Source organism: Paenibacillus turpanensis (assembly GCF_011421635.1).
Classification (GTDB): Bacteria; Bacillota; Bacilli; order Paenibacillales; family YIM-B00363; genus Paenibacillus_AK; species Paenibacillus_AK turpanensis.
This window is the reverse complement of record NZ_WTLI01000002.1, coordinates 230,686-288,356: the sequence shown is the minus strand read 5'-3', so window position 1 is coordinate 288,356 and position 57,671 is coordinate 230,686. Positions and strand designations below refer to the sequence as shown.

Genomic DNA, 57,671 nt, shown 5'->3' with positions numbered 1-57,671 from the left:
TCCGGCTGGCGGAGACGGCGGCGATGGCGGTGATGTGATCTTCCGCGTTGACGAGGGGCTTCGTACTCTTGTCGATTTCCGCTACCAGCGCCACTTTAAGGGCGAGCGCGGTGAGCGCGGCAAGGTGCAGGGTATGCACGGCGCCAACGCGAAGGACTCCGTTATCCGCGTACCGCCGGGCACAGTGGTCGTAGACGATGACAGCGGCGAAATTTTAGCGGACTTGACCCGGCACGGTCAAGAGATCATCATCGCGCGCGGCGGAAAAGGCGGCCGGGGCAACATTCGTTTTGCGACAGCGAAGGATCCGGCGCCGCATATTGCCGAGAAAGGCGAAGACGGCCAAGAGCGCTGGGTAACGCTTGAGCTGAAGGTGATGGCGGATGTCGGTCTTGTGGGCTTCCCGAGTGTCGGCAAGTCTACGCTGCTTTCCGTCGTTTCGGCGGCGAAGCCGAAAATCGGCGCATATCATTTTACAACGCTGACGCCGAATTTAGGGGTCGTTGATTTGGATGAGGGAGTCAGCTTTGTTATGGCTGACTTGCCTGGGCTGATCGAAGGGGCGCATGAAGGCGTCGGACTCGGTCATGAGTTTTTGCGCCATGTCGAGCGCACGCGGGTTATTGTGCATGTGGTGGACATGTCGGGTACGGAAGGCCGTGATCCGTTCGAGGACTGGCTTAAAATTAACGAGGAGCTGCGGCTTTACAACCCGAAGCTGGCGGATCGTCCGCAAATCGTGGCGGCAAACAAAATGGATATCCCGGATGCAGAGGTCCATATGGAGTTCTTTAAAGAGCGCTTAGCCGAACAAGGGATGGAATGTGAGATTTTCCCGATTTCGGCAGCGACCAATCAGGGGATTCAGGCGCTTTTGTACCGCGTGGCGAAGCTGCTGGAAGAAACACCAGAGGTTCCGGAGCTGGAAGAAGTGGCCGATCTAGCGGAACGTAAGGTGTACAAGTTTGAAGAGGATCAGGATGATTCCTTCACCATCCGCCGTGAAAATGAAATTTTTGTGGTGGAGAGTCCGCGGATTGAACGGATGCTGAAACGGATGAAATTCGGTTCTCACGAAGCCGCTATGCGGTTTGCCAATATCGTTCGCCGGATGGGTGTGGACAATGAGCTTCGGAAACGCGGGGCAACGGACGGCACGATCATTCGCATCGGTGAAGTGGAATTTGAATTTGTAGATAAAGCATAGAGAGATAATATAACAACAATGCAGTGATTTTGAACCTTACATCATTTTGGTGTAAGGTTTTTTCGTGTTTTTATAGGGTTCTTTTTGAATAAACGTTGAATATAGAATATAATGTTATATTATATAACATTAATTTCACAAGGGTACAGAGAGGAGGTGCGGTAATGCTGCGTTGGCTAAAGGAAATCCTTAATAAGGGAAGAGATAACCCGCTGACTTATGCAGAAGCTTCAGAGGCGGCGGCTTCGATTGCTTCGGGCGAAAGCTCGGATATTCAGGCAGCAGCCTTTTTGATTGCAGAAAGAATGAAGGGTGAATCCCCGGAAAGTGTTGCCGCATTTCTTGAGGTGTTTCGCGGCTATTCGATTAGTGTTAAACGCTCCCCAACGACGATTTGTATTGCCGGAAGTGCGGAGAGCGGAACTTACTTTCCTTTAACCCTGGCGATTTGTATGATGACCGCAAGCGTCGGCATGTCCTACGTAGTAACCGGTACGGAACAAAGGCCTTCCGGCGGACAACTAAAGGGAAGCGGCGCAGTGGGCGCTTCCGGCAAAGAATGCGCCGGAGTCTGGGAACGAATGCTCAAGGATACTCGCATGGTATATATCGATATCGAAACATACTGTCCTCCGCTCCAGCATCTTCGGGCGATTCGAGGGGAGCTGGGGATCGCAACGCTGTTAAACACAGTCGAGAAAATGCTGAATCCATTTTCTTCACAGCATGCGCTTATCGGTGTGGAGGACGCCAATGAGACACTGCGGCTGCAGCCGCTGCTTACTTCGGCAGGCTTTGAAAGCGGCTATTTGGTGAATGGGCTGGGCGGGACCGAGGTGCTGCCGCTGGATCGGATCACTCAAATCCGTAAAGTGACTGTGTACGGTGACGAGACAACCTATATTGACCCGGATTTGTTCGGCTTTGGCAAGAAACAGCCTTTGGCTTTGACGGATCAGTCCCTAATGCCGAGTCTTGAACGTATTTTACAGGGGGAAGAAGACGGGGAGCTTATACAATTGCGGAATTATCTCATTTTTAATGCCGGGCTGCGTTTGTATTGGTTTGAGCGGGTAAACTCCTTCGAGGAAGGCTTTATGCTGGCCAAGTCGCTGCTTCAACGGAAGTCGGCGGCGAAATCATTCCGCAGGTGGCTCGACTTGTCTTCAAGCAGGTGAGGCACCTGTGACAAAACCTCCGATGTTTCGATATAATCGAAGCATCGGATTTTTTTAGGCCGCCTATTGCGGTGAGACCATATTTTCATTATAATGTCTATCATACACGTACAAAAGTCTCTTTGGAGAGGACGCAATTCGATGCAGGGGAAAGAGCGTTATATGTTGGTTCGAGAGGACTTGCTTCCGGATGCTTTGGTGAAGACCTTGGATGCCAAGGAACTGCTTGCCCGCGGGGAAGTGGATACGATTCACGAAGCAGTAGAGCGGGTCGGATTGAGCCGCAGCGCATTTTATAAATATAGGGACGGGGTCTTCCCTTTAACCAAGCTAGATAAGGAAAGATTAGCGACGATTTCCATGGATTTAGAGCACCGTTCAGGTATTTTGTCCAAGGTGCTTTCACTAATTGCAAAGCACGAGGCGAACGTGCTTACCATTAATCAGACCATACCGCTTCAAGGAATGGCGAATGTGGTCATTTCGGTGGAAACCTCGGCCATGGCCTCGCCGCTCGCCGGCTTAATTGATGCCGTTCGTGGCGTTGAAGGGGTCAGAAGGGCAGCAATTATCGGACAAGGATAGATGATATGGAGGGAGAGAAGTATAGATGAAACCGATTAAAGTTGGTTTGTTAGGCTTAGGAACGGTAGGAAGCGGCGTCGTACGAATTGTAGAGAATCATCAGGACGATTTGCAGCGCCGCATTGGAGCGCCTGTTGTCATTGAAAAGGTTTTGGTAAGAGATTTGAATAAGGCTCGGAATATAGGGGTCAGTCCACAGAAGCTGACCGATGACCCATGGAGTATTGTTAATGACGAATCGATCGATGTTATAGTCGAGGTCATGGGCGGCGTAGGTCTTGCGAAAGAATGCATTATGGCTGCGCTCGAGCAAGGCAAACAAGTGGTCACAGCCAATAAAGACTTGATGGCGCTTCACGGCGGAGAAATTTTGCACAAAGCGGCGGAAAACAACTGCGACGTGCTTTATGAAGCGAGCGTTGCTGGTGGAATTCCGATTATCCGTGCTTTGGCGGAGGGGCTGGCATCCGACCGCATTACGAAGATGATGGGGATTGTGAACGGAACGACGAACTATATTTTAACGAAGATGAGCAAGGAAGGCGCTGAATATTCCGAGGTATTGAAGGAAGCGCAGGCGCTCGGATATGCGGAAGCAGACCCGACCTCGGATGTGGAAGGCTTGGACGCGGCCCGTAAAATGGCGATTTTGGGGACGCTGGGCTTCCGGATGCAGGTCGATCTGGATGAAGTTGATGTACGCGGAATTTCCAAGGTTACCAAGGAAGATATTTTGTATGGAAAGCGGCTTGGCTATGAGGTGAAGCTGCTCGGCATTGCGGAATGTCAGGATGGCGGCATTTCGATCTCGGTTCAGCCGACGATGGTGAAGCAATCGCATCCGCTTGCATCGGTTAACGGAGTGTTTAACGCCGTTTATGTATACGGGGAAGCGGTAGGGGAAACGATGTTCTATGGTCCGGGAGCGGGCGAGCTGCCCACAGCGACTTCGATCGTGGCGGACTTGGTGGAAGTCGGCAAAAATTTGCAGTTTGGCGTTAACGGCCGATATGTTTTCCTTCCTTACAAGGAAAAGCAGCTGATGTCCGATGAGCGGATCATCTCCAAGTATTTCCTGCTGCTGCATGTTGAAGACAAGGCGGGTGTGCTTGCCCAAATTACCCAAACCTTTGCAAAGCATGAAGTAAGCCTCGAATCTGTGCTGCAGCAGCCGAATCCGGATAATCCGAGTGCGGAAATCATCATCATAACGCATGACGCTGTAAAATCGGCGATGGCTGAAGTAATGAAGGATTTGTCTACGATGAAAGATGTTGTGAATGAAATAAAAAGCGTATATCGCGTAGAAGGGTGAGGAAACACATAATGAGATATCAGGGATTGCTGCAAACATATAAGTCTTTTTTGCCGGTGAATGAAAATACGCCATTGCTTACGCTCCAAGAAGGCAATACGCCGCTTGTGCGGGCGGAAAATCTTTCGGAACAGCTGGGCTTGGATTTGTACTTCAAATATGAAGGATTGAACCCGACCGGATCCTTCAAGGACCGCGGCATGGTTATGGCGGTGGCCAAAGCAATGGAGGAAGGAAGCCGCACGATCATGTGCGCATCGACAGGCAATACGTCGGCGGCAGCGGCGGCCTATGCGGCACGCGGTGGGCTTTCCTGCATCGTGCTCATTCCGAACGGCAATATTGCGCTCGGAAAGCTGGCGCAGGCGATTATTTACGGGGCGAAGGTCATTGCCATTGAGGGCAATTTTGACCGCGCGCTTGAAATTGTTCGAGATATTACGGCGAAGCATCCGATCACACTTGTGAACTCGGTCAACCCGTACCGGATCGAAGGCCAAAAAACAGCAGCGTTCGAGGTATGCGATCAGCTCGGCAAAGCTCCGGATTATTTGGCGATTCCAGTCGGCAATGCGGGCAATATTTCGGCGTACTGGAAAGGCTTCAACGAATATAAGGCGGCGGGCAAATCCGCTTCCCTGCCAAAGATGCTCGGCTTCCAGGCCGAAGGCTCGGCAGCGCTTGTACGCGGAGAACCGATTGCCGATCCGCAAACGCTGGCGACGGCGATTCGTATCGGTAACCCGGCTTCTTGGAAAACGGCGGTTGCCGCATATCAGGAATCGCAAGGCCGTGTGGATAGTGTAACGGACGATGAAATTGTAGAAGCGTACCGCCTGATGGCATCGCGTGAGGGGATTTTTGCCGAGCCGGCATCTGCGGCTTCCTTGGCGGGTGTGCTGAAGCTTCATAAAGAAGGGTATTTCAGCCGCGGCCAGTCTGTCGTTTGCGTGTTGACAGGGCATGGCTTAAAGGATCCTAATATCGCGATTAAGAGCGTTCAGGCCGAACCGGTGGTTGTAAAGGATAACGAACAAGCCGTTATGGATGCGATCAGCCAGCTGGAAGGAGCGGCTTCCCGATGACGGCCGTCAGCGCGGTCAAGCCGGGGCTGCGGGTTTGCGCTAAGGTGCCGGCCAGCACCGCAAACCTGGGTCCCGGATTTGACGCGCTGGGGATGGCGTTAGAGCTGTATGCGTGGGTGGAGATGGAAGCGGCGGAAACGACGCGCATCACGCTCGTGGGCGATCAGCTCGAAGGGATTCCGACGGATAAATCGAACTTAATTTATAAAGTGGCACAGCAGGTGTTTGCGCGTGCCGGCGTATCGGTGCCGGAGCTGGATATTTCTATTCGCAGCGACATCCCGCTGACGAGAGGGCTCGGGAGCAGCGCAGCGGCCATCGTTGGCGGAATGGCGGCCGCCAATGCACTGATCGGCAGTCCGCTTAGCGATGACGATTTGTTCCAGATGGCGGCTGCTTTAGAAAAGCATCCCGACAATGTCGGGGCGGCCGTATTCGGCGGCATCGTCGTTGCGGCGGTTAACGGGGAACGCGCAGAGCTAATCCGGATCGAGCCGCCTGAGGCTCTCGGAGCGCTGGTCATCGTTCCTCAGTTTGAGCTGGCAACGGAGAAAGCGCGCGAGGTTCTGCCGCGCACGCTGTCGCTGCCGGACGCCGTCTTTAATGTCGGCCATGCGTCGCTGCTCGTTGCCGCGCTTGCTTCCGGCCGCCTGGACCGTGTCGCAGGCGCGATGAAGGATCGTATTCATGAGCCGTTCCGCGCCTCCTTAGTTCCGGGGTTGACGGAGGTGCTGGAGGGTGCCGTTGCGAACGGCGCCATCGGCTCGGCGTTAAGCGGTGCGGGACCAACGGTTTTGACCCTTATCGATCATTCGAAGGGGGAAGAGCAGCTGCAGCGCCTTGAGCAATTTTTGCTCGGCACCATGGATGCGCAAGGAATTGCATGCGAGAAGATGCTGCTCAAGCCGTGTCGGGAAGGGGTAACAGTTACGTCCTTGCCGGGTAAGCAGCCCCTGTCCGGAGTGAGCGAGGGGGGCGCCAAGCAATGATTCGTTACTCGTATTTAGGCCCGGGAACGTTCTCCGAGGAGGCTTCCCGGAATTTATTTGGCAGCCTGGATACCGAGGCGGTCGCCTGCAAGCATATCGCCGATGTTTTCGGCGCAATACTTGACGGCCGCGTAGAATATGCGGTCGTACCGATAGAGAATACCATTGAGGGCTCTGTCAGCCTGCATTTGGACTGGCTTGTCCATGAGGTGGATATTCCTATCCAAGCGGAATGGGAATATCCGATTTCAATGAATTTACTCGGCCTGGGCAAGGAAGATTCCCTCTCGCGGATTCGCAAAGTGATCAGCCATTCGGTAGCTTATACCCAGTGCCGAACATTTTTGCGTGAGGTTATTCCGCAGGCGGAATTTGAAGCAGCCAGCTCGACGGCTGAGGGAGCACGGATCGTAAAGGAGCTTGGCGACCCGGAGGTAGCCGCGATCGGCGTTGCTTCCGCAGCGTCCCTATACGGTCTAAACATGATTGTCCCGAATGTTCAGGATCATCAAAACAATTACACGCGCTTTGTGGTGATCGGCAACAAGCCGCTTCCAGAAGGTCTGCCGCGTGAGCCGGTAAAATGGAAAACGACAATCCTTGTCATTCCGCCGGAAGATGTTCCGGGTTCCCTGCATCAGGTGCTTTCCGCCTTTGCTTGGCGGCGGATCAACCTGAGTAAGCTGGAATCCAGACCGACGAAGAAGAAGCTGGGCAATTACTATTTTTACATAGATATCGAAGCTGCTTTAGACGAGGTGCTGCTGCCAGCGGCGTTTAGCGAGATTCAAGCTTTGGGCTGTCAGGTTCGTCTGATGGGCTCCTATCCCGCATACGGCTCCGGTGTGTAAGCTCGAAGACAGCAGCTGTAAACATATTCAGAGGGGTGCGACAATGGCGCAAATTATTTATTTGGACGGACAATTTGTTTCGAAGGAAGAAGCAAAGGTATCCGTTTATGATCATGGCTTTCTATATGGCGACGGTATTTTTGAAGGAATTCGTATTTATAACGGAACGATTTTCAAGTGTAAAGAGCATTTGAAGCGCCTTTACGATTCCGCTAAATCGATTATGCTTGATATTCCTTTGACGTTGGAGGAGATGCAGGATGCGCTCGTGGAGACGATTCGCCGTAATGAGCTTCGTGACGGTTATATCCGTCTCGTTGTTTCCCGCGGCCCGGGGGATTTGGGACTTGATCCGCGCCGTTCTCCGAAAGCAAGCGTCATTATCATCGTGGAGCAGCTTGCCATTTATCCGGAAGAAGCGTACCGCAACGGGTTAAAATCGATCTCGGTATCTCCGCGCCGTAACATCCCGGATGCGCTCAATCCGAAAATCAAATCGCTCAACTATTTAAATAATATTTTGGTCAAAATCCAAGCAAACCTGGCAGGAGTAGGCGAAGCGATCATGCTGAACTCCCAGGGCTATGTGGCGGAAGGCTCCAGCGATAACATTTTTATTATTAAAAATGGGATTGTGTACACGCCGCCGACTTATCTTGGCGCTCTTGAGGGAATTACACGCGGAGCGATTATGGAAATTTGCGAGCGCGTCGGCTACCGTCTAAAGGAAGAGCCATTTACGCTGCATGACGTTTATGTGGCGGATGAAGTGTTTTTTACCGGTACAGCGGCAGAGGTTATCGCCGTGCGTGAAGTGGATGGACGTGTGATCGGCAGCGGACAAGCCGGTCCGATTACGACGCATTTGCTGAAAGAATTCCGCTCGATCGTCGATAAAGACGGCGTAAAGGTTTACGAGTAAGATTCCAGCTTAATAGAGAAGCTTTACAGTAGTCCCCTTTGCCGTTTCTCGGTGAAGGGGATTTTTATGTTGACCGAGCATTCTTTCAGGTGGCCTGACAAAAATTGGCTTGTCCGGGGTGGTTTTTGTAAAAAAATATGGGTGAACTGCCCAAATGCCGCATAAACATGTAATGCCAAGGATGTAGCAGGCGGCGGGCCGGCTATTGCATACCTAGAAGGAGGTTCAGATCGAGTGAAAATTCATATGGTGAAACAAGGGGAAACCCTGAACAGCCTGATCGAAAAATATAATGTGGATTTGGAGAAGCTTGTTGCAGCCAATCCACGGCTGGAGAATGAGGAGCAGCTAGTACCTGGCATCAAGGTGAAGATTCCTTCTGCACCGGTTGTCATGACAGCTCCAGCAGCAGACGATTCCGAAAAGCTGGAGAATGCGACACCTGCTGACGTACCGGCTGAAGTGTCTGCCGAGGTACCAGCGGAGGCGGTTCAAGCCCTGGAAGCGGCGGAAAATGCGGAAACCAATGTGTCTCCTATAGAGGCCGCTGCCGTCGAAAATGTACAGCCGGTGGCCGAAGAAGCTCCGGCAGCTCCCGTCGAAGAGGTGAAAGAAGTGCTATCTGAGGCGGCAGAGGCTGCGGCAAATCTTTCTCCTTCGGCGCAGGTCAAGAAAGCTGTTGAAGGTGCGGCCAATGTACTGTCGAATGCCGCGAAAGAGAAAGCGGATCAGTTTATGTCGCCGCTTCATGTTACACTTCCTGAAGCTCCCGCTGCTCAGCCGGAAGCACAGCATCCGTTTCAGCAGTTCCAAATGCCAGCCGTACCTGTGGCGAATATGGCCGATTATCCGAACCTATTCATGCCTTATTCCTATCCGGGAGCAGGAGTTCCGCAGGAAACGGCGGGTTATGCGCCGTATTCCTCGCAGGCTCCATATCCGGAAGAGTGGATGAATGCGCCGTACACGCCGGCTTATCCTGTACAACAACAAAAGGAGCCCTGCTCGGATTGTGGACATCCGCTGGGTACGTATGCATATCCGATGGAGGAAGAGAATGCTCAGGCGTGGTACGGTTATGCCAATCCGCTTCCGCCAAATCCTTATCCATCCTATCCTAGCTCCCCTGGCTATCCGGGAATTGGCGCGCCCACTGCCGCGTACGCATCGCCATATTACCCGCAGGAGCTAGGCGATCCGGGCTATCCTAACGCTTATGCTATGCCATCCGCGTATGGCTGGGGACTTCCCGGAACGCAGCCGTTCCCGGAGCAATCAAACCCGGCTGCGGCAGAGCCTGTTACAAAGGCGGGAGTACGCGGAGACCAGGAAGAATCCATCGATGAAGCGACCGCTTCCGGCGCAATCAGCGCTCCGGAAATGGCAGCATTGAATACAGGGAAAACCACGGCTAAAGCGAAACCGGTAAAGGCTCGTGCAAAAAAGAAAACCAAGTCAAGAACGATTGTGAGAGTGAGATCGGCGTACAGCAATAAAGCCGCTTCCCGCCGTGAAACAGAAGTTAAGCGTACAATGATCAACAGACCTTGGCTTAACCAATAAAAAACGTATAATTCCCCTCCGGCTGGTTAACCTAGGTATTAAATTAGGAGATTACACCAGTCAGAGGGGATTGGTTTATGATTATATTTGATCTATGGAGGCAAATACGAAAGCGTCTGCGGGCAAAACGAAAGTGGTTTGGTCTCGCTCTATGGGCGATCGTTTTTGCTATAGGCAGCTGGGGCTACTCCTCCTTAATGAATGAGGAACAGGCCGCCCGAATGGTGATGCAGCATATAAACACCCCATCGGTTGACCCGAAGGAGGAAGACTGGATGGCTGCTCTCCGCAAGCAGCAGGGGCCGGTGGACGTAACCCTGCGAAGGCTGTATGTGTGCGGCGAAGAAACGATTCAGCTGGGAAGCAAGCAGCCGAGCCAAATTATGGCGTTGTATGAGCAAAATCCGGGCTGGGAAGGCGTTCTAGTCGATGAAAACACATTCGTGTTTAAAGAACGCATCGAAGATTTATCGCCTCGCTGCAAGGAAGCGGCCTATATTGGGGTAGACCGCGACGGAAACTTGACTCTGTTTGACGGACCGCCTCAAGAGGACCACGCGGTGCGAACCTTTTTTCAACTGAATATCGAGCATTTGGAAAGCAGTTTGCCAAAGGAAATGGTACGACAGCTGCAGGAAGGAATACGGATTAGTGATCTCGCGGAATACAACAGCGTGCTTTCGACGTTTAGCTCGTTTGCAGCGGAACAAACTGAAAAAGTAATGAAACCCAGTCTATGAAGGCTGGCGGAAGTAAAAATAGTCTGCCGAGGCAGGCTATTTTTTTGTGCCCTGAATCGCTGCCCCGTTTTTTAGGACCGAGTGAGCCTTTCCTATCCCCAGTCACGATGGTATACTGTTACGAGAGAATACATATGTTCGCGTTAGGAGAGGAAACGTTGCGGATTTTGGGAATCGATCCGGGCTTGGCGATCGTCGGCTTCGGTTTTATCGACAAGCTCGGGAGCCGACTCGTGCCGATACAATATGGATGCATTCGAACGGAAGCGCATACCGAACAAACGGTCAGGCTGAAGGAAATTTATGAATCGGCGGTACAGCTGATTGAAACGTACAAGCCCGATGCGGTTGCAGTCGAAAAGCTGTTTTTTAACAAAAATGTGACTACTGCGTTGTCGGTCGGCGAAGCGAGAGGCGTGATCTTGCTTGCTGCCGTGCAAAAAGGGCTGCCGATTGCGGAATATACACCGCTTCAGGTTAAGCAAGCGATTGTCGGATACGGACGCGCGGAAAAAAAGCAGGTCCAGGAAATGGTGCGGATGTTTTTGCATCTGGTCGCTGTTCCGAAGCCGGATGATGTGGCGGATGCCTTGGCGATCGCCATTTGTCATGCACACACGTCCAATTTTACCGACAAGCTGGAACGTTCGAAAAAATAAACATAGACGGCGGGTAGAGACATGATTGATTTTTTGCGGGGAAAGCCCGTTTATGTAGAAACGGATTTTGCGGTGCTGGATGTAAACGGTGTCGGATATCGCGTATTTTGTCCGAACCCTTATGCATTCAGCGCGAAAAATGACCAAGAAGTGACGGTTTTTGTATACCACCATGTCCGTGAGGATGCCATTCTGCTGTTTGGATTTGCGACCCGCGAGGAGCAGCGGCTGTTCCGCCGGCTTCTTGATGTATCGGGGGTAGGGCCGAAGGTGGCGCTCGGCGTGCTTGCCGGCGCAAAGCCGGAAGCGGTTGTCGCTGCAATCCAGCGCGAGGACGTCGTATTTCTTACCAAGCTGCCGGGCATCGGTAAAAAAACAGCGCAGCGGATGGTTCTCGACCTGAAGGATCGGCTCGACGGGGTGGGCGATTTTGCACTGGCTGGAGCGGGAGCCGGCGGAGTGGCGCTGGAGGATGCGGGCGGAGACGCTGGCAATGGCACGGTGTGGTCGGACGCGAAGGCGGGGCTCGTATCGCTGGGCTACACGGAAGCGGAAGCCGACCGCGCTCTTCAAGCGGTAAAATCCAAGAACGCCGAGGCGGATTCGGTGGACGTTATTATTAAGCTTGCGCTGCAAGCCTTGTTTCAACTGAAATAACGGGGAGGGAAACGCATGGAGGATCGGATTATTTCAGCACACCTCATGATGGAAGACCATGCTGTGGAATTAAGTTTGCGTCCCCGATATTTGTCGGAATATATCGGCCAAAGCCAAGTGAAGGAAACGCTGAAAATTTATATCGAGGCCGCGAAGCAGCGGAAAGAGTCGCTTGACCACGTGCTGCTTTACGGACCTCCCGGACTTGGCAAAACGACGCTCTCCAACATTATTGCAAATGAGCTTGGCGTGAACATTCGCACGACATCCGGCCCGGCCATTGAAAGGCCGGGGGATTTGGCTGCGATTTTAACGAATTTGCAGCAGGGGGACGTACTGTTTATCGACGAAATCCATCGTCTTCATCGTACGGTGGAGGAGGTTTTATATCCGGCAATGGAGGATTTTGCGCTGGATATTATTATCGGCAAGGGACCTTCTGCGCGTTCGGTGCGTCTTGACCTGCCTTCCTTTACGCTGATCGGAGCGACAACCCGTGCGGGGCTCTTGTCTTCGCCGCTGCGGGACCGTTTCGGCGTCATGAGCAGATTGGAATTTTATACGGTGGACGAGCTGGCATTTATCGTCAGCCGCGCTGCCGATATTTTGCAGGTGCAGATCGTTGGGGAAGCGGCAAGAGAAATCGGGTTGCGCTCAAGGGGAACGCCGCGAATCGCAAACCGGCTCCTGAAGCGGGTGCGCGATTATGCTCAAGTGAAGGGTGACGGCGTAATTACGCTGGAGGCGGCGCAAACGGCGCTTCGTATGATTCAAATCGATGATTTGGGATTGGATCAAATTGACCATCGGATGCTGCGGACGATCATAACGAACTTTCGGGGAGGTCCGGTAGGCTTGGATACAATTGCTGCAACAATCGGAGAAGAGTCACAGACGATCGAAGATGTGTATGAGCCATACTTGCTGCAAATCGGCTTTTTGCAGCGGACGCCGCGCGGACGCTCGGTCACTCCGCTTGCCTATCAGCATCTTGGCCTTCCTATGCCTGATTCAGGCGCCACGAATACGTAAAGGCGGGAAGAGGAAATGAAGAAGTGGAAAATTGGGCTCGGGGGCTTCATCGCCTTCGTTCTAATGCTGACTGTTATTCTGCCAGCCGCCCCGGTTCGCGTTTACGGCGCTGTGCCAAAGCTGGACACGATTCGGGTTGCTCTATTTTTATCAACAGCCAAAGGCCAGCTTTCGATCACTTCAGAGGCAACGCTTTCCTCAGCGGATGTGCTGCAGGTTGGAAGCAGAAGGGCTGATGGAACCGTCCCATGGTTTACCGTGCAGCCGGGGATAACCTTGAAATCTGCGCTGAATCAGTATCGGGTGCTCCTGCTTGAATCATCCGCCAAGGATGCTGCAGAAGCGCTTGCCGCGCAGCTGAAAAGCAAAGGTTACATGCCTGTTACCATTTTGGAGGAGAAGCTGGGACAGACCGTATACCGCGTTTACGCTTCTGGATATGCATCTCAATCGGAGGCGAGAACAGCTCTGACGATGATCGCAGCTGATCCGGATATTCAGCCGCTGGCACGCGGATTTAACGCTGCGGTTGCAGGGCCGCTGACGTGGAACGCGGGTGATTATGCAACCGAGGCCGAGGCGGAGAAGGCCGCTTCTGCCCTGCGCGCGAAAGGCCTGCCGGCTTATAAAGCCGTTTACGAGGGGGCCGCAGGAAAGCCGATCTGGTCGGCATGGCTCGGTGAAGCGGCGGATGAGCAGTCGCTCGCTGCGTTAAAAACCGAGGCGACACGGCTCGTTTCCGGCTTGCAGCTGAAAGCGGTCCCGGAGGCGACCACGTACGCAGTTATCCGATCGGCACCTAAAGGCGGAGTCGTTACCGTCTTGCTTTCCGCCCAGCAGGGCAGGGTGTGGGTCAGCAGCGCAGGACAAGCGGGGATCAAGGTAGCCGAACGGTTTGAGCGGCTATACCGCGGGGCCATCGAGCTAAGCGGAAGCAACGGCCGGCTGGCTGTGATTAACGAGCTTCCGTTCGAGCCGTACTTATATTCCGTTGTTGGGTCTGAACTTGATGAGAGCTGGCCTTCCGAAGTTCTTAAGGCGCAGGCCGTCGCAGCCCGTACCTACGCGCTTGCGCAAGGAATGAAGTACGGGATCGCCCATGTTTCCGATACGACCTACGATCAGGCCTACCGAGGGATCTCCAGAGAGTTTTCCGGAGCGGTCAAAGCGGTTGAGGCTACGGCAGGCGAGGTTTTGATGGATAAGGATGGACTAATTACTCCCTTTTATCATTCGAATGCCGGAAATATGACAGCTGCTCCTACTGAAGTTTGGGGACGCTCCTTATCCTATTTAAAAAGCGTACCGAGCCCGGATGACGGCGCCCAGAAAGGCAAGCTGGATTGGTATCGGATCGTTCTCGAAGACGGTACAACGGGGTATATCCGTTCCGATTATGCCAAGGATTCGGGAACGCGCAATGAAGCGGGCTTTGCAATCATGACCGCTACGGAAACCGGAGTGAATATCCGGAAGGCGCCGTATGTCGATAACGATACGAACGGGGCTATTGCTCAAGTAAAGGCCGGAGACCGGTTCGTAAAGCTTGGAGCGGAAAAAGAGTCAACACCGTACCGCTGGGTGAGGGGCCCTTATCCGGCAGCGGAAGTGCTGGCCAAGCTTAAGTCCGCCATACCTGCGCTATCGATTACATCACTAGACCGGTTAGAGATATCCAAGCGGAGCACCCCATCAGGGCGGGTAACGGAGATTAGAGCCAACGGCCAGCCGATCACTGTAGCGCAGGCTGATTCTTATCGTACGGTGCTCGGCGGATTGCCTAGCATTCGATTCGATATCGAGCAGACCTCCGCCTTAACTGTAATCGGAGCCGGAGGGAAATCTCGTGCGGTAAACGAAGGCGATAACATTTATGCGCTATATACAGACAAGGCGCAGGGTGCCGTATCGCTTCGTGCCGATGAATACGTCGTACTCGGAGCCAATACGGAAACAAGCTTGAAAACGAGGGAAGCGTCGTACCGATTTATCGGTTTAGGCTGGGGCCATGGTCTCGGTATGTCCCAATGGGGAGCGCGCGGCTTATCGGAGCTTGGGTATGACTACAGGAAAATACTGCAATACTACTACCATGGCACGACCCTAACGAAGGGATGAGAAAATGGACGTCAGCTTGTTTGATTTTGAACTGCCGGAAAAGCTGATCGCGCAAACTCCGCTGGCCAACCGGACGCAGTCAAGACTGCTCACATTGGACCGGCGTACTGGCGATATCGCTCACCGGAATTTTACGGATTTTATTGATTTGTTAGAAGATGGAGATACTCTCATTCTGAACGATACCCGTGTAATCCCTGCCCGATTATTTGGGACGAAGCCGGATACAGGAGGGAGCGTGGAAGTGCTCCTCCTTAAGCAGCTGGAGGGCGACCGATGGGAGGCTTTAGTAAGGCCTGGAAAGAGAGTGAAAACCGGGACGGTGATCACTTTCGGGGAGGGGCCTGAACCGCTGCTGACAGCAACGGTGGAAGCCGAAGGAGACATGGGGGAGCGTACCCTGGCCTTTCAATACCGCGGAATCTTCACGGAAATTTTGGATCAGCTTGGGCATATGCCGCTACCGCCTTATATTCGTGAAACGCTCCCTGACCGTGAGCGCTACCAAACCGTATACGCGAGAGAAGCGGGCTCGGCGGCGGCTCCAACGGCAGGTCTTCATTTTACCGAAGCCTATTTGGAGCAAATTCGCGAGAAGGGCATTCAAATCGCATACGTGACGCTTCACGTTGGGCTTGGTACGTTCCGGCCGGTATCGGTGGACAATATCCATGAGCATAAAATGCATGCCGAATATTACGAGGTGCCGCCGGAAACGGCCGCTGCAATTCAAACTGCACGCGCCGCAGGCAAGCGGGTGATTGCTGTCGGTACGACTTCGGCGCGGACATTGGAAACGGCGGCAGCGTCTACTGAAGACGGCCGCATTGAAGCCTGCAGCGGCTGGACGGATATTTTCATATATCCGGGTTACACGTTCCGCTGCGTAGATGCGCTTCTTACTAATTTTCACCTGCCGAAATCGACTCTTCTTATGATGATCAGCGCGCTGGCGGGTAGAGAGCCTGTCTTAGCGGCTTATAACGAAGCGGTTGAGAAGGAATACCGGTTTTTCAGCTTTGGAGATGCGATGTTTATCTATTAAAAAGATCGAAAGAGAGAGCATGATGGCGGTTACTTACGAATATATTAAAACATGCAAGCAAACCGGGGCACGCCTCGGACGAGTCCATACTCCGCACGGCACCATTGAAACGCCGGCGTTTATGCCGGTCGGAACGCAGGCTACGGTGAAAACGATGAGCCCCGAGGAGCTTAAGCAAATGGACGCTCATATCATATTGAGCAACACCTATCATTTGTTTTTGCGACCCGGACATCAGCTGGTGAAAGAAGCGGGCGGGCTTCATAAGTTTATGAATTGGGACCGGCCCATCTTGACGGACAGCGGTGGCTTTCAAGTATTTAGCCTAAGCGATCTGCGCAAGATCACGGAGGAAGGCGTGCATTTTCGTTCGCATTTGAACGGGGACAAGCTTTTCCTGTCTCCGGAGGTCGCGATGGAAATCCAGAACGCACTTGGTTCAGACATTATGATGGCGTTTGATGAATGCCCTCCATATCCGGCGGACGAAAACTACGTGAAATCTTCTCTGGAACGGACAACCCGTTGGGCGGAGCGCTGCCTCCAAGCACATGCCCGTCCGCATGACCAAGGATTGTTTGCGATCGTTCAGGGTGGAATGTATCCGGAGCTTCGCAAGCAAAGCGCGCGGGATTTGACTTCCATGGATTTCCCGGGGTATGCTATTGGAGGATTAAGCGTAGGAGAACCGAAGCATTTGATGTACGAAATGCTGGAGGAAACCGTACCACTGCTGCCGAACAATAAGCCTCGATACCTAATGGGCGTTGGTTCGCCCGATGCATTAATCGACGGAGCCATCCGCGGCATTGATATGTTTGACTGCGTTTTACCGACGAGAATTGCCCGTAACGGGACATGCATGACGTCACAAGGGCGACTTGTCGTTCGCAATGCCCAGTATATGAATGATTTTGGTCCGCTTGACCCGGAGTGCAGCTGTTATACATGCCGCAACTACAGCAGAGCGTATATTCGGCATCTTATTAAAGCGGACGAGACTTTTGGAATTCGTCTGACGACTTATCACAACCTGCATTTCTTGCTGGAGCTTATGAGAAAGGTTCGGCAGGCAATTCAGGAGGACCGGCTGATGGACTTCCGCAATGAGTTCTTTGAGCAGTATGGGCTTCACGATAATGATAAGGGGTTCTAACCTCGAAAGAGGAATTTCATACATAAGACGGAGGGATCATCATGCAATACTTCGCGCAAGCAGCCACACCAGGCGGCGTTGAAGGAATCTTCGGCATGTTATGGCCGTTTATCCTGATGTTTGCGGTATTTTATTTTCTACTTATCCGGCCGCAGCAGAAGAAACAGAAACAGCGCAATATGATGCTTAGCAACTTGAAGAAGGGCGACAAGATCACGACCATTGGCGGACTTCACGGTACGATTTTAGAAATGACGGACGATACGGTTGTTCTTCGTGTGAACGACGTAACGAAGCTGACTTTTGATCGTTCGGCGATCAGCAATGTGATCAGCTCCGGATCGACAGAAGAAAAATAAGAATCAGCAAACTGTCTCGATTTTCAATCGGGGCAGTTTTTTTTACAGCAATTAAAAAGTAAGAAGCGTCAAAAAGGGCTCATCCTTATTTTTGAGGATGGCCCTTGTTTTTTTATAGATTGTTTGTTTTTCAGATTGTTATCTATTTTCGCATGTTGACCCCGATCATTCCTCCCAATGCACCAGCGCCAAATGCAAGTCCGATCAGGGTTAGGGTCTGGCTTGTGAAGGCTGCATCATAGCTGAGAAAGCCTGCCAAAATAATAATCGCTGCATAAATAAGTCCAACCAGTCCGCCATAATACCAACCGCGTTTATCCGTTCTGCGACCGGACACAAGGCCCCCGATAAAGAGAGCTAGCGCATGTACGATGTATACGTATACAGGAAGCGACTGCTCTTGAAAACCGGTGAATTTCAGCATGAACGAGAGAAGCAATACTGAGATTCCCAGCATAATAAAGGAGTAAAGCAAGCCTGTCAGAACCGGAGAAGACACACGAACCTTGCTCATTTTGCTCATCGGATTCATCGATCATCCTACCTTCCGTTATTGTCTTTATATCAAATGTATGGCCAAGCCGCCGGAACTAGTACTATTTTGGCAACAATTGAACACACAAAAATTGCATGGCTCCTGTGGGTGACGGTCACAATACTTTTTGCAAAGAAGCGCGCGCGTCATTCTGATCGAGGAGGACGAACAAATCATGGAATTGCTTTCAATCACCGTACGAACGTTAGTGATGTATGCCGTTATCCTGATCTCCATGCGAATCATGGGTAAACGGGAAATTGGGAAGCTGTCCGTTTTTGATTTAGTTATTTCCATCCTCATTGCGGAGCTGGCGGTAATCATTATTGACGATCCCGAGCGGCCATATATTGAAGGAATGCTGCCGATCATTATCGTTGTAACGATTCAATTCACGTTATCGTGGGTCATGCTGAAAAACCAAACCATTCGCTACCTGCTTGACGGCAAGCCAAGCTATCTCATTAACCAAGGCCAGCTGGATCGTAAGGAAATGAAAAAGCAGCGTTATAACCTTGACGATCTCATGATGCAGCTTAGAGACCGCAATATCCGGAACGTTGCTGACGTTGAATTTGCTATATTGGAGCCTTCAGGAAAGCTTTCAGTCGTCCCGAAAAAGGATTACAAAAAGGATGGCCAAGAAAAAAAATCGAAGTCAGGCATACCGGGAATTCGGTTCGAAGGCCTTCCGGTGGCGTTGATCATGGATGGAAAGGTTCAAGACCGAAACCTCGAAAAAATAGGAAAAACTCGTTTTTGGTTAAAAAACGAGCTTCAACAAAAAGGAGTTAACGATTTTAAGGAGGTTTTTCTCTGTACCATTGATCATAAAGGGCAGATTTTTGTCAGCAATAAAGACGATTCCTCTCGTTTTTAGCGCTTGATCCATCTGCGGATTCCAGGGATTCGAGCCAAATCCTGCTTGTCGATCATTTTCAAGCCTATCATCATAACAAGGTAAGCTGCTAAACCGCAAACCGATGCAGTGACAAATTGGAGGAATTCGGAGCCGATCAATGGGCTTCTATTATATACAAAATCGCAGAGCAAAGCGGTTCCGCACATACCTGCAGCAACCTTAACAAAATCACCGAGTTTCATTGAGAATTTCAGCAGCTTTTTGACGCTTATCCAATGCAGTAGTGTAACTAAAATGATGTTGGCATTAATTGCCAGCAATACTCCATAAATGCCGAAGCTCGGGTTGGAGCCAAGCCAGATGATTAATGTGAGCTTTACGCATGCGCCGGCAAATGTATTCATTAGGGCGCTTCCGGGACGGTCCAAGGCTTGGAGAGTCGCTTGAAGAGGAGCCTGCAGGTAGATGAACAGGGCTACGGGGGCCATGAGCTGAAGCATCTTTCCTGCCTCGCGATCTCCGTATAAAAACAAACACATAGGCTCAGCGAGAACGTACATAAGAACGGCAAAAGGAGCACCGGTTACTAGAGCTAGACGCAGCGATTGGCCAAGTCTTTTATGAATCGTTCGATAATCGTTTCGCGCCGATGCTTCGGATAACGAAGGCACGAGCGAGGTCGCGAGCGAATACGTCAGCGCACTAGGCATCAGTAATAATGGGATGACCATCCCTTGTAGGGCTCCGTATTGCGCGGTTGCAAGACGAGAAGCGATTCCCGCAGCTGCCAGGCTTTGTACCGTTAGTATCGATTCAAAAAAATAAGAGGCGGATCCAACAAGCCTGCTGCCAGTAACTGGAACAGCAATTTTCAGCAAACGCCGCAGCATCGAAAGGGCAGTCGGAGTTTTGGTGCCCGAACCGATGACGGCTTTGTGGTAAGCCTTATACTGCTTCCTGGAGCCCAAATACTGAAAAAGCAGCACCAGCATGCCGCTAACTTCGCCGATGGTTACCCCAAACATAGCGCCGGCAGCGGCAAACTCGATTCCGTAAGGCAGCAGCCACCAAGCAAACAGGAGCATGGCTACAATACGTACTGTCGTTTCGGTGATGGTCGAGGCTGCAGTGGGAATCATATTTTGCCGTCCCTGAAAGTATCCCCGGAAAACGGCAGAAATCGAAACAATGACGATCATCGGGCTCATGGCCAGAAAGGTTGGATAAACACGAGGATCGGTAAACAGAGCGCTGGTAATCCATCCGGCCGCCGCGGCGCATAACACGGTGAGCATAAGCCCGATCGTAACGGTAAGAGCTAAGGAAACCTTTAATATCGCGCGTACCCTTCGTTCATTTCCTTCGGATTCGGCTTCTGCAACAAGCTTGGCCACCGCAACAGGGATTCCTCCCGTAATGATGGTAATGACCACGATAAGAAACGGGTAACCTAATTGGTACAGCCCGACCCCCTCCGCACCGATGACGCGGGGCAGCGTGATGCGCGGGACAAAACCGAGGATCCGGTTAATAATGCCTGCCGCCAGCAGGATCATTGTGCCTTGGATAAATGATTGTTTGCGCAAGGGTACACCATTCCTTTTCCGGGCGTGATTTCACTTGTACATGCTTATGCAGAGAGGAGCCAAGCTCATGCACATATTTTGGGCTGGACGGAAAGAAGGAATCGGCGGGACTTGCGGCGAAAACAGGAGGAAGAGGTAATGGAGGAGGCGGCAACATGGCGGAGGAACAGGGGCTTGAGCGGGAACAGCCGTTTGACGAGGGGCAAATGACAGACGAAGAATTAAGCGCTTTGATTGAAAAGCTATGCATGAGCAAGGCAGAGGAATTTCATATGCTTGGCTACGAGCAGGTAACCGGAGCAGAGGTATGGAGTTTTGTAAGCGACAAATATAAATCGGGTATTCCGCCGCTTCATCGGATGGTAAATGATATTATGTCGTTGAAAGTTACATCGTTCATGAACTGGATGACGATGAATGCGTTTCGCGGTATAGAGTGACGAGGGGCGGGGGCCTCTCCTTTTTTGTTGAATACACCCAAATTGACTCGCTTTTTGGCGCTGGTTATAATTAGAACTATTGAAGTTTGGAAGGGAGCAGGCATACATAACGATGGATAAGAAGAGACTGATTGCCTTTATCTTGCTCGTAATCGTGTCCTTAGGGCTCGTAGGAGTTACGACTCCGGGCCTAGTCGGCAACGTCAAGCTGGGTCTTGACCTTAAGGGCGGATTTGAAATTTTGTACCAAGCGGAACCGCTTGAAGCGGACCAGCAGGTAACGAAGGACGCGCTGCATCAAACGGCTCGCAGCTTGGAACGACGCGCCAACGCTCAGGGAGTAGGGGAGCCGGAGGTGTTTCCGGAAGGGGAAGACCGGATTCGCTTGCGCCTGGCGGGCGTAGAAAATCAGGACGAAGTACGCGCTCTGCTGAAAAAGCCTGCCGACTTAACTTTCCGCGGACCGGATGGTACGAAGGAAATGGTAGGGGCGGATTTTGTCGAGGGCGGAGCGAAGGTAGAGTACGATCCGCAGACAAATCAGCCGTACATTTCGCTGCAAATTAAAAATGCGGACAAGTTCCGCCAAGTAACGGAAAAGCTTCTCGGACAGCCTCTCGCCATTTATTTGGATGAAGAGGAGATTTCTGCGCCGATTATTCAAGCGGTTATCCCGAACGGACAAGCTACCATTACGGGGAATTACACATATGATGAAGCAAAAAAGCTTGCCGACATCATTAACCTCGGCGCTCTTCCGTTGAAGCTGACGGAAAAATACACGCAAAGCGTTGGGGCTTCCTTAGGTCAACAGTCGCTGGAACAGACCGTGCGGGCCAGTATTATCGGTTCCCTGCTGATCCTTGCGTTTATGCTTTTTTACTACCGTCTGCCGGGGATGATTGCAGTAATTACGTTAATTACGTATACGTGGCTGCTTCTACTCGTGTTTGATCTGATTAATGCGGTGCTTACGCTTCCGGGTATTGCGGCATTCGTGCTCGGGATCGGGATGGCGGTAGACGCCAATATAATTACGTATGAACGGATAAAGGACGAAATCCGCAGCGGCAAAAGCGTAAATTCCGCATTGCGCGCCGGATCACGAAACTCCTTCCGAACCATTTTGGACGCTAACGTTACTACAATCCTTGCATGTATTGTCTTGTATTATATCGGCACGGGCTCTGTTCAAGGCTTTGCCCTTATTTTGATCATGAGTATTTTAGTCAGCATGGTAACAAACGTGTTCTTCTCCAGAGTGCTGCTAAATTTACTTGTGCGGGGTGCCGGCGTGAAAAAGCCTGGCTACTTCGGGGTTAAGGAGGGTGAGATCCGTGCGCTATAATTTTGACTTTGTGAAGCATCGGAAAAAGTTTTTTACTTTTTCGATCGTAATTACTCTGCTCGGGATATTGACCCTCGCGATCTTCGGATTAAATTTCGGCGTAGATTTTAAGTCGGGGACGAATTTGGATATTTCCGTAGGACAAACTATCGCAAAAGAGAAGGCCGTCGAAATTTTGACCAAGGCCGGATTCGAGGAGAAAACCTTTACGCCTCCAACGATTGGGGGCAATCAGGATCGGGTAACGGTACGTTTTGACCGCGTTTTACTGCCGGATGAGGTTCAAAAAATCGAAGCGGCTTTTGTTGAAGTTTACGGAGAGAATGTCACAAAAGAAGAAAATACCGTCGACACGACCATTGCAAGAGAGCTTATCAATAAAGCGGGATTAGCTGTTCTACTTGCGAGTGTAGGAATTATCATTTATGTCAGCATTCGATTTGAGTGGCGTTTTGCGGTCGCGTCCATTGTTGCGTTGCTGCATGATGCTTTTATCGTAATCAGCTTATTTTCGATATTCCGTCTTGAAGTGAATCTGCCGTTTATCGTTGCGGTTCTGACAATTATCGGATATTCCATTAACGATACGATCGTTATTTTTGACCGGATTCGTGAGAACTTACGTTTCACAAAGCTGAAAACCTTTGACGATATCGCGCAGCTGGTAAACAACAGTATTTCCCAAACGATGACCCGGTCTATCAATACCGTCCTGACAGTATTGTTTGCAGCGGTGTGCTTGTTCATCTTTGGAAGCGAATCGATTCGTCTGTTCTCGCTGGCGATGATTTTCGGATTGGTAAGCGGGGCTTACTCGTCCATCTTTATTGCGAGTCCGGTTTGGCTTGTTTTGAAAAATGCCACGCTGAAGCCGCGTAAACCTGCTTCCGTTGGGGCAAAAGAATAACGGAGCAGTACAAGATTGGAAAAGGGAGTGTCAGGCATGTCAGAACAGCGTTTTGCGAAGGCAGAAAATGCGGCTTGGATCGGAATTGTCGGCAATATTATATTGGCGGCGGTGAAAGGCTTTGTCGGGTGGATGTCAGGGAGTAAAGCGCTTATCGCAGATGCTGCGCATTCCGCTTCGGATGTGGCGGGCTCATTTGCCGTGCTGCTTGGGCTGAGAGCTGCAAAGCAGCCACCGGATGAGGATCATCCGTACGGGCACGGCAAGGCGGAGTCCATCGCAGCGATTATCGTTTCTGTGCTTCTGCTGCTTGTCGGCATCGAAATTGCAATCAGCTCGCTGAAATCGATGTATGCCGGCAATTTGGAAGCGCCGAAAATGTACGCTCTTCTTGTCATCGCAGGATCGATCGTCATTAAGGAAGCGATGTTTCGGTATAAATACAATCTGGGGAAAAAATTGTCCAGCCAAGCGCTAATTGCCAATGCTTGGGAGCATCGTTCCGATGTTTATTCCTCTATTGCCGCTCTGATAGGCGTCGGAGGTGCTGTCATTGGCGGCTTCCTTGGTATTCCTTGGCTCTACTATCTCGATCCCGTGGCTGGTATTGTTGTCGCGGCGATGGTGCTGCGCATGGGTTACCACTTGGTAAAAGAGTCGATTCATAATACAATGGATCACGTGCTGCATGAAGAAGACGCGAAAGAGCTGGTGGACGAGGTCCAGCGTGTTCGCGGGGTAATGTCCGTGGATGAGCTTCGTGCCCGAGAGCATGGCCATTATGTTGTTGTGGATGTGAAAATTAGCGTGAATCCCCGGATTTCAGTTTTGGAAGGCCATGATATTGCAAAAAGCGTGAAGCATCAGCTTCTGGATAAATTTGGCCATGTTTCGGATGTATTTATTCATGTGAACCCGTATGATCCGGATTATCCGTATAAGGTAACCGGTGCGGACGCTGAAGATGATAATCATCCGACAATGCTGCATTGATGGAGTACGGTTTGTTACAGGGGGAGCAGAGTGCTTTTTTCGAAAGCAAGATGGGTTGTCAAATCGTCCGATGAACAATTGGTTTCCGCCCTTGAGGCGGAGCTTGGTCTGCCGCCTCTCGTTGCGAAACTTCTGGCTGTCAGAGGTTTCGCGAGTGTTCGGGAGGCTGCTTTATTTTTAGAGGGCGACGGATTTCATGATCCGTACGAGCTCAAAGGAATGGCGGAGGCGGTAGAGCGGATACGCCGGGCCTTAACCGCAGGGGAAACCATTCGGATTTACGGAGACTATGACGCTGACGGGGTTAGCAGTACGGCACTTATGTTTAAGCTGTTCCGGCAGCTAGGTGCCCGTTTCGATTATTACATCCCGCACCGTATCCATGAAGGGTACGGATTAAATCGTAAAGCTCTTGAGCAAGCAGCGAAAAACAATGTCACATTAATAGTTACGGTTGATACCGGAATAAGTGCTGTGGAAGAGATTAAATACGCCAAAGAGCTTGGGATCGATGTGGTTGTGACGGATCACCATGAACCGCCGGAGGTGCTGCCGGAGGCGTATGCGATCGTCAATCCGAAGCAGCCCGGCTGCATGTATCCGTTTAAAAGCTTAGCCGGGGTCGGCGTAGCATTAAAGCTCGCTCAGGCGTTATTGGAGCGTTTCCCCGAGGAGCTGACTGAATTTGCAGCTCTCGGTACTGTGGCAGACTTAATGCCGCTTAACGGGGAAAATCGCCTTATCGTTAAGCTTGGCTTAGAACAGATGAGACGTTCGCAAAACCCGGGACTGCGGGCTCTAATCGGCGTTGTGGGCACGGAACTAAGAGATGTCACGGAGCAGACCATCGGCTTTGCCCTCGCGCCGAGAATTAATGCCGGGGGGCGGATCGACACGGCGGATACAGCCGTGAAACTGCTTGTTACGGATCAGGAGCAGGAGGCGGAGCATCTAGCCTATGATCTGGATCAGCTCAACAAAGAGCGGCAGCGCATCGTCGATGAAATGACGAAAGAAGCGCTGGAAATGGCCGAGCATTTTTTAGTCGACGGAGTGGTTCCACCGGTATTGGTTTTAGCGAAAGAAGGCTGGAATATCGGGGTTATGGGAATCGTAGCCTCTAAGCTGCTTGAAAAATATTATCGTCCGGTATTTGTGCTTAGCATTGATTCAGAAACAGGCATGTGTAAAGGATCGGGCAGATCGATCGATGGCTTTGATATGTATCGGGCATTAACCGAATGTGCGCAGTGGATGGATCATTATGGCGGACATCAGGCAGCTGCCGGATTGACGATGGCAAGAGAGCATATTGATGCGTTTCGCAGTCATGTCGTTATGCTGGCTGACCAGTGGCTTTCCGAAGAAAGCTATTTGCCGGTAATGGAAGCCGATTCGGTATGCAGCCTTTCCGACGTTTCTCTGGAGCACGCCGCAGCGTTATCTAAGCTTGCTCCGTATGGCAGCGGAAATCCGTTGCCGAGATTCATGTTCTTGGGAGCAGAGCTGTCAGAACGGAGAACCATGGGACGTGAACAACAGCATGCCAAGCTAATGCTTGTTGGTGAGCAGGGCCCGATTGAGGCGGTTGGCTTTGGCTTTGGCGCACTGCTCGATTGGATTGCGCCGGGAGCAAAAGTGGATGTAATCGGAGAGCTCGGGATTAGCGAATGGAATGGTATTCGAAAGCCGCAAATCATGATTCGCGATATCCGTGTGCAGGAAGTACAAGCCTTTGACTGGCGTGGGGTCAAAAAGCCGGAAGACCGAATCCGCCAGCTGGTAAGCGGCATAGAAGCGGTCAGAACGGAGAAGCCGAACATTGCAGTGGTTTGGTTCGGACTGGATTCTTCCCGCGCCCCTTCCGGACGGATGGTTGATGAATGGGAGAAGCTATGGGGAGGGCAAGTGGCCATGTGGCTTTGCCTGCCTCCTGGGGAGGATTCCAATAAGGTTAGTCTGGAGCCGCTGAACAAAGCGGCGGAACGACTCGGCTTGTCGGAATCAACGGATCTTGTGCTATATAACCTGCCGCCGTCATTACGTATGCTCACCGGCTGCTTACAATCTACAACTAGTGCCCAGCGAATATACGGCTTGTTCCAAGCATCATCAGAGGACGAACTAAGCCCGGCACCAAGCCGCGAGCATTTTAAAGACGTGTATTCCCTTTTACGTTCGTCCACGCAGCCTTTACCAGATCGTCCTGCGATGCTGAACGCGCTCAGCCGCCGTACCGGTATATCCGCGGCAGCGGTGCAATTTATTCTGGAAGTGCTGCTGGAGCTGAATGTGCTGGACAAAACAGTGGAAGGCTATACCTGTATTCCCAATGCGCCTAAAAAAGATTTATCGCAATCATTCAAATATCGTTATAAACTAGAGATACAGGATGTGGAAAGACAACTCGTCTTTTCATCATCGCTTGAGTTGTCCCGTTGGCTTTTGCAAGAGAAGAGCGGCGGTTTGATAAAGAAAGCCCATTTGATGGAGGAGATCGTATGAATTTTAAAGACTATATCCGGGTTATTCCCGATTTTCCACAGCCGGGAATCCGGTTTAAGGATATCACGACGCTGTTGAAGGACGGTAACGTTTATCGTGAAGCGATCGAGCAAATGAAGGCGAAGGTCGAGCACCTGAACATCGATGTGATTGCCGGACCGGAAGCTCGCGGCTTTGTTGTCGGAGCGCCGCTGGCGTATGCTCTTGGGGTTGGTTTCGTGCCGATTCGCAAAAGCGGTAAGCTTCCAGGGAACACGGTGGAAGCGGATTACGATTTGGAATACGGCAAGGATAAGCTTGCCGTTCATGCGGACGCTATTTCACCTGGACAACGTGTCCTGATTGCCGATGATTTGCTGGCGACGGGCGGTACGATTTCGACCTCCATTAATTTGGTGCAGAAACTAGGCGGAGAGGTAATCGGTGCTGCATTTTTGATTGAGCTTTCCTATTTGAATGGACGGGATAAGCTGACTGGAATGGAAGTTACCTCGCTAGTAACCTACTAATTAGATAAGGTCCGGCAGAAGCGTCGAATAACGTGCAGCCGGGCTTTTTTTATTCGATGAAACTGCTTCTCCTTTTGTAACCTTAAGGCGAATCTCCTCGTCTGTGAAAAAGGAGGAGGAATACTATGCTGCGTTTATTCCAATCGAATGTTATGAGTTCCTTTTTGGATCCTGTTCGTATTCTTTCCATCACAGGAAGCTTGTCGGTTGTGCTTGGGCTGCTTTATATTCCATTTTTTCCGTGGTACATCCTAGGTAATGTAAAAGAAGAAGAGATAGCATTGTGGGGAATATGGTCGGTGGTTGCTGGCATTTTGACATGGGGCGCTGCACAATCTCTACGGCTTGTGAATCAAGCAACCGGTAGAAGCATACTCCTTATTGCGATACCTGGATTGTTCCTGCTGCTCCTGGCGCAAGTACTTCCTCTGCTTGAATGGAATAGATATGGCGGTTCATTCCTTACGCATTGGGTACCTTGGTCATACTTGAGGAACTGGCTCGGTTTTTCCTTACATATTGTCATGACCCTATTCGTGTTATGGTCATTGACGGCTGTGTGTTATGGGCTTGCTGCGAAACAGTCTCCCTATCGCGCATCATCTAAGCAAGTTACAACGTTTGCTGTGGTTATGGCAGGGCTTGCTCTATCCTTCGTCTTATGGGATAAAGCAGCGGACGGCATGTGGATTCAGAAGCGTTATCCGGAAAAAGAAGCGATTGGGGTTCCGGCCGATGCCGTAATTCAGGTAACGTGGAGAGGGGGTCGGGATAATGGCGGAATTCGTGTCCGTTATGCTGATGAGCCAAATACATGGATTCCAGGAGTAAGTGGAATGACTGCATTCGGTATGTTTTTTGACCCGGAAGAGCCTCTACTGCCTGGTAAAAAGGTGGTTGTTACTGTGGATTCCGGCAGACGAAGCGATACTTTTTCTTTCATGGTGGAGGAAAAATAAAAAATAGCTGACCGAATGGCAGGGATCTGCTGCGGCCAGCTTTTATTGTTTACAAATGATTAAAAACGCGAATATAAAGTTCAATTTTATAAACCATTTAATTCCATATATTGTAACGGTATTTCCGGTTTTATAGTATAACAATATTTACCTGGAGAACCTAAAGGTAAAAAAGCGGCAGCTGCTTACGCTGAAAGACTTCGCGCCTGTTGACGGGGGCGGAAGGAAGTTGCATAATAATGAAAACAATCATTGTAGTAATTCTAAGAAGCGGGACCAGATTTAGAGGAAGTTTTCATTGCGAAGCACTGCTTCTAAATGAAAACAATCATTGTAGTCATTCTAAGAAGCGGGACCAGATTTAGAGGAAGTTTTCATTGCGAAGCACTGCTTCTAAATGAAAACAATCATTGTAGTCATTCTAAGAAGCGGGACCAGATTTAGAGGAAGTTTTCATTGCGAAGCACTGCTTCTAAATGAAAACAATCATTGTAGTCATTCTAAGAAGCGGCAGCGGACGGGCAACGTTCCGCTGCGATTTGAATACAATAGCTTAACTTACCATTCCGTTTTATTGCGCTAAAGCGTCTCTTTACGAAAATTTTATGCACCCGGAGGAAAGGAAACGCCATGGGGATTCAGCAGATCACGGGCATCGACCAACTTATCGCCAAAGCGTCCGCCTATATGAAAGAAGCCGACCTGAACCGTGTACGGGAGGCGTATGCCTTTGCGGAGAGTGCTCACTCCGGGCAAATTCGCAAGTCGGGCGAACCCTATATTTTGCACCCTCTGGCTGTTGCGGAGATTTTGGTCCATTTGCAGCTGGACACAACGACCGTAATTGCCGGCTTGCTGCATGACGTCGTAGAGGATACGAACGTTACGCTGGAGATGATCGAAAGCAATTTCGGCAAAATGTGCGCCAAGCTCGTGGACGGCCTGACAAAGCTGGAAAAAATCCGCTTTAAGTCTAAGGAAGAGCAGCAAAACGAAAATTACCGCAAAATGTTTGTCGCAATGGCGCAGGATTTGCGCGTCATTCTTATTAAGCTGGCGGACCGGCTTCATAATATGCGTACGCTGAAGCACCAATCGGAGGAAGCGCAGCGCCGTATCGCAGACGAGACGCTGGAGATCTTTTGCCCGATTGCGCACCGTCTTGGGATTTCCTCGATCAAATGGGAGCTCGAAGACATCGCGCTTCGCTATTTGAATCCGCAGCAGTACTACCGGATCGTCAATTTAATGCAAAAGAAGCGCACGGAGCGCGAGGATTATATCGACGAGCTGATCGACCGGCTCAAGGATAAGCTGGCTGAGATGGGCATTGTCGCTGATATTAGCGGACGTCCGAAGCATATTTACAGCATTTATAAAAAAATGACGACGCGCAGCAAACAATTTAACGAGATTTATGATTTGCTCGCGATTCGTGTGATCGTTGACAATATTAAGGATTGCTACGCGGCGCTTGGCATTATTCATACGCTTTGGAAACCGATGCCCGGACGGTTTAAGGATTACATCGCAATGCCAAAGCCAAACATGTACCAGTCGCTGCACACGACGGTGATCGGCCCGAAAGGGGAGCCGACGGAAGTGCAAATCCGCACCTGGGACATGCATCAGACGAGCGAGTTCGGGGTTGCCGCGCACTGGGCCTATAAAGAGGGCAAGGAAAGCGCGGTTGTGCCGAGTGGAACGTACGAGGATAAAATGACGTGGTTCCGCGAGATTATGGAGCTCCAGCAGGAAACGGACGATGCGCAGGAATTCGTAGAATCGCTGAAGATGGACTTTTTCACCGATATGCTCTACGTATTTACCCCAAAGGGCGAGGTCATTGAACTCCCGGCTGGGTCGGTTCCGCTCGATTTCGCTTACCGTATTCATACGGAGGTTGGTAACCGGACGATCGGCGCCAAAGTAAACGGACGGATTGTACCGCTGGACCATAAATTAAAAACGGGCGATATCGTTGAAATCTTAACCTCGAAGCATTCTTACGGGCCGAGCTCGGACTGGGTCAAAATTGCACAGTCCTCTCATGCGCGCAGCAAAATTAAGCAGTGGTTCAAGAAAGAGAAGCGAGAGGAAAACGTAGAACGCGGCCGCGAGGCGATCGAAAAGGAGCTGCGGAGACTCGGCTACGAGGCGTCACAGCTTATGAGCGACAGCCTGCTGCTGGAGGCGGCGCGTAAGTTTACGTTTAACGACATTGATGATATGCTCTCGGCCATCGGCTTCGGCGGGATTACGGCAGCACAAATCTGTACGAAGCTGACGGAGAAGCTGCGGAAGGAAGCTGAGGAATCAGCCGCACAGCTGACGAGTGAAGTAATCCAGGTGCTTAAGCCATCACAGGCCCAAGCGGAAAAACGCAGTCGTTCGATTCAAGGGGTTCGTGTGAAAGGTGTAGATAATTTGCTTGTTCGTTTTGCCCGCTGCTGCAATCCAGTGCCGGGAGACGACATTGTTGGCTATATTACTCGCGGCAGAGGAGTCTCCGTACACCGCGCCGACTGTACGAATATTCCGCAAGGCGATGGGGATGAGGCGGCACGTGTAATCGAAGTTGAATGGACGGACGAATGCCAAGCTAACTTCAGCGTGGATATCGAAATTACCGGCCAAGATCGCCGCGGTTTGTTAAACGAGGTGCTGCAGGCCGTATCGGAGTCAAAAACAAACATGTCCGCCGTTTCCGGCCGATCGGATAAAAATAAAATGGCGATGATCCACATGACGATTTTGATCCGAAATACCGAGCATCTTCAAGCCGTTGTGGAAAAAATTAAACGCGTGCGCGATGTGTATTCTGTGCAGCGAATTATGCAGTAACGCACTGTCGATTTCCCGGGAAATTTGTCCCGGAAGGCCAGATCAGGAGATAGCTTCAGTTATGAAAATTGTTGCCCAAAGAGTAAAACAGGCTTCGGTTACAGTCGATGGAACAGTAATCGGTGAAATTACAAAGCCGGGCCTGCTGCTGCTTGTCGGAGTAGCCCATGAGGATACAGAGGCGGATGCCAAGTTTTTGGCGGAAAAAGTGGTGAACCTGCGCATTTTTGAAGATGATGACGGGAAAATGAATCTTTCTGTTGCCGATATTCAAGGAGCAGTCTTAAGTGTTTCACAATTTACGCTGTACGGGGATTGCCGTAAGGGAAGAAGGCCGAATTTCATGGCGGCTGCAAAGCCGGATCTTGCGAGCCGGCTTTACAATACCTTTAATCAATACTTGCGTGAGCAGGGACTTCTTGTGGAAACGGGCGAATTCGGTGCGGACATGGATGTTGCGCTCACGAATTGGGGTCCGGTCACGTTAATTATCGAAAGCAAATCATAGGTTATGTTTCGCAGCCCCCTTGGACATGATAGAAATATCATCTTTAGATAAGGGGCTCTGCCGTAATGCGTCAATCTATAAAAGTAAAGCAGCAGCAGGATCCGGTTTCGACACTGCTGCAGGCCGATTCGCGGGAAGCGCAGCACTTAGCGTCAGCTTTCCGGGAAGAGCTTGCCGACGAGCTCGGGGCAAGAATGGAACCGGTAAAATCAGCACAAGCGCGGATGTCTAGATGAACTGGACATCCGTTTCTTTTTGTACCGATTTTTACCCGTATATGGTAAACTAGGCTAGGCTTGATCTTTGTCGTAAAACGATAGGAAAACGCGAAATTATGGAGGAAGACAAGTGAACATCTATGTAGAACGAGCCGGTTTTGACAGCTTTCAAACCGAAATATTTAACATATGCAAGCTTTTCTTTGAACAAGTCGAAATGAACTACGAATCTCCTGAACAAAGCGATATACAGCTTCACATTGAGCTGCGTAACGACGGCATACAGGCACGGGCGGCAACGATGTTAAGAGCGGGAGAGGAAACCCGGCTTCAATCCGTGTTTGAGAAGCAGCTGACTCCCGATTCACCGCCGGACATGCGCAAGCGGACGCTGAAGCGTGTGATCAGCTATACGCTGCTAGAGGTTCTCCAGAAGCACACTGGCTTGGAGCAGCCATGGGGAATCTTAACCGGCGTAAGGCCGACAAAGCTGGTCCATTTGCTGCGGACAACGAGAACAACGGAGCAGGTGGAGCAGCTCCTGCGGGAAGAATATCTCGTTACAGAACCGAAAATTCGGCTGCTAATTGACATTGCCGACCGCCAGCTTAACGTAATTCCTGATTTTTTTGAAGTAGGGAAGAAAGAAGTCAGCGTGTATATCGGTATTCCCTTTTGCCCGACCAAATGTGCGTACTGCACCTTCCCGGCTTATGACATCCGCGGTCAAAACGGTTCGGTCGAGGCCTTCCTCGAAGGGCTGCATTATGAAATTCGTGAGATGGGCCGCTGGATGCGCATGGCAGGGCTGCAAATTACGACGATTTATTGGGGAGGCGGCACGCCGACAAGTATCGAAGCCGAGCAGATGGATGCTCTATTCCAAACGATGCAGGAGTCGTTTCCTGACTTAACGCGTGTTCGTGAGCTGACCGTCGAAGCGGGACGTCCGGATACGATTACGCCGGATAAAATTGAAGTGATGAAAAAATGGAAAACCGACCGGATCAGCATTAATCCCCAGAGCTTTACGCAGGAAACACTCGATTTGATCGGCAGACATCACACCGTGAAGGAAACCGTCGAAAAATTCGAGCTTGCCCGGGAAATGGGTCTCAGTAATATTAATATGGACCTGATCATCGGATTGCCGAACGAAGGCTACGAGGAATTTGAGCGGACGCTTGCGCAAACGGAAAGGCTTTTGCCGGAATCGCTGACCGTACACACCTTGTCTTTTAAGCGTGCATCCAAAATGACGAAGAACCGCGATCAATACGAGGTGGCCGAGCGTGACGAAATTCAGGAAATGATGACCCGCGCCATTGAATGGACGGAAGAGATGGGCTACGTTCCCTATTACATGTACCGGCAGAAGAACATTCTCGGCAATCTTGAAAATGTCGGATACTCGCTTCCGGGCAAAGAAAGCTTGTATAATATTTTGATGATGGAAGAGAATCAGTCGATCATCGGACTTGGCTGCGGAGCTGTAAGTAAAATTATGTTCCCGGCAGAGCGTGATGAGGCGACGGGGGAAGAAAAGCAGCACATCGAGCGTTTTCCGAACCCGAAGGAACCTTCTGTCTATAACGAATCGTATAAGGAATATATCGCGAAAAAAATCAAGCTGCTGGATGAGGCGTACGGCTTGGTCCGATCGTAAAATGTAGTTAAGATCATGTTTGAATCATTAAGTAGAGAAAAGGTGGAGAAATGGGAAAAACGGTTCCGAAAAGCGTATGGTGGATTGCTGTATTTTTGCTGATCTTTGCAGTATTAGGCACAGGGATGTACATTCTTGATAAGAAGCGTTCCACGAATTCAGGGAAGCGGGGAGAGCCCCAGACGCTGCAGCAGGTGAATTCAGTGGACAAGCCGCAAAGTCAGTATGATCTCATTGTGGTTGGGACAGACCCTGAAGGCATCGCTGCAGCGGTGTCCGGTGCACGTAATGGACTCAAAACACTTCTTGTGGACGGCAGAGACCGGGAAATTTTGGGCGGACTGATGACCGTTGGTATGCTGAACAGCATTGACATGGTGACCAAAGGGCCGAAGCATGAGATTGTCAATAAAGGGCTTTTTCTGGAGTGGTTCAATCAAACAGAAGGCGACTCGTTCGATGTTGTGACTGCCGCAAACGCATTTTACGGGATGGTCAAGAACGAAAAAAACATCGATCTGCTGATGAAGGCGGAGCAAATTCAGCCGCTGCTTGAGGGGAATAAAGTAGCTGGCGTGAAGTTTGTATTAAAGGGCGCAGAATATACCGTAAAAGCAGGATCAGTGGTTGATGCGACTCAGGATGCGGATCTGGCTGCTGCTGCTGGCGTACCGTTTACCTTTGGGCGCGAGGATATCGGCGATCCGAAATCAAAGATGGCCGTTACACTCGTATTCGGATTTACAAATGTAACAGACGAGGTTTGGGAGAAGGTTAAGAAGCGTCTAAATGGTGACGACAGTTCTGGAACAGGCGCGAATGAAATGAGTGCTTGGGGCTATGGCGAGCTGCACCGGGAATACGTTTCAACGAACCCGGATAAGGTGCGGATGCGCGGTCTAAATATCGGGCGTCAGAACGATGATACGGTGCTGATTAATGCGCTTCTCGTCTTTGGGGTGGATCCGCTGGATCCGGAATCGCTGAAGGAAGGTATTGAAGCGGGGAAAAAAGAGCTGCCGAATGTTATTGCGCATTTGAAAAAGACGTACCCTGAATTTGCTAATATTGAGCTTGGCGTAACGGCTCCCGAGCTATACGTGCGGGAATCTCGTCATATTCAGGGCGAATACCGGTTAAATATTATCGATGTGCTGGAAAATCGCGATCATTGGGACCGAATCGGTTTCGGTGGTTATCCGGTAGATATTCAGCGCACTTCGCCGAACGACTGGGGCGCGGTGGTGAGCGATCCGGAGCTGTACGCCATTCCGTTCCGTACCATTGTCCCGCTAAAAGTAGATGGACTGCTCGTTGTCGGTCGTTCCGCCAGCTTTGATACGCTGCCGCACGGCAGCGCGCGGGTTGTGCCGACGGGCATGGCCGCGGGCGAAGCAGCGGGTGTTGCAGCCAAGCTGGTGCAGGAGAAGGGGATCACCTTCCGCGAGCTTTCGAAGGATAAGAGCGGCATTGCCGAGCTGCAATCGATCCTGGTTAAACAGGGCGTCGATTTAGCGCCATACACACCGGAAACGTATCCGTTTATGAAGCACAAAGCCTATGAAGGTCTTAAGGCGGCCGTCACGATGTCCTTGGCTTATGGCTCCTACGGCAATGAATTTGGCTTGGACAAGGAATCGTCACCGGCTAGCTTTACAAGTGTGCTGAACGGGTTCCGTAGATATGCTCAAGGGACGTCCGACGCTAAGCTTCCTGCGAACCCGTATGATATTACGGCAAAGCTCGAGAAGGAAGGCAAAGGTGTTCCGCTTACGCTCGAAACAGCGGCGAAGCTGGCGGCATATACCCTTGGCATCAAGGCGGCCGAAGGACAGGCGCTGGATACGTTAAAGGAGCAAAATGTATTGCGCAGCGAAACGGTTGCAAGTATTGCTGATCCGGCCAAGCTTACCGTCGGTGAAACGTACATGCTGCTGCTTGATTTGTTCTTGAAGCTCGGCGTTCCTTTAAAGCAATAACTTCATAATTTTGATCGTATGAACATGGCGGTTTAAGCTCATAATACCTCTCAAATGCTGGAAGTTGAGGGGTGAGCTTAAACCGCCTATGTCGTATGAAGGGGTTCGCTTTCCGAAAGTGCATATGTCGACGCTGGCCATTAATTATTTGCGCGGCTCGAACATTTATATGGATATTTGGTGGTCGTTTTGTTTTCCCGGCTTTGGGCAATGGTTTCAAGGCAAATATTTTTATGGCCTGATTTTGATGACCTGGGAGTTCTTCATTAACGTAAAGTCGCATTTAAACACCGCGATTTATTACAGTATGGTAGGAAGGTTTCAGGAAGCGAAGGACATATTGGATGAGCGTTGGTTTTTGCTTTATATCGTCATTTACATTTTTGCAATATGGGATTGTTATCACTCCTCAATCGAAATAAAGAAAAGGATGGTCATCGCCTCACACGAACGTCAAAAGGTGCCGCACTACAAAATTACGCCGCTGACGATCACATATTTAGCGAATCGCAACCCGATCTTTCCGGTTTTCTGGAGCTTGCTGCTTCCAGGGTCGGGTCATTTTATTTTACAAAGGAAATTTTTGGCTATTTTTATGATATTTTGGTGGACGGTTACTTGTTATTATTCATTTTTACCCCAAGGTGCATCGGTGGCGATGATCGGCGATTTTCAAGAAAGCAAGCACCTCGTTGATCCGCAGTGGTTTTTGTTTATTCCGTCACTGTACATGTTTGCAGCATATGACTGCTACTTAAGCACCCTGGAAAGCAACAAGTTTTATGAAGAAGAAAAAAGATTGTATTTGGCGGATGCTGTTGATAATGCCAAGTACCCTATTCCTTACCCGGAGGCTGGCTCTTGATGATCGACATCGTCGCGTTGTTTTCATATACCGAAAATGTGGATTTATTTTTAATCGAAATGAAGAGAAGAGGCTTTGGTGATTCCAATTTACTCGTTGTTCCGCTGAAGAAAGCCGATTATCCTCTAACGATTGAGGCCGTCTCTCGAGGCGGGAGAACACACTGGGATATGGCGTTTTTTACGGGGACAATATGCATGCTTCTTGGCTGTATCTATGGATTTGTGTTAGCGTTTGGTCCTGTGCTTTGGGGATTATTCGGTTTAATATTCGGGATGATCTTCGGTTATTTTTTGCAATGGTGCTACGAAAAATGGAAGGGGAACAGGAAAAAAACGATGCAAAAGTCATTTATTGTGATCATGGTTCGTTGTCCAAAGACGCAAGAGAATGAAATCCATTCGGTATTGTATAAGCATCACGCCTATGCACTGGGAAAGGTGTAAGTTGATGCTGGATGCTAGGGAAGGTTGCCCTATTGAGCATCAGGCAGCGATTTTCGACAGCAAGTGAGTTTGAACGTGCCAATGAAACCGCTCTCTTTTTTGTAACCGAGTTGTAATGTTCTATTCATGCTGCGTTAACATACCTTGTCTATAATAATAGTCGACCCCCTTTTTTAAAATATAATTTCCTTCGACCTACAACACGAGTTGTAGGTCTCTTTCTTTTTTATGGGAATGCTGTCGAACGCCGTATTGACTTTGTGCTGCGAGATGATTACAATTAGACCTGTTGATGCGGTAAAGCGTTGCTAAGCTGCTATATTCAAACATTTGGTGATGGGAACATGCTGTCCGGCTGCCGGGCAACCAGAGAGGAATGCCTTAGGCTGAAAGCATTCTTGCTAATGGTTCGGATCAGTGACCTCCCGGAGAACAATCGGTGAACGCGAAGCGGAAGGGTCCGCAGGCGGTCAGTAACCGGTTGCGTGTAACGGACGTTACCCGTTTAAGTGGAACGAAAACGCAGCGTGTGTGCGCGGTCGTTCAATCGTGGGTGGTACCGCGGGAGTACATACAGGTTATCAATCTCTCGTCCCTGACGTTATGTCGTCGGGGGCGGGAGATTTATTTATTTTCACGGAGGTTTTCACATGTCTTTCCAAAAACCAAAGGGCACGCAGGATTTTTTGCCGGGTACGGTGGAGAAATGGCAGTATATCGAGGAAAAAGCACGGGAGCTGTGCAGACGCTTCCGGTACAGCGAGGTACGTACACCGATTTTTGAGCACACGGAATTATTTGTACGCGGCGTCGGCGAAACGACGGATGTCGTAGAGAAGGAAATGTACACGTTCGTCGATAAAGGCGACCGCAGCATTTCGCTCCGCCCGGAAGGGACGGCCGGGGTCGTTCGGGCATATGCGGAAAACAAGCTGTACGGTGAGCCGGATGTGACGAAGCTGTTTTATATCGGCCCGATGTTCCGTTATGAACGGCCACAGGCGGGACGGTACCGTCAATTCCACCAATTCGGCATCGAAGCTTTCGGTTCTGCCGATCCAAGGCTGGATGCGGAGGTTATCGCACTCGGGTACTTGTTCTATAAGGAGCTTGGGCTAAAAAATATTTCGGTTGACGTTAATTCCGTCGGCACACCGGAAATTCGCGCAGCATTTCGCGAGAAGCTGCTGGGCTTCCTTGCTCCAATGAAAGAGGAGCTGTGCAAGGATTGTCAATCCCGCATGGACCGGAATCCGCTGCGGGTACTCGATTGTAAGCAGGATCAGGCAAAGTTCGAGGGAGCTCCGGCGCTGCTGGACAGCCTGGATGAGGATTGCCGCAGCCATTTTGACATTGTGCTGCGCAGCCTGGATCAAATGGGCATTCCCTATCATGTAAATCCGAAGCTGGTACGCGGCTTGGATTATTACACCCATACGGCGTTTGAGTTTAAGGCCGAGGGGATCGGCGCGATCGATACAATCGGCGGCGGTGGACGCTACAACGGCCTCGTTGGCGACATCGGCGGTCAGGACCAGCCGGGCGTCGGCTTTGGCTTAGGAATGGAGCGTCTTGTGCTTATTCTCGAGCACCAGAAGGTGGACATTCCGGATCGTCAGCAGCTTGACGTGTACGTAATCGCATTGGGTGAAGCGGCGGAGCAGGAAGCAGCTTCGTTATTATATCGTCTTCGTGAGCAGGGGCTTGCGGCGGATAAGGACTACCAGGAGCGCAAAATGAAGGCGCAGATGAAGTCTGCGGACCGCTTCCGCTCTCGTTTCGTGGCGATCCTTGGTGAGGATGAGCTGGCCAAGGGCGAGATCATTTTAAAGAACATGGCGGACGGTTCTCAGCAAAGCATTCCGCTCGCAGAAGCGGCGGAAACGGCTGCACGGTTGTGCAAACAGGGATAGGACGAAGGCTTCGTCGACTGTATAGGAATGATTGGAATTTCGACGGTCGATAACTGCCAGTCTCCGTGTATGAAAAACGATATTCATATAAAAACTATAAAGAGAAGTCTAGGAGGAGTAAGTATGCTATTAAGATCTCATCATTGCGGGGTTCTTCGCAAAGAGCATGTCGGCCAAGAGGTCGTTCTGAACGGTTGGGTGCAGCGCCGCCGCGATTTGGGCGGAGTGTTGTTCATTGATCTCCGTGACCGCAGCGGAATTGTGCAGATCGTGTTCAGTCCGGCATTTTCCGGAGATGCACTGCAAATCGGGGATAAGCTGCGCAATGAATTCGTCATTGCGGTCAAAGGGAAAGTCGTAGAACGCGACCCGGAGACAGTTAATAGCAACCTTGAAACAGGTGATATTGAAGTTCGCGTTAGCGAAATTGAAATTTTCAACAGCGCCAAAACGCCTCCGTTCTTTATCGAAGATGGCATCGACGTTGATGAATCCATCCGTCTGAAATATCGTTATTTGGACCTGCGCCGTCCGGAAATGCAGCGCACCCTCATGCTCCGCTCCAAGGCGGCCAAGATTTTCCGCGATTACTTGGATAACAGCGGTTTTGTTGAGGTAGAAACTCCGATTTTGACGAAGAGCACGCCGGAAGGCGCACGCGAGTATTATGTACCGAGCCGCGTTCATCCGGGCGAGTTTTTCTCCCTGCCGCAATCGCCTCAGCTCTTTAAGCAGCTGCTGATGGTCGGAGGTCTGGAGCGTTATTACCAAATCGCCCGCTGCTTCCGTGACGAGGACCTTCGTGCTGACCGTCAGCCGGAGTTTACGCAGGTCGACATCGAGACGTCGTTCTTGTCTCAGGACCAGCTGCTTACGATGATGGAGGAGCTGATTGCGAAGCTGTTTAAGGAAACGGTTGGCGTAGACGTGCCGACTCCGTTCCAGCGTCTTCCGTACTCCGAAGCGATGGGCAAATACGGTTCGGACAAGCCGGACCTGCGTTTTGGTTTAGAGCTGCAGGATGTATCCGATCTCGTCGTGAACTCGGGCGTGAAGGTATTTGCGCAGATCGTACAAAACGGCGGCGAAGTGAAGGCGTTGAATGCGAAAGGCTGCGCGCATTGGAGCCGTAAGGAACTGGACGATTTGACTCCGTTTGCAGCGCGTTACGGCGGCAAAGGGTTAGCTTATATTGTGGTGAAGGACGGCGAGTGGAAAGGGCCAATCGTAAAGTTTTTCAGCGAGGAAGAGATCGCAGCGCTTCGCGAGCGCTTGAATGCAGAGGAAGGGGACGTCCTTCTGTTCTCTGCCGATAAGAAAAAAGTCGTCGCCGATGTGCTTGGCAACCTCCGGTTGAAGATCGGCCGCGAGCTGGGATTGATCAATGACAGCGAGTTCCGCTTTGCATGGGTTGTAGACTTCCCGCTGCTCAGCTACGACGAGGAAGAAAAGCGTTATACTGCAGAGCATCACCCATTCACGCGTCCGCATGACGAAGATCTTCATTTCTTCGATTCCGACCCGCTGAAAATCCGTGCGCAGGCATATGACCTTGTGCTGAACGGGTACGAAGTAGGCGGCGGCTCGATGCGTATATTCCGCCGTGATGTGCAGGAAAAGATGTTCGCCGCACTTGGCTTATCGCCGGAAGAAGCGCATGATAAATTCGGCTTCCTGCTGGATGCGTTTGACTACGGTACCCCGCCGCATGGGGGAATCGCGTTTGGCTTCGACCGTTTGGTGATGCTGCTCACCGGCCGTACGAACCTTCGGGAGACGATTGCCTTCCCGAAAACGGCAAGCGCGACCGATTTGATGGCAAATGCGCCGTCTGCGCTTGAGGACAAGCAGCTTGAGCAAATTTCCATCAAGGTGGCGCTTAAGCAGGCTGCGCCGACAGCAAAATCTTAAGCTGGTAAGGGGTGAACGCCCGTAATGCTGCATCAATTTTCTCGCAATGAGCTTGCCTTCGGCGTAGAAGGCTTGGAAGTTATGAAGCGCAGCACGGTAGCCGTGCTCGGCATCGGCGGCGTCGGCTCGTTTGCCGCCGAGGCGCTTGCGCGCAGCGGCGTCGGCCGGATTATCATGATCGACAAGGATGTTGTCGATATTACGAATGTGAACCGGCAAATTCATGCGCTGCTCACTACCGTTGGACAGCCGAAGGCGGAGCTGATGAAGGAACGGATCGCGCTCATTAATCCGGAGTGTGATGCGATCGCACTGCGCATGTTCTATACAGAGGAAACGTACGAAAAGCTGTTTGAGTATCCGCTGGATTATGTGCTGGATTGCTCGGATACGATTACGTATAAGATTCATCTGATCAAGCAGTGCTTACAGCGGAAAATTCCGATCATCTCCAGTATGGGCGCCGCGAACAAAATGGACCCGACCAAGTTCCAGGTTGCTGATATTTCCAAAACGCATATGGACCCGATCGCGAAAGTCATCCGGACGAAGCTGCGTAAGGACGGCATAAAGAAGGGCGTAAAGGTTGTGTTTTCCACAGAGGAACCGACCAAGCCTCGGTTGGATGTTACGCAGAAGATTGTTCCGGAGAATGCGCCGGAAATCCGCAAAGCGCAGCAGCCTCCTGCAAGCAATGCGTTCGTGCCGTCGGTCGCCGGCCTTATTATGACTAGTGTCGCTGTGCGTGAGCTGCTGGCGAAGGGAAATGTCCAGATGGAAGTGAAGGGCCGTCAGGGCTGAGCTGGACGCGGCAGGATTGAAAGGAAAAGCTAGTGGAACAAAGGGGAAGGAAACCCGGAGGAAGGCTTACGGTGAATACTCCCGTTTGTTCCTCTAGTAAAATAGATCGCTGCACTTGTCCTGTTCAGGGGCGAGTGTCCGGCGATCTATTTTTTTGGCATATTCAGCTTACCAGCCCATTCTTCTCCGCAATTCGGTAATATGCGCCGTATGATGCTTGCCGTGCCAAGCGTAAATCCCCGCATTCATGCGTAGCGGAATCAAGCCGCTGTCCGGATGGTGAAAGGCACGCTCCCATTGCTTCTCACTCATCGAGCGAAGCAGTATGCCCCAGCGGGCATGAAGCGCTGAGATCAGCTTGATAGATATGTCCACCGAAGCAGCCCCTATACTGTCGCTAAGCAATGCCCATGATGCTTCCTCGTAGGGTTTGATCGTTGGTGTTTGCTCTGTCAGCGCCAACTTAAAACGAATGATGCTATTCATATGGCTGTCCGCGATATGATGCACAACTTGGCTGGCGGTCCAGCCTCCAGGTCGGTAGGGTGTTTCGAGCTGCGCGGCGGATAATCCTTCGACAGCGGCAGCGAGCTTGGCGGGCAGCTGCTCGATTTCGTCAATCCATTGCTCTAACAGCGCTGCGCTAATTTCTCCCACCGTTTGAAAACGCCCAATCGGATAACGGTATCGCTCCTCTATTTCAACTTCCGCATGTTCAAAATATCCATTTTCCATTTAGTAAATTCCCCCTTTTCGTAATGTTGAACTTACTGTATCATGGTTTCATTGTTCACGGTTAGTGATAGTTATCGATGAGATCCATCGGAAAACCTGATGAGTTACAGCGATATTGGAAAATGTACGTCCTATTCGGCCTACGCAGGAGGATATATTTATGGACTTATCTTTATTTCAAACGCTTCTCGAATCGGCGAAGCGGGGAAGCTATACGAAGGCGGCGGAATCGCTCGGTTATGCACAATCAAGCGTGACCGCTCATATTCAGAAGCTCGAAGAGGAGTATGGTACAACGCTATTTGAACGCAGCGGACGCGGCATTACACTCACACCGGCCGGGGAAGAGCTTTGCCGGTATGCCCGCCAGCTGCTGGAGCTTTATAAAGAATCCAAGACGGCAGTTTCCAAGGATTATCCGGTTGAATTGGCGGTCGGGACGATTGAGACATTGGCTGCTTTTTTTCTACCGCCGTACTTAAGAAAATTCCGATCGGAAGAGCCGAAAGCGTGGGTGGTGCTTCATCCGCATAATGAATCGGACATTATCAAAAAGGTCCGCGACGGTGAGCTGGATGTCGGCATTATTTTGGATACGTTGTTTACCGATGCGGAGCTGTCCGTAGTACCGATTCGCGAGGAACCGCTTGTCCTGATTGCTCAACATCATCATCCTTTTGCTGAAAAAACATCCGTACAGATTGATGAACTGCAGGGGGAGCGCATCATTTTCACAGAGGAAGGCTGCACCTATCGGGCGATGTTCACCCATCTGCTTCGACGACACAATGTCAGGTTTGACGTAGCCTGTGAGCTGGGAAGCCTGGAAGCGATTAAAGCATGTGTCAAGGAGGGGCTCGGGATCGCACTGGTCCCCGAAATTGCGGCAAAAGCCGAGGTCGATGCAGGAACGTTGAAGGCCGTCCCGCTTGTTCATCCGGATCTCCGGTTCTATACCCAAATGGTGTATCGGGAGAAAGAGAGAATGAGCGAACCTATGAAAGCGTGGATCAAACTCTTTGCCGTGAACAGTTCGGACGAATGAAATCCATGGCTGCACTGCATACTACTCCTGATCGATAGGAAAAGGAGTGTAGATGCATGCGTAAAATGTGGAGCTTGGCCGCTGCTTCGATTCTCGTGGCAGGAATGCTGTCCGCTGCCGGCTGCGGCGCTCGGGATCAGGGCGAGAACAACGTCCGCCAAAATGTCTACGACGCACAGAATATCGGAATCGAGCAGCAGGACCGGATGAATGACGGCGTGGTGGACATCGGTATCGGTGATCAAAGGGGAGCGATTAACGCCGAAAAGCTGGATGGCAACAGGGATAATGGTGCAGCTAACCTTGGCGTCGGCAACAGAGCAGGCAATGGAAGGTTGGAAGGCGGCACGATGGGGGATGACGCTACGGGGGCAGGAAATGAGAACCAGTCCGAAGTAATCGTATCCGACCGTTCCTCGGCAAGAATCGTGCAGCTGCCGGGGGTAAAGCGCGCAAATGTTATCGTGATTAATGGCGATGCGTATGCGGCGGTTTCGCTTATTGGGGGAGGCAATGCAGTTCCTTCAAAGCTGGAGCAGCAAATTGATCAAGAAATTCGGGCGTTAGAAACGTCTGTTAAAAATGTTTATGTCACAACGAACCCTCGATTCTCCCAAATGACGAGAGATTATATCCGTTTTATCGATGGCGGAAAGCCTGTTGACGGATTTGTTCACCGGATCAGAGATATGGCCAGCAGTTTGTTCCCGAACGACGCAACAGCGAACGACACAATAGTGAACGACACAACGGAATAAAGTGAATGAGGCCGATCCGCTGCGATCGGCCTTTGTTGTGGTAAGGCGCAGCTGCTGCATTGGGTGACAAACGTTTGTTCGCGGTGGTATCATGGTGGAGAGAAAAGCATTTTAGAAGGTGTGGACATAAACCATGGATTTATTCACTTACTCGTCTTCGGAGCGAAATTCGTTGAAGCTGTTGGCGGATCGGATGCGTCCGGAGACGATCGAACAATACATTGGACAAGAGCATATTGTCGGTCCGGGCAAGCTGCTGCGCAGAGCGATCGAAGCGGACCGGGTCAGCTCGATTTTACTGTACGGCCCTCCGGGCTGCGGCAAAACAACGCTTGCACATATTATTTCGAATCGGACGAATGGAGAATTTGTACGCTTAAACGCGGTAGAAGCGTCCGTTAAGGATGTGCGCGACGTCATTGATCAAGCGAAGGACAGACAGGCGTTATACGGTACAAAAACGATTCTGTTCCTGGACGAGGTGCATCGCTTTAATTCGTCCCGTCAGGACGCACTGCTGCCGGCCGTGGAGCAGGGCATCATTATCTTCATCGGTGCGACGACAGAAAATCCGTTCCATCACGTTAACGGCGCGCTGCTGTCCCGTTCGACGCTGTTTCAGCTGAAGCCTCTCACCGCGGAGCACTCGCTGCTTGCCCTGCGCAGGGCGCTCGAGGACAAGGATAAGGGGATCGCCTTTATGAGAGTTGAGGCGGAGGAGGAGGCGCTGGCGCACTTGGCCCAAATGGCCGGCGGGGACATCCGGCGCGCCTTAAATGCGCTGGAGCTATGCGCGATGACGACGAATCCGGAGCTGGACGGCACGATTCGCATTACGGTGGATGTTGCAGAAGAAGCGATTCGTGAGCCTTCGCGCAAGGCGGATAAGTCGACGCAGTACGACGTGCTTTCCGCGTTTCACAAAAGCGTGCGGGGCTCCAGCGATGCGGCGCTGTTTTGGTTTTTGTACGCGGTCGAAAAGCTCGGCATGGACCCGATGACCTTCCTTCGTAGGCTCATTGTCGCCTGCAGCGAGGATATCGGGCTTGCCAATCCGCAGGCGATGGTGCAGGCGGTCACGGCGATGGACGCTTACCACAAAATCGGCTGGCCGGAAGCCCGGTACAATATCGCGCAGGCCATCCTCTTTGCTGTCGAAAGCCCGAAGTCCAACGCCATCGGCGATGCCATGGGCAAAGTGTATGCGGCGTTTGAACGGCTTGGGGCGGCTGAGGTGCCGCTTCATTTGCGCGACGGCCATTACAGCGGCTCCAAGCAGCTCGGGCATGTCGGCTATAAATATCCGCATGACTACCCCGGCCATTACGTGGAGCAGCAATACCTCCCTGACGCAATCAAACGCGCGGTTTTTTACGAAGCGACAGACCAAGGCATGGAGGATAAAATTAAGCTAAATCAGCTTCGGCGGAGAAAAGGCTCAGGCACGTCCGCAGATTGATACATCAAGGACGCTTCGATTTCGCAGCGGCTCAACCTTACTCAGCTTCCTTGTCACCGCGCTTGCTCCCTCATTGGCGGCGGTTCATGTAGAAATTTCGTGAAAAAGCACGAGGCATATATTGTCGAACAAAGAGGGCGAAATCCTTGACGGATTCGCCCCTTGCTAGTTTCACATTCTAAGCGTTTTGAAACACTTTGCATTAATCAAAACAATAAAGCGAGCGCCCAAATAAACTAGTAATTCGTTTTTTGCGGGCCTCTATTAACTGAAGCTGAAAGTCTTATCGTATCTTCGTTGAACCCCCAAGCCCGGTGAACTACTAATACAAGTAATTTGTATTGATTAGCCTCGTATAGTGCGTCAACGGGGAAACAATACAAACCACTTGTATACATACGATGCATTTATGGCAGGACCTGTTGTCGTCGCTCAAACAATACAACAAATTGGTATAGATGACTCCCGAATAGCCCGTCGGAAAGGGAATAATACAAATTGCTTGTATTCATACGCTGCCGAGGATCACTGCCACATCCGCATCGTACGAATCCCGCTCATTTCCTACTGCCAGATTTCCGGCATCCACAGCACAATATCAAAGCCAAATTGGCGTATCCTCTGGTTCGAGAATACGCCAATTTTTGTATCAGCTATTTATTTCACAATCTTATCAATCGTGCCGCCGCCCAAGCATACGTCACCGTCATAGAACACGACGGCTTGTCCGGGCGTAATCGCCTTTTGCTTCACATCAAAGGTAATGCTGCACGTATCGGCTCCCGTCATACGGATCGTAACGCCTTGGTCAGGCTGCCGGTAACGGAATTTCGCCGTACATGTAAACTCGCCTTCCGGCGGCTTGCCGCTAATCCAGTGGACGTCGGTGGCCAGCAGCCCGCTTGAATATAGGCTCGGCTGATCGCCCTGAACGACATACAAAATATTTTTGTCCAAATCCTTATCGACGACGAACCAGGGCTCGCCGTTTCCGCCTCCGCCGATGCCCAGCCCCTGCCGCTGTCCAAGCGTGTAGTACATAAGACCATCGTGGCGGCCTTTTACTTCACCGTCGAGCGTGCGCATTTCACCCGGCTTGGCAGGGAGGTACTGGCTCAAAAATTCCTTAAAGTTTTTCTCGCCGATAAAGCATACGCCGGTGCTGTCCTTTTTCTTGGCAGTCGCAAGTCCGGCTTCCGCCGCAATTTCGCGCACCATCGGCTTTGGCAAATGGCCGATCGGGAACATCGCCTTGGATAATTGGTACTGATTTAACCGATTGAGGAAGTACGTCTGGTCTTTGCCTGAATCGACACCGCGAAGGAGCTGATACTCCCCATTCGTTTCGACAACCCTCGCATAGTGTCCCGTTGCGATATATTCCGCACCTAGATCAAGAGCCTTACGCAGGAAATCGCCGAATTTAATTTCCCGGTTGCACATGACATCCGGATTTGGTGTTCGTCCCTGCTTATATTCGTCAAGGAAATACTGAAAAACCTTATCCATATATTCTTTTTCGAAATTTACCGTGTAATAAGGAATTCCGATTTGGTTGCAAACACGACGCACATCCTCCGCATCGTCGTCGGCGGTGCAGCGGCCGAACTCATCGGTGTCGTCCCAATTTTTCATAAATACGCCGATTACATCGTAGCCCTGCTGCTTCAATAATAATGCTGTTACCGAAGAATCGACGCCGCCCGACATCCCGACGACGACACGAGCCCCCGGTTTTACCGCATGTTCCGACATAAAATTCACCACTTTTCTAATCGTAATAATTATGGTTATATAGACATCAAGGACAGAAGCCGCTTGAAGTAAATAAGCATCACAATTGTTGAAATGATACTCTTATCATGCCTAATCGTCAAGAAATGCATTTCTTCATGAAGAAGTCAAGTTTTTGCATATCGCAGTATTGACAAGTGTGTTACCATAGTAATGTTGCCGTGTTCCAGTATTAGGATTAACAAAATGAGGCAATGATAATTAGAGACATTGTAAATGAGGTGCCGTTTTGAAGATTTCAACCAAAGGGCGGTACGGACTGACCATTATGATGGAGTTAGCGCGTCAGTTTGGCGAGGGTCCGACCTCTTTGAAAAGCATTGCAGAAAAAAATCAGCTCTCCGAGCATTATTTAGAGCAGTTGATCGCACCGCTCCGCAACGCCGGACTCGTAAAGAGTATCCGGGGCGCTTATGGAGGCTATATTTTATCGAACTCGCCGGAGGAAATTACTGCCGGTCAAATTATACGTATTTTGGAAGGGCCGATTTCTCCGGTTGATTTTACGGAAGAGGATGACCCGGCCAAGAGGGATTTATGGATTCGGATCCGCGACGGAATTGCCCAGGTGCTGGATTCGACAACGCTGCAGCATCTGATTCATTTTAAAGAAGAAGAGGATCGCGGAAATTACATGTTTTATATTTAACTTTTACAGGTGAATGATGGATCGTATTTATTTGGATCATGCCGCTTCGACGCCTATGCGCAGCGAAGTGGTGGAAGCGCTGCTTCCGCATATGATGAATACCTATGGCAATCCTTCCAGTCTGCACAGCTTCGGCCGCGAGGCGAAAGCGGCTGTCACGGCTTCCCGGGACAGAATCGCGGATCTGCTTGGCTGCAATCCGTCGGAACTTGTTTTTACGAGCGGCGGAACGGAAAGCGACAACCTTGCTGTCATCGGCGCCGCAAGAGCCGCAGGCAGGAAGGGCAAGAAGCATGTCGTTACGACGCAAATTGAGCATCACGCCGTGCTCCATGCGTGCCGGGCTCTGGAAGCGGAGGGCTTTGAGGTCACTTATATTCCGGCGGATTCGTATGGAAGAATTGAGGCCCAAGCTGTTGCCGACGCCATTCGCCCGGACACAGCGCTGATCAGCGTGATGGTTGGCAATAACGAAGTCGGAACGCTCCAGCCGATCGAAGAAATCGGCGCCTTGGCGCGCGAGCGCGGCGTTCTGTTTCACTCTGATGCTGTACAAGCCCTTGGATATGTCGACCTTCAATTGAACAAGCTGCCGGTTGATTTAATGAGCTTTTCTGCGCATAAGATTAACGGGCCCAAAGGAATCGGTGCACTCTACATTTCTCGCAATGTTTCCATCGCTCCAACCTTATTCGGAGGCTCGCAGGAAAAGAAAAGAAGAGCGGGGACGGAAAATGTTGCCGGGGCGGTTGGCTTTGCGAAAGCAGTCGAGCTGGCCGTAAGCGAACGAACGGAGCATGCAGCGCAAATGCGCACGCTCCGCGATCAGATGTGCGCATTACTCGGGGAGCAGCTGCCGGAAGGTTCTTTTACGATTAACGGTCATCCTGATGAGGAGCACCGTCTTCCGCATATTTTGAACGTGAGCTTTCCGGGTCTGGATACAGAAACACTGCTCATGAATTTGGACCTGGAAGGAATCGCTGCTGCCAGCGGATCGGCTTGTTCATCGGGCTCTTTGGAGCTTTCGCATGTGCTTAGGGCGATGTGCTTACCGGATGAGGTTGCACGCTCGGCCGTTCGGTTCAGCTTCGGTCACGGCTCTTGCCTCAAAATTGTAACAATTACGGCCCGAAAACTTGCAACGATAACGAAACGTCTTACGTATAAGTGAATATCCCGACTCAGTGCACACATCTAGGTTTAACTTACCTCCAATCGGGAATAATTGGAATATAAGAGAAGCTGAATGGCTGCACGATATAATATAACGGAAACAGGTGATTGCAATGATAAAATGTCCGAACTGCAACTCGAAAGACATCGGTAAGATCGGTTCCCACCAGTTTTACTGCTGGGGATGCTTTATTGAGCTTACAGTGAATGGCGATAAGATGTCCGTGTACCAGGTAGAAGAGGATGGAACGCTTAGTTCCTTGGACGATCTCTTCTTTGAAGACGACCTTCCAAACCTGTCCGAAGTGCACGCCAATTGACCGGATTCTTAGGACGAGCATTAGCCTTTGCGCAGACGCGCAAAGGCTTTGTTTTTTTTTCTAGGGTTGTACATATACTGTTATGGAGGGAACGATCGGAGAAGTGGAAGGAGGGGAGAACATGGAGCGTTTTATTCGAAATAAATGGTTTGTTGCGCTCATTTACTTGCTGCTCGGGCTCTCCGTGATGTACATGCTGATGCAAATCCGCCCGCTGCTCTCAGGTGTGTACAATTTTATTAGCGCAATCCTAGCTCCTTTTGTCGTGGCCATGATTATTTCATATGTTTTAAATCCGATCGTAAATATGCTGAGCAGGAGAAAGGTTCCCCGGACGATTGCCGTTCTGCTCATTTATGCGGTGTTCATCGCGAGCGTGACCATTATCGTCATGAATTTGATTCCGATGTTCTTAAAACAGCTCAACGAGTTAAATGAGCATCTGCCGGAGCTTACGATGACCGCGCAAATGATCGTCAATGACGTGAACGACTCGACGTGGCTTCCGGAAGGGGTGAGATCGGGACTGAACCGCGCGCTTGCCGGGATGGAAAATGCGTTATCCGATGCGATCTCCCGCTTTGTGAACGGAATCGGAGCGACCATTAACTTTTTGCTGGCCGCCTTCATTATCCCGTTCCTTGCCTTTTATATGCTCAAGGACATTCAGCTGATTGAAAAGACGGTGCTTACCTTCGTGCCGATGGATCATCGCAGACAAACGATCCGGCTCGTCAACGATATCGACAAAGCGCTCGGAAATTACATACGAGGGCAGTTCATTGTGTGCTTGATTATCGGCTTATGTGCTTTCATAGGATACTGGCTGATCGGCATGCCGTACCCGCTGCTGCTTGCTTCCGTCGTGGCCTTGTTTAACATTATTCCGTATCTGGGGCCGTTCTTCGGGGCTGCGCCGGCGATTATTTTGGCCAGTACCATCTCGTGGCAAATGGTGCTTATGGTTGCTGGAGTCAACGTGGTCTGTCAGGTGCTGGAGGGCAATGTCGTTTCGCCGCAGGTTGTCGGAAGATCACTCCATCTGCATCCGCTTCTCATTATTTTCGCACTGCTTGCAGGCGGGGAAATTGGCGGAGTGATCGGACTGATCTTAGCGGTTCCCGTGTTTGCCGTTATTAAGGTCATCGTTCACCATATTCATTTGTATTACTGGCGGAAAAAGCCAATCTGACGTTTGACTTTGCATTTCCCGAAGCGTATAATTTTGATGAAAATCGTACTGTAAAAAAACGTCGATGAAACGAAGTAGGCGCCTAGTTCCTGCTGGCAGAGAGAGAGCTCCCCGCAACACCAGCGGCGGCTGAAAGAGCTCTTCAGCGCGGAGGGATGTCCGAAGCTGGTTTCGGAGTGCGGCCGAGAAAGCCGCCGGGTCGAATCCGTTAACATTCGCCAAAGGAGACTTGTTCCGCCGCGGCGGGCAGTAACCAGGGTGGTACCGCGAGAAGCTGAAGCTATTCGTCCCTGACCAGTTCAGGGGCGTTTTTTGCATGTTTTTACCTATAAGGCAAATACGGCAAGTCAAATGAGGATTCAAGTAACGTTACGATACTTAGAGACGGTGGAGGGTTTTAACCAAATGAAAGCTAGTGAAATTCGCAGCAAATGGCTTCATTTCTTCGAAACGAAAGGCCATCATATCGAGCCGAGTGCTTCTTTAGTTCCACATAACGACCCGTCGCTGCTGTGGATTAACGCTGGTATGGCGCCGCTGAAAGCGTATTTCGACGGTCGGGTGAAGCCGGAAAATCCGCGCATCGCCAATTCGCAGAAGTGCATTCGGACAAATGATATTGAGAATGTCGGCAAAACGCGCCGTCACCATACGTTTTTTGAAATGCTCGGAAATTTCTCCATCGGCGATTATTTCAAAGAAGAGGCCATCACGTGGGCATGGGAGTTTTTGACCGGCAAAGAATGGATCGGCTTCGACCCGGAGCGCTTGAGCGTCACGATTCATCCGGAGGACGAAGAGGCCTTCAAGCTGTGGAACGAGAAGATCGGCATCCCGGCGGAGCGCATCTATAAGCTGGAGGACAACTTCTGGGATATCGGCGAAGGACCATGCGGACCTTGTACGGAGATTTTCTACGACCGCGGCCCGAAATATGGCGATTTGTCTGATCCAGAGTGTATCCCTGGCGGCGAAAACGAGCGCTTCCTGGAAATCTGGAACCTCGTGTTCTCGCAGTTTAACCATAACAAGGACGGCTCGTATACGCCGCTTCCGAACAAAAACATCGATACCGGCGCAGGGCTCGAACGTTTCGCTTCCGTGCTGCAGGACGTTGATTCCAACTTTGATACGGACCTGTTCCAGCCGATTATTCAGCGCACCTGCCAAATTGCCGGTGTTACCTACGGCATCAACAACGAGCATGATGTGGCGCTCAAAGTGATCGCCGACCATATCCGTACGGTTGCGTTCTCGGCAGCCGACGGCGTGCTTCCTTCCAACGAAGGGCGCGGATATGTCATTCGCCGCCTGCTGCGCCGCGCGGTACGTTACGGCAAGGTGCTGGGCATGGACAAGCCGTTCCTGTATCAGCTTACCTCTGTCGTAGGCGAGGTCATGGGCGAGCACTATCCGGACGTCGTGGAAAAACGCGAGTTCATCGAGAAGGTGATCCGTACCGAAGAGGAGCGTTTCCATGAGACGCTGTCCGAGGGCTTGTCCATCTTGAGCGGCATGATTGAAGCCGCGCGCAAGGAAGGACGAAGCGGAATTACGGGTGCGGAGGCGTTCCGTCTTTACGATACGTTCGGCTTCCCGCTTGATCTGACGGAGGATTTTGCAGCAGAGAACGGTATGACGATCGACAGGGAAGGCTTTGACGCTGCGATGGAAGAGCAGCGCGAGCGTGCCCGCTCGGCCCGCCAGGATTCGGGCAGCATGAAGGTTCAAGGCGGACCGCTGGCTGACTTCACGACTAAAAGTGATTTTGTTGGTTATAATGATTTGGTAACGAATGCTAAAATTATTGCCATCGTTGACGGGGATTCTCTGGTCGATGTGGCGGGACCGGGAGCGCAGGTTCAGGTCATTCTGGACCGGACGCCTTTCTATGCGGAAAGCGGCGGACAGGTGAGCGACTTCGGTACGCTGACTTCGGACGATACGGAGCTGCATGCCGTTGTGGAAGAAGTCAGCAAAGCGCCGCATGGACAGCATGTGCACCTGATCAAAGTGGAGCGCGGCACGATTCGCAGCGGCGGAACCGTGAAGGCAAGCGTGGCGTGGGATAAGCGCGACGACATCGTGAAAAATCATACCGCTACGCATCTTCTGCATAAAGCGCTGAAGGAAGTGCTTGGCGGGCATGTCAACCAAGCAGGATCCTTGGTAGAGCCGGATCGTCTGCGCTTCGACTTCTCCCATTTTGGCTCGGTAACGGCTGAGGAATTAGCGGATATTGAAAAGCGTGTGAACGAGCAGATTTGGAAGGGTACACAGGTGGACATCAGCTTGAAGCCGATTGCCGAGGCAAAGGCGATGGGCGCGATGGCGCTGTTCGGAGAAAAATACGGCGACATCGTCCGTGTCGTACAGGTGGGCGAATACAGCCTCGAGCTGTGCGGCGGCTGCCACGTGCAGAACACGGCGCAAATCGGCCTGTTCAAGCTCGTAAGCGAGAGCGGCATCGGCTCCGGAGTACGCCGGATCGAAGCGGTTTCCGGACGCCATGCGTACGAATACTTGGAAAGCCAAGTGCAGCTGCTCCGTGATACGGCATCGATGCTGAAGACGAGCTTAACAGAGGTGCCGAAGCGGGTTGACGCGCTTCAAGCGCAGCTGAAGGAGCTTGGACGCGAGAATGAATCGCTGAAAGCGAAGCTGAGCAGCATCGAGGCGGGCTCATTAACCGATCAGGTGAAGCAGGTTGCCGGCGTGCAGCTGTTGGCAGCGGAAGTGAATGCGGACATGGAAGGACTTCGCACCATTGTCGATGAAATGAAGGTGAAGATCGGCTCCGGGATCATCGTGGTCGGATCGGCTTCGGAAGGCAAGGTGAATCTTGTGGCTGCGGTTACTGCGGATCTTGTGTCGCAGGGCTTCCATGCCGGCAAGCTGATCAAAGAGGTTGCCTCGATTGTCGGTGGAAGCGGCGGCGGACGTCCGGATATGGCGCAAGCCGGGGGTAAGGAGCCGGCCAAGCTGCAGGAAGCAATCGCAGCGGTAGAAGCGCTGGTAGCAGCTCAGAAAGCGTAAAACTTTTTCCTTTAATTTCCTGAGGGAAAGGATTTTGCCGAGCTGGCATCGAATATATATCTTGGTATATAAACGGGGGTGTCGGTATGAATTACATGGATAAAACGATGAAATACGACGTAAGGGCCGACGAGCCGGAGTCGTCCTCTGAAGAAGTCATTTTGACCGTCTTCGATGCTCTCCAGGAGAAGGGGTATAACCCGATCAATCAAATAGTCGGTTATTTACTTTCCGGTGATCCGGCCTACATTCCTCGTCATAATAATGCAAGAAGCATTATCCGTAAGCGTGAGCGCGACGAATTGATTGAAGAATTGGTGAAATATTATCTTAATGGGCACCGTTCATGAGGATCATGGGATTGGATCTTGGAGACCGGACCATCGGAGTCGCCGTCAGCGACGCTTTCGGCTGGACCGCTCAAGGAGTAGAAGTTATTTCCCGTAAAACGCACGAGACCGACTTAGCAAGGTTAAAGCAGCTTATTGAAGAATACGAAGTAGGGGAAATCGTGCTGGGCCTGCCGAAGAATATGAACGGCTCCATAGGGCCCAGAGGCGAGCTTTGTATTGAATATGGTAAGATGCTGGAAAGCGTGTTTGGCTTACGGGTCATGATGTGGGATGAGCGGCTGACGACCGTATCCGCGGAACGAACTCTTTTGGAGGCGGACGTAAGCCGAAAGAAGAGAAAGGCGGTCATTGACAAAATGGCCGCTGCAATCATACTGCAAGGGTATCTGGATTCCAAAACCGTGAAAGGGTGAAGTAAAGTGGCGGACAACGAACACATGGAAGATTACGAGCCGGAAATTATTTTTATTCCGGATGAGGAAGGCAATGAGGAAGAATTCGAAGTTATTATGAAGTTTGAAGTGGACGGCTCTGAAGCGAAATATATGATGGTTGTCCCTGTAGACTCCGATGATGAGGAAGCAGATGAAGTGTACGCATTCCGCTATGAAGAGGAAGGCGACGATCTAAAGCTTTACACGATCGAAGACGAAGAGGAATGGAACATGGTTGAGGAGACGTTCAATACGCTTCTTGCCGAATCGGAAGAGGACTAAACGTTGAAGGAAGGCGGCCGCGGTGACGCAACCGAATGTGAAAGTACTGCATGATTTAAAAGACAGCTTTGGCAACGAAATCATCTTGTTTGACGAGCAGGGCGAATCGACGGCATATCGCATTTTGGCAGAATTCGAGCATGAAAGCCTTGCCTATGCGGTGATCCAATCGAAAGAACTGCAAAAGGAAGGCGAAGTGGCCATTTTCCGGATTGTCCGCAATGAAGACGGTGCCCCGGAGCTGGAAACGATCGAAGATGACGACGAGTGGGAAACGGTTTCGGAACTTTACGATGAAATGACGGTACCGTCCGATTTGGAGTAAGGTGTACCGTTCATCCTGTACGAAAGGGCGGCGAAAGCTGCTCTTTTTTGTCGTAGGTAGGAACAAATGGTAGTGGGGGCGATGTAAGTGAAAACACTGCTCTGGATCGCGGCCGCGTTAGCAGCCATTGCCGTATCAGGAGCGTCTTATATATACCAAGGCTTGCTGCCTGTAGAAGCAGGGACCGAGCCGGTAAAGCTCAGTGTGGCCGGAGGGTCGGGCTCGAAAGAAATTGCTCGTGCATTGGAACAGAACGGACTTATTAAAGATGATTTTATTTTTTTACTTTATCTGAAAGCAAATGGGCAGGGCAGCAGGTTTCAAGCCGGCGAATACGAAATGAAGCCGGGGCTGACATTACGAGAAATTGTGGATAAACTAAATAAAGGGGAAGTCGTTTCCGAGGAAACGATCCGCTTTACCATTCCCGAAGGTTATACTCTTCCGCAAATTATCGAACGTTTGACCGAACAGGGATTAAATCGGGACAAGCTGTGGTCGATTGCATCGGCAGTCCCTCCTTCTTTATCTTCGGACGCGGTGAAGAAAATACCGTCAGTCCCTGGCGTGAAGTACGTTCTTGAGGGATATTTATTTCCCGAGACTTACGAAATGCCGAAGGATTCGACGGAGCTTGAGGTGCTGGAGCGACTTGCCAAGGAGCTGGACCGCAAGCTGGCAGGGCTCCCGAACGGGTGGGAGCAGCAGCTTCAGGTGCTTGGTATAGATTTCCATGGGATGATGACCATAGCGTCTCTCATCGAACGCGAGGTCGCGGTTGCCCATGAAAAGAAGCTGGTGTCTGGTATCATCTATAACCGGCTTCGGGAAAAGATGCCGCTGCAAATTGATGCGACGGTGCAATACTTGTTTGAAAAACAAAAGGACAGACTTTATGAAAAAGACTTGCAGGTGGAAAGTCCGTATAATACGTATTTGAACAGCGGGCTTCCGCCTGGGCCGATTGCATCACCGGGACTGTCCTCCATTGAAGCTGCACTTTATCCGGAGCAAACCAAGTTTTTATTTTATGTGACAAAGAAGGACGGCTCGCGCGAGCATTTATTTGCCGAGACGTTTGAGCAGCATAAGAAAAATATTGCCGCAAGCAAGATGAATCAATAAAGTGATGAAGGAGGGCACACAAATGGCGGTAAAAAAGCCGAAGCTCATTGCAACGGCCGGCTCCCTGGAAGAAGCACGGGCGATGATGGATGCGGGAGCGGATGAGCTGAGTGTAGGGGATGCCCGTTATGGCTTACGAGTCCCCGGGCCGATGACGGCCGAACAAATTGCGGAGGTAATCCAGGAAGCGCACCGCAGGCAGGTGCGGGTTGTCGTATCCGTGAACAATATTATTAGCAACGAGGATTTGGACGGTGTCGCCGAATATTTGCAGGGGTTGGCCAAAGCCGGCGCGGATGCGATCGTATTCGGAGATCCTGCTGTGTTGATGGCAGCCAGAACGGATGCGCCGTCGCTGGAGCTGCATTGGAGTGCGGAAATGACCAGCACGAATTATGCCAGCGCCAATTATTGGGGCTCCAAGGGAGCGAAGCGTGTGCTGCTTGCCCGAGAGCTGAATCTGGAGCAAATCATCGATTTTAAACGTCACACAGATCTGGAAGTTCAGGTTCAGGTACATGGAATTACGAATATTTATCACTCCAAGCGTAAGCTTGTTACGAGCTATCAAAATCATATCGACTCGGAGCATGCCGGCGAGAAGGAACAGCTCAGCGCTGAAAGCGGGCTGGTGCTTGTCGAGCATGAGCGCCGTGACCAGCGTTACCCGGTGTATGAGGATTTACATGGGACGCATATTATGAGCTCAGAGGATTTTTGTATGCTGGAAAGCCTTCATGAGTTAATGGAAGGCGGAATCGACGTCTTTAAGGTGGAAGGCTTTATGAAGTCGATGGAATATAACCGGGTTGCTGTGGCCAGTTACCGCAAGGTGATTGACGCATATACGTCCGATCCTGCGGGGTATCAATTTAACGAAGCTTGGCTGGAGGAAATCCGCAAGGTTCAGGACCCTGAGCGTGAGCTGTCGTTCGGATTTTTATATAAGGAACAAGTGTATTAAGAAAAGAAAGAGGTGAGGGCCTGTGGTATCATCTACAGAAAATTCAAGCAAAAAGGCCGGTACAGGGAAGCGGATGCGTCTGGAAAAGCCGGAGCTGCTGGCACCGGCCGGAAATTTAGAGAAATTGAAATTTGCCGTACACTATGGTGCGGATGCGGTATATATCGGCGGTCAGCAGTATGGGCTTCGTTCCAATGCGGATAACTTTAGCTTCGAGGAAATGCGCGAGGGAGTCGAATTTGCGAAGCAATATGGGGCGAAGGTGTTTGTCGCTACGAATATTTATGCTCATAACGAGGATCTTCCGGGGGTCGAGGAGTATCTCCGCAACTTGTATGAAGCGGGCATCGCCGCGATTATCGTAGCCGATCCTGCAATCGTTCAGGTCGCGCTGAATGCGGTACCGGGCCTCGAGGTGCATTTGAGCACACAGCAGTCGACGATGAACTGGAGAACGGTGCAGTTTTGGAAAGAAGAAGGGCTTCCGCGCGTCGTACTTGCCCGCGAGACGAGTTTAGAAGACATTGTTGAAATTAAAAATAAAGTCGATATTGAAATCGAAGCGTTCATCCATGGGGCGATGTGCTCCTCCTGGTCGGGGCGCTGCGTGCTGTCTAACCATTTTACAGACCGTGATTCGAACCGGGGCGGCTGCTCGCAGTCGTGCCGCTGGAAGTATGATCTGTTCCAAGAGGATGCGCCGCTTTTCGAAGAAGGCAGCGATGCGTTCACGATGGGCTCTAAGGATTTGTGCATGATCGAGCATCT

At 51.0% G+C, this 57,671-nt stretch carries 54 protein-coding genes (2 of these 54 only partly in view); 50 read left to right on the top strand and 4 right to left on the bottom strand.

The features are described 5' to 3' along the window. From obgE to yajC, 17 genes are all read left to right on the top strand, one after another. Positions 1–1,207: the 3' portion of a GTPase ObgE gene (gene obgE / locus GQS10_RS02930; protein ID WP_166238817.1), read on the top strand. It extends 95 nt beyond the left edge of the window; only the last 1,207 of its 1,302 coding nucleotides appear in the window; its start codon lies off the left edge, out of view; the stop codon is at positions 1,205–1,207. 164 nt (positions 1,208–1,371) lie between these two features. After that, positions 1,372–2,385, top strand: coding sequence for an anthranilate phosphoribosyltransferase (locus GQS10_RS02925; protein ID WP_166238815.1), 1,014 nt, complete (start codon positions 1,372–1,374; stop codon positions 2,383–2,385). Between the two features lie 141 nt (positions 2,386–2,526). After that, complete coding sequence (locus GQS10_RS02920) at positions 2,527–2,970, top strand: ACT domain-containing protein (RefSeq protein WP_166238813.1); 444 nt, start codon at positions 2,527–2,529, stop codon at positions 2,968–2,970. Positions 2,971–2,995: 25 nt separating this feature from the next. Next, a complete protein-coding gene (locus GQS10_RS02915; RefSeq protein ID WP_166238811.1) occupies positions 2,996–4,285 on the top strand; it encodes a homoserine dehydrogenase in 1,290 nt (429 codons plus the stop codon). 11 nt (positions 4,286–4,296) lie between these two features. Further along, entirely contained in the window at positions 4,297–5,370 is a 1,074-nt protein-coding gene (thrC, locus tag GQS10_RS02910) for a threonine synthase (protein ID WP_166238810.1), read from the top strand. Further along, positions 5,367–6,359, top strand: coding sequence for a homoserine kinase (gene thrB, locus GQS10_RS02905; RefSeq protein ID WP_166238808.1), 993 nt, complete (start codon positions 5,367–5,369; stop codon positions 6,357–6,359). Before thrC ends, thrB begins: the two co-directional genes overlap by 4 nt. Beyond that, the gene (gene pheA, locus GQS10_RS02900; RefSeq protein WP_166238806.1) at positions 6,356–7,210 is read left to right on the top strand and encodes a prephenate dehydratase; all 855 of its coding nucleotides are present in this window, start codon (positions 6,356–6,358) and stop codon (positions 7,208–7,210) included. The genes thrB and pheA overlap by 4 nt, the downstream gene beginning before the upstream one ends. Before the next feature lie 43 nt (positions 7,211–7,253). After that, entirely contained in the window at positions 7,254–8,132 is an 879-nt protein-coding gene (ilvE, locus tag GQS10_RS02895) for a branched-chain-amino-acid transaminase (protein WP_166238804.1), read from the top strand. Positions 8,133–8,366: 234 nt separating this feature from the next. Next, positions 8,367–9,695: a LysM peptidoglycan-binding domain-containing protein gene (locus tag GQS10_RS02890; RefSeq protein WP_166238802.1), complete on the top strand. Its 1,329-nt coding sequence runs from the start codon at positions 8,367–8,369 to the stop codon at positions 9,693–9,695. Between the two features lie 77 nt (positions 9,696–9,772). Next, complete coding sequence (locus GQS10_RS02885; RefSeq protein WP_166238800.1) at positions 9,773–10,435, top strand: BofC C-terminal domain-containing protein; 663 nt, start codon at positions 9,773–9,775, stop codon at positions 10,433–10,435. Positions 10,436–10,593: 158 nt separating this feature from the next. Next, positions 10,594–11,094 carry a crossover junction endodeoxyribonuclease RuvC gene (gene ruvC, locus GQS10_RS02880; RefSeq protein ID WP_166238798.1) on the top strand — a complete coding sequence of 167 codons (501 nt, stop codon included), beginning with the start codon at positions 10,594–10,596 and terminating at the stop codon, positions 11,092–11,094. A gap of 21 nt (positions 11,095–11,115) precedes the next feature. Continuing rightward, complete coding sequence (ruvA, locus tag GQS10_RS02875; protein ID WP_166238796.1) at positions 11,116–11,751, top strand: Holliday junction branch migration protein RuvA; 636 nt, start codon at positions 11,116–11,118, stop codon at positions 11,749–11,751. Positions 11,752–11,766: 15 nt separating this feature from the next. Beyond that, entirely contained in the window at positions 11,767–12,783 is a 1,017-nt protein-coding gene (gene ruvB / locus GQS10_RS02870) for a Holliday junction branch migration DNA helicase RuvB (RefSeq protein ID WP_166238794.1), read from the top strand. 15 nt (positions 12,784–12,798) lie between these two features. After that, the gene (locus GQS10_RS02865; protein ID WP_243734902.1) at positions 12,799–14,901 is read left to right on the top strand and encodes a SpoIID/LytB domain-containing protein; all 2,103 of its coding nucleotides are present in this window, start codon (positions 12,799–12,801) and stop codon (positions 14,899–14,901) included. 4 nt (positions 14,902–14,905) lie between these two features. Beyond that, on the top strand, positions 14,906–15,946 hold the full coding sequence (queA, locus tag GQS10_RS02860) for a tRNA preQ1(34) S-adenosylmethionine ribosyltransferase-isomerase QueA (protein WP_166238792.1): 1,041 nt from the start codon (positions 14,906–14,908) through the stop codon (positions 15,944–15,946). 19 nt (positions 15,947–15,965) lie between these two features. Continuing rightward, on the top strand, positions 15,966–17,102 hold the full coding sequence (gene tgt, locus GQS10_RS02855; RefSeq protein WP_166238933.1) for a tRNA guanosine(34) transglycosylase Tgt: 1,137 nt from the start codon (positions 15,966–15,968) through the stop codon (positions 17,100–17,102). 41 nt (positions 17,103–17,143) lie between these two features. Beyond that, a complete protein-coding gene (gene yajC / locus GQS10_RS02850) occupies positions 17,144–17,461 on the top strand; it encodes a preprotein translocase subunit YajC (protein WP_166238790.1) in 318 nt (105 codons plus the stop codon). Between the two features lie 142 nt (positions 17,462–17,603). Here the strand turns inward: yajC and GQS10_RS02845 are convergent, their stop codons facing one another. Further along, positions 17,604–17,993, bottom strand: a complete 390-nt coding sequence (locus GQS10_RS02845) for a TIGR04086 family membrane protein (RefSeq protein WP_166238788.1) — start codon at positions 17,991–17,993, stop codon at positions 17,604–17,606. A 178-nt stretch (positions 17,994–18,171) separates the two neighbouring features. Here GQS10_RS02845 and GQS10_RS02840 point away from each other — a divergent pair, with 178 nt between their 5' ends. Then, positions 18,172–18,876 carry a DUF421 domain-containing protein gene (locus GQS10_RS02840; RefSeq protein WP_166238786.1) on the top strand — a complete coding sequence of 235 codons (705 nt, stop codon included), beginning with the start codon at positions 18,172–18,174 and terminating at the stop codon, positions 18,874–18,876. On the opposite strand, the gene spoVB is transcribed toward GQS10_RS02840, so the two are convergent. Then, positions 18,873–20,444 carry a stage V sporulation protein B gene (gene spoVB, locus GQS10_RS02835; protein WP_166238784.1) on the bottom strand — a complete coding sequence of 524 codons (1,572 nt, stop codon included), beginning with the start codon at positions 20,442–20,444 and terminating at the stop codon, positions 18,873–18,875. The genes GQS10_RS02840 and spoVB overlap by 4 nt on opposite strands. 155 nt (positions 20,445–20,599) lie before the next feature. On the opposite strand from spoVB, the gene GQS10_RS02830 reads away from it, so the two are divergent. The 17 genes from GQS10_RS02830 to GQS10_RS02750 all read left to right on the top strand — a co-directional run bounded on the left by GQS10_RS02830 (position 20,600) and on the right by GQS10_RS02750 (position 41,256). Beyond that, positions 20,600–20,884 (top strand): post-transcriptional regulator, encoded by a 285-nt coding sequence (locus tag GQS10_RS02830; protein WP_243734901.1) that lies wholly within the window; start codon positions 20,600–20,602, stop codon positions 20,882–20,884. A 112-nt stretch (positions 20,885–20,996) separates the two neighbouring features. Next, positions 20,997–22,232 carry a protein translocase subunit SecD gene (gene secD, locus GQS10_RS02825; protein ID WP_166238783.1) on the top strand — a complete coding sequence of 412 codons (1,236 nt, stop codon included), beginning with the start codon at positions 20,997–20,999 and terminating at the stop codon, positions 22,230–22,232. Beyond that, positions 22,222–23,139 carry a protein translocase subunit SecF gene (gene secF / locus GQS10_RS02820; RefSeq protein ID WP_166238781.1) on the top strand — a complete coding sequence of 306 codons (918 nt, stop codon included), beginning with the start codon at positions 22,222–22,224 and terminating at the stop codon, positions 23,137–23,139. The genes secD and secF overlap by 11 nt, the downstream gene beginning before the upstream one ends. 36 nt (positions 23,140–23,175) lie before the next feature. Then, positions 23,176–24,132, top strand: a complete 957-nt coding sequence (locus GQS10_RS02815; RefSeq protein ID WP_166238779.1) for a cation diffusion facilitator family transporter — start codon at positions 23,176–23,178, stop codon at positions 24,130–24,132. A 30-nt stretch (positions 24,133–24,162) separates the two neighbouring features. Then, entirely contained in the window at positions 24,163–26,637 is a 2,475-nt protein-coding gene (gene recJ, locus GQS10_RS02810; protein ID WP_166238777.1) for a single-stranded-DNA-specific exonuclease RecJ, read from the top strand. Further along, on the top strand, positions 26,634–27,146 hold the full coding sequence (locus tag GQS10_RS02805; protein WP_166238775.1) for an adenine phosphoribosyltransferase: 513 nt from the start codon (positions 26,634–26,636) through the stop codon (positions 27,144–27,146). Before recJ ends, GQS10_RS02805 begins: the two co-directional genes overlap by 4 nt. A gap of 125 nt (positions 27,147–27,271) precedes the next feature. Next, the gene (locus GQS10_RS02800) at positions 27,272–28,105 is read left to right on the top strand and encodes a hypothetical protein (RefSeq protein WP_166238773.1); all 834 of its coding nucleotides are present in this window, start codon (positions 27,272–27,274) and stop codon (positions 28,103–28,105) included. Between the two features lie 630 nt (positions 28,106–28,735). Next, positions 28,736–30,949, top strand: a complete 2,214-nt coding sequence (locus GQS10_RS02795; protein WP_166238771.1) for a RelA/SpoT family protein — start codon at positions 28,736–28,738, stop codon at positions 30,947–30,949. A 61-nt stretch (positions 30,950–31,010) separates the two neighbouring features. Beyond that, on the top strand, positions 31,011–31,457 hold the full coding sequence (dtd, locus tag GQS10_RS02790) for a D-aminoacyl-tRNA deacylase (protein ID WP_166238770.1): 447 nt from the start codon (positions 31,011–31,013) through the stop codon (positions 31,455–31,457). Positions 31,458–31,522: 65 nt separating this feature from the next. Further along, entirely contained in the window at positions 31,523–31,693 is a 171-nt protein-coding gene (locus GQS10_RS02785) for a hypothetical protein (protein ID WP_166238768.1), read from the top strand. 112 nt (positions 31,694–31,805) lie between these two features. Then, complete coding sequence (locus tag GQS10_RS02780) at positions 31,806–33,341, top strand: coproporphyrinogen III oxidase (RefSeq protein ID WP_166238766.1); 1,536 nt, start codon at positions 31,806–31,808, stop codon at positions 33,339–33,341. A 50-nt stretch (positions 33,342–33,391) separates the two neighbouring features. Next, positions 33,392–35,320: an FAD-dependent oxidoreductase gene (locus GQS10_RS02775; RefSeq protein WP_166238764.1), complete on the top strand. Its 1,929-nt coding sequence runs from the start codon at positions 33,392–33,394 to the stop codon at positions 35,318–35,320. A 124-nt stretch (positions 35,321–35,444) separates the two neighbouring features. Further along, on the top strand, positions 35,445–36,185 hold the full coding sequence (locus tag GQS10_RS02770) for a hypothetical protein (protein ID WP_166238762.1): 741 nt from the start codon (positions 35,445–35,447) through the stop codon (positions 36,183–36,185). Next, positions 36,185–36,631 (top strand): hypothetical protein, encoded by a 447-nt coding sequence (locus tag GQS10_RS02765; RefSeq protein WP_166238760.1) that lies wholly within the window; start codon positions 36,185–36,187, stop codon positions 36,629–36,631. The genes GQS10_RS02770 and GQS10_RS02765 overlap by 1 nt, the downstream gene beginning before the upstream one ends. A gap of 650 nt (positions 36,632–37,281) precedes the next feature. Further along, entirely contained in the window at positions 37,282–38,544 is a 1,263-nt protein-coding gene (hisS, locus tag GQS10_RS02760; RefSeq protein WP_166238758.1) for a histidine--tRNA ligase, read from the top strand. Between the two features lie 123 nt (positions 38,545–38,667). Next, positions 38,668–40,455, top strand: a complete 1,788-nt coding sequence (gene aspS, locus GQS10_RS02755; RefSeq protein WP_166238756.1) for an aspartate--tRNA ligase — start codon at positions 38,668–38,670, stop codon at positions 40,453–40,455. A 24-nt stretch (positions 40,456–40,479) separates the two neighbouring features. Next, the gene (locus tag GQS10_RS02750) at positions 40,480–41,256 is read left to right on the top strand and encodes a tRNA threonylcarbamoyladenosine dehydratase (protein ID WP_166238754.1); all 777 of its coding nucleotides are present in this window, start codon (positions 40,480–40,482) and stop codon (positions 41,254–41,256) included. Between the two features lie 168 nt (positions 41,257–41,424). On the opposite strand, the gene GQS10_RS02745 is transcribed toward GQS10_RS02750, so the two are convergent. Then, complete coding sequence (locus GQS10_RS02745; protein WP_166238752.1) at positions 41,425–41,991, bottom strand: YfiT family bacillithiol transferase; 567 nt, start codon at positions 41,989–41,991, stop codon at positions 41,425–41,427. 160 nt (positions 41,992–42,151) lie between these two features. Between GQS10_RS02745 and GQS10_RS02740 the strand changes: the two genes are divergently transcribed. The 3 genes from GQS10_RS02740 to GQS10_RS02730 all read left to right on the top strand — a co-directional run bounded on the left by GQS10_RS02740 (position 42,152) and on the right by GQS10_RS02730 (position 45,253). After that, positions 42,152–43,036 carry a LysR family transcriptional regulator gene (locus tag GQS10_RS02740; protein WP_166238750.1) on the top strand — a complete coding sequence of 295 codons (885 nt, stop codon included), beginning with the start codon at positions 42,152–42,154 and terminating at the stop codon, positions 43,034–43,036. A 56-nt stretch (positions 43,037–43,092) separates the two neighbouring features. After that, a complete protein-coding gene (locus tag GQS10_RS02735) occupies positions 43,093–43,794 on the top strand; it encodes a YhcN/YlaJ family sporulation lipoprotein (RefSeq protein WP_166238748.1) in 702 nt (233 codons plus the stop codon). A 133-nt stretch (positions 43,795–43,927) separates the two neighbouring features. Next, positions 43,928–45,253 (top strand): replication-associated recombination protein A, encoded by a 1,326-nt coding sequence (locus GQS10_RS02730; protein ID WP_166238746.1) that lies wholly within the window; start codon positions 43,928–43,930, stop codon positions 45,251–45,253. 657 nt (positions 45,254–45,910) lie between these two features. Here the strand turns inward: GQS10_RS02730 and mnmA are convergent. Continuing rightward, on the bottom strand, positions 45,911–47,020 hold the full coding sequence (gene mnmA / locus GQS10_RS02725; protein WP_341804997.1) for a tRNA 2-thiouridine(34) synthase MnmA: 1,110 nt from the start codon (positions 47,018–47,020) through the stop codon (positions 45,911–45,913). A 256-nt stretch (positions 47,021–47,276) separates the two neighbouring features. Here mnmA and cymR point away from each other — a divergent pair, with 256 nt between their 5' ends. From cymR to GQS10_RS02665, 12 genes are all read left to right on the top strand, one after another. Beyond that, a complete protein-coding gene (gene cymR / locus GQS10_RS02720; protein ID WP_166238742.1) occupies positions 47,277–47,696 on the top strand; it encodes a cysteine metabolism transcriptional regulator CymR in 420 nt (139 codons plus the stop codon). A 16-nt stretch (positions 47,697–47,712) separates the two neighbouring features. Next, positions 47,713–48,870, top strand: a complete 1,158-nt coding sequence (locus GQS10_RS02715) for a cysteine desulfurase family protein (protein WP_166238930.1) — start codon at positions 47,713–47,715, stop codon at positions 48,868–48,870. Between the two features lie 115 nt (positions 48,871–48,985). Next, positions 48,986–49,192, top strand: a complete 207-nt coding sequence (locus GQS10_RS02710) for a hypothetical protein (protein WP_166238740.1) — start codon at positions 48,986–48,988, stop codon at positions 49,190–49,192. A 121-nt stretch (positions 49,193–49,313) separates the two neighbouring features. Further along, positions 49,314–50,384 carry an AI-2E family transporter gene (locus tag GQS10_RS02705; protein WP_166238738.1) on the top strand — a complete coding sequence of 357 codons (1,071 nt, stop codon included), beginning with the start codon at positions 49,314–49,316 and terminating at the stop codon, positions 50,382–50,384. Between the two features lie 405 nt (positions 50,385–50,789). Continuing rightward, positions 50,790–53,420 (top strand): alanine--tRNA ligase, encoded by a 2,631-nt coding sequence (alaS, locus tag GQS10_RS02700; protein ID WP_166238736.1) that lies wholly within the window; start codon positions 50,790–50,792, stop codon positions 53,418–53,420. Between the two features lie 86 nt (positions 53,421–53,506). Continuing rightward, positions 53,507–53,770, top strand: coding sequence for an IreB family regulatory phosphoprotein (locus GQS10_RS02695; protein ID WP_166238734.1), 264 nt, complete (start codon positions 53,507–53,509; stop codon positions 53,768–53,770). After that, entirely contained in the window at positions 53,767–54,186 is a 420-nt protein-coding gene (gene ruvX, locus GQS10_RS02690) for a Holliday junction resolvase RuvX (RefSeq protein WP_166238732.1), read from the top strand. Before GQS10_RS02695 ends, ruvX begins: the two co-directional genes overlap by 4 nt. Before the next feature lie 24 nt (positions 54,187–54,210). Continuing rightward, positions 54,211–54,489, top strand: coding sequence for a DUF1292 domain-containing protein (locus GQS10_RS02685; protein WP_207952106.1), 279 nt, complete (start codon positions 54,211–54,213; stop codon positions 54,487–54,489). 22 nt (positions 54,490–54,511) lie between these two features. After that, on the top strand, positions 54,512–54,814 hold the full coding sequence (locus tag GQS10_RS02680) for a DUF1292 domain-containing protein (RefSeq protein WP_166238728.1): 303 nt from the start codon (positions 54,512–54,514) through the stop codon (positions 54,812–54,814). Between the two features lie 87 nt (positions 54,815–54,901). Next, the gene (mltG, locus tag GQS10_RS02675) at positions 54,902–55,939 is read left to right on the top strand and encodes an endolytic transglycosylase MltG (protein ID WP_166238726.1); all 1,038 of its coding nucleotides are present in this window, start codon (positions 54,902–54,904) and stop codon (positions 55,937–55,939) included. A 22-nt stretch (positions 55,940–55,961) separates the two neighbouring features. Next, a complete protein-coding gene (locus GQS10_RS02670; protein ID WP_166238724.1) occupies positions 55,962–56,903 on the top strand; it encodes a peptidase U32 family protein in 942 nt (313 codons plus the stop codon). Positions 56,904–56,976: 73 nt separating this feature from the next. Next, a protein-coding gene (locus GQS10_RS02665) for a peptidase U32 family protein (protein ID WP_166238928.1) crosses the window boundary here: on the top strand, positions 56,977–57,671 show its 5' portion. 517 nt of this gene lie beyond the right edge of the window; the window shows 695 of its 1,212 coding nt (coding positions 1–695); its start codon is at positions 56,977–56,979; its stop codon lies off the right edge, out of view.

What these genes read in the sequence shown, in the direction of transcription:
- alaS (WP_166238736.1), top strand. Translation starts at nt 50,790, where the DNA reads ATGAAAGCTAGTGAAATTCGCAGCAAATGGCTTCATTTCTTCGAAACG.
- GQS10_RS02800 (WP_166238773.1), top strand. Translation starts at nt 27,272, where the DNA reads ATGCTGCGTTTATTCCAATCGAATGTTATGAGTTCCTTTTTGGATCCT.
- pheA (WP_166238806.1), top strand. Translation starts at nt 6,356, where the DNA reads ATGATTCGTTACTCGTATTTAGGCCCGGGAACGTTCTCCGAGGAGGCT.
- GQS10_RS02920 (WP_166238813.1), top strand. Translation starts at nt 2,527, where the DNA reads ATGCAGGGGAAAGAGCGTTATATGTTGGTTCGAGAGGACTTGCTTCCG.
- GQS10_RS02740 (WP_166238750.1), top strand. Translation starts at nt 42,152, where the DNA reads ATGGACTTATCTTTATTTCAAACGCTTCTCGAATCGGCGAAGCGGGGA.
- thrB (WP_166238808.1), top strand. Translation starts at nt 5,367, where the DNA reads ATGACGGCCGTCAGCGCGGTCAAGCCGGGGCTGCGGGTTTGCGCTAAG.
- GQS10_RS02705 (WP_166238738.1), top strand. Translation starts at nt 49,314, where the DNA reads ATGGAGCGTTTTATTCGAAATAAATGGTTTGTTGCGCTCATTTACTTG.
- tgt (WP_166238933.1), top strand. Translation starts at nt 15,966, where the DNA reads ATGATGGCGGTTACTTACGAATATATTAAAACATGCAAGCAAACCGGG.
- GQS10_RS02925 (WP_166238815.1), top strand. Translation starts at nt 1,372, where the DNA reads ATGCTGCGTTGGCTAAAGGAAATCCTTAATAAGGGAAGAGATAACCCG.
- GQS10_RS02730 (WP_166238746.1), top strand. Translation starts at nt 43,928, where the DNA reads ATGGATTTATTCACTTACTCGTCTTCGGAGCGAAATTCGTTGAAGCTG.
- GQS10_RS02775 (WP_166238764.1), top strand. Translation starts at nt 33,392, where the DNA reads ATGGGAAAAACGGTTCCGAAAAGCGTATGGTGGATTGCTGTATTTTTG.
- ruvB (WP_166238794.1), top strand. Translation starts at nt 11,767, where the DNA reads ATGGAGGATCGGATTATTTCAGCACACCTCATGATGGAAGACCATGCT.
- GQS10_RS02815 (WP_166238779.1), top strand. Translation starts at nt 23,176, where the DNA reads ATGTCAGAACAGCGTTTTGCGAAGGCAGAAAATGCGGCTTGGATCGGA.
- ruvA (WP_166238796.1), top strand. Translation starts at nt 11,116, where the DNA reads ATGATTGATTTTTTGCGGGGAAAGCCCGTTTATGTAGAAACGGATTTT.
- aspS (WP_166238756.1), top strand. Translation starts at nt 38,668, where the DNA reads ATGCTATTAAGATCTCATCATTGCGGGGTTCTTCGCAAAGAGCATGTC.
- GQS10_RS02750 (WP_166238754.1), top strand. Translation starts at nt 40,480, where the DNA reads ATGCTGCATCAATTTTCTCGCAATGAGCTTGCCTTCGGCGTAGAAGGC.
- GQS10_RS02685 (WP_207952106.1), top strand. Translation starts at nt 54,211, where the DNA reads ATGGAAGATTACGAGCCGGAAATTATTTTTATTCCGGATGAGGAAGGC.
- thrC (WP_166238810.1), top strand. Translation starts at nt 4,297, where the DNA reads ATGAGATATCAGGGATTGCTGCAAACATATAAGTCTTTTTTGCCGGTG.
- GQS10_RS02670 (WP_166238724.1), top strand. Translation starts at nt 55,962, where the DNA reads ATGGCGGTAAAAAAGCCGAAGCTCATTGCAACGGCCGGCTCCCTGGAA.
- GQS10_RS02765 (WP_166238760.1), top strand. Translation starts at nt 36,185, where the DNA reads ATGATCGACATCGTCGCGTTGTTTTCATATACCGAAAATGTGGATTTA.
- GQS10_RS02805 (WP_166238775.1), top strand. Translation starts at nt 26,634, where the DNA reads ATGAATTTTAAAGACTATATCCGGGTTATTCCCGATTTTCCACAGCCG.
- GQS10_RS02840 (WP_166238786.1), top strand. Translation starts at nt 18,172, where the DNA reads ATGGAATTGCTTTCAATCACCGTACGAACGTTAGTGATGTATGCCGTT.
- GQS10_RS02785 (WP_166238768.1), top strand. Translation starts at nt 31,523, where the DNA reads ATGCGTCAATCTATAAAAGTAAAGCAGCAGCAGGATCCGGTTTCGACA.
- GQS10_RS02710 (WP_166238740.1), top strand. Translation starts at nt 48,986, where the DNA reads ATGATAAAATGTCCGAACTGCAACTCGAAAGACATCGGTAAGATCGGT.
- GQS10_RS02845 (WP_166238788.1), bottom strand. Translation starts at nt 17,993, where the DNA reads ATGAATCCGATGAGCAAAATGAGCAAGGTTCGTGTGTCTTCTCCGGTT.
- hisS (WP_166238758.1), top strand. Translation starts at nt 37,282, where the DNA reads ATGTCTTTCCAAAAACCAAAGGGCACGCAGGATTTTTTGCCGGGTACG.
- GQS10_RS02885 (WP_166238800.1), top strand. Translation starts at nt 9,773, where the DNA reads ATGATTATATTTGATCTATGGAGGCAAATACGAAAGCGTCTGCGGGCA.
- dtd (WP_166238770.1), top strand. Translation starts at nt 31,011, where the DNA reads ATGAAAATTGTTGCCCAAAGAGTAAAACAGGCTTCGGTTACAGTCGAT.
- GQS10_RS02795 (WP_166238771.1), top strand. Translation starts at nt 28,736, where the DNA reads ATGGGGATTCAGCAGATCACGGGCATCGACCAACTTATCGCCAAAGCG.
- GQS10_RS02770 (WP_166238762.1), top strand. Translation starts at nt 35,445, where the DNA reads ATGTCGACGCTGGCCATTAATTATTTGCGCGGCTCGAACATTTATATG.
- GQS10_RS02745 (WP_166238752.1), bottom strand. Translation starts at nt 41,991, where the DNA reads ATGGAAAATGGATATTTTGAACATGCGGAAGTTGAAATAGAGGAGCGA.
- GQS10_RS02735 (WP_166238748.1), top strand. Translation starts at nt 43,093, where the DNA reads ATGCGTAAAATGTGGAGCTTGGCCGCTGCTTCGATTCTCGTGGCAGGA.
- ilvE (WP_166238804.1), top strand. Translation starts at nt 7,254, where the DNA reads ATGGCGCAAATTATTTATTTGGACGGACAATTTGTTTCGAAGGAAGAA.
- GQS10_RS02715 (WP_166238930.1), top strand. Translation starts at nt 47,713, where the DNA reads ATGGATCGTATTTATTTGGATCATGCCGCTTCGACGCCTATGCGCAGC.
- GQS10_RS02695 (WP_166238734.1), top strand. Translation starts at nt 53,507, where the DNA reads ATGAATTACATGGATAAAACGATGAAATACGACGTAAGGGCCGACGAG.
- yajC (WP_166238790.1), top strand. Translation starts at nt 17,144, where the DNA reads ATGCAATACTTCGCGCAAGCAGCCACACCAGGCGGCGTTGAAGGAATC.
- secD (WP_166238783.1), top strand. Translation starts at nt 20,997, where the DNA reads ATGGATAAGAAGAGACTGATTGCCTTTATCTTGCTCGTAATCGTGTCC.
- GQS10_RS02865 (WP_243734902.1), top strand. Translation starts at nt 12,799, where the DNA reads ATGAAGAAGTGGAAAATTGGGCTCGGGGGCTTCATCGCCTTCGTTCTA.
- GQS10_RS02830 (WP_243734901.1), top strand. Translation starts at nt 20,600, where the DNA reads ATGGCGGAGGAACAGGGGCTTGAGCGGGAACAGCCGTTTGACGAGGGG.
- GQS10_RS02915 (WP_166238811.1), top strand. Translation starts at nt 2,996, where the DNA reads ATGAAACCGATTAAAGTTGGTTTGTTAGGCTTAGGAACGGTAGGAAGC.
- ruvX (WP_166238732.1), top strand. Translation starts at nt 53,767, where the DNA reads ATGAGGATCATGGGATTGGATCTTGGAGACCGGACCATCGGAGTCGCC.
- queA (WP_166238792.1), top strand. Translation starts at nt 14,906, where the DNA reads ATGGACGTCAGCTTGTTTGATTTTGAACTGCCGGAAAAGCTGATCGCG.